Raw genomic sequence first — 54,330 nt, 5'->3', positions numbered from 1 at the left:
TCGCCTCGACGCGGCTGACGGAGCCGAAGAGTCCGAGGCCGTGGCCGTAGAATATCGTCGTCGCGATCACCGTCTGGAGCAGGTAGTTCGTGAACGCGGTCCGGCCGACCGCGGCGAGCGCGCGGGTCACGAGCCCCTCGCCGCGCCGCCGGACGAACAGCGTGACGAGGCCGACGTAGCCGCCGGCGACGAGGAGGCTCCCGACGTAGTTGAACTGCCGCCAGTACAGCGCGGCGCCCGCGCTCCAGTCGTTCGCCTCGATGTAGGCGACGCCCGCGACGACGATCGCGACGCCGACGACGCCGCCCGCGACGAGCCGCCGGTAGAACGCGGTCGAGCGCTCGCCGGTCAGCACGCCCCGCTTGTACAGCGCCATCCCGAGCAGCATGACGCCGCCGACCCGCCAGAAGCTTGACCCGATGAACCCGCTCGTCTGTCGCTGGAGCGAGGAGTCGACGCGGTGGCTCATCTGGTCGAGCCAGCCGCCGCGGTAGGCGGCCACCTGCTGCCGTATCGCGGCCTCCGAGGGCATCCACTGGCCGGCGATCGCCTCCCCGCCGATCGACACGGCCGCGAACAGCTCGATCGCGGGGACGAAGAGGAGGAAGATCCCCGCGAGCCCGGCGAGTTGGCGCGCGTCGAGGTCGCGGACGAACAGCAGGAAGATCCCGGTCAGCCCGTACGTGACGAGGATGTCGCCGTACCACAACAGGTACGCGTGGAGGAGTCCGATCGCGATCAGCACCGCGGTCCGGCGGAGGTGGAGGCGGACGGGGTCTTGCCCCTTCTCCTCTTTGCTCTCGATGAACAGGAGGACGCCGGCGCCGAACAGCGCCGAGAAGACCGTGATGAACTTCGACTGCGCGAACACGTGGCCGACGAACCACGTCCAGTAGTCGATCCCGGTGAAGTCGCCGTACACGTTGGGGTTGAGCAGGGTCTGCTCCGGCATCGAGAACACGCGAATGTTGATGACGAGGATGCCGAGCAGCGCGAACCCCCGGAGGGCGTCGAGGCTGGTGATGCGTTCGGAGGGCGGCGTCGGGCCGGGATCGCTGGTCACGAGTTGTCACCGGGAACGACCCCCAGCACCGAATAGGTTCCCATCGCGGAGGCCGTCGCCCGCCGGCCGACCGGTTCGGGCGGGGCGCGGTCAGTCCAGTCGGACCGCCGCGCCGGTCTCGGAGGACCGGTAGATGGCGTCGATAACGCGCTGGACGCGGAGCCCCTCCTCGACGGTGTTGATCGCGGGCGCCTCGCCCGCCGCGACGGCTTCGAGGAACGTCGCCTGCTCCGCGGCGTGTGCGTCCCCCTCGCGCGTCTCCACGCTCGCGTCCGTGAGGTGATGGCCGCCGCCCACGCCCGCCTCGTGGACGGTGAGGTCGTCGCTGCCGCGGTCGAACGTCGCGCCCGCCTCGGTGCCCCGGACGACGAACTCGTCGGTCGGCGGGCGGTTCGTCGCCCACGCGACCTCCAGCGACACCGTGGAGCCGTCGGCAGCGCGGATGAACGCCGACGCCGAGTCGTCGACGTCGAACCCCTCCGGTCCGGCGTCGTCGCCCCACATGTGGACGTACGCGTAGTCGTCGCGGCCGCCGAACTCCGAGCGCGTCTCGCCCGACACCTCGACGACCTCGGGGTGATCGAGGAAGTAGAGCGCGAGGTCGACCGCGTGGACGCCGATGTCGATGAGCGCGCCGCCCCCGGCCACGTCGGAGGAGGTGAACCACGACCCGCGCCCGGGGACGCCGCGCCGCCGCACGTAGTTCGCCTCGACGTGCGTGGTCTCCCCGAACCGCCCCTCGTCCTGGTAGTGTTTGATCACCCGGACCGGCTCCGCGAACCGGTTGTTGAACCCGATCATACAGAACCCCTCGGCGTCGCGGGCGGCGTCGGCGATGCGCTCGGCGCTCGCTACCGTGTGCGCCAGCGGCTTCTCCAAGAGCACGTCGAGGCCGGCCGAGAGCGCCGAGGTCGCGTACTCCTCGTGGAAGCGGTTCGGCGTGGTGACCAGCACGGCGTCGCACTCGTCGTAGAGGGTCGCCTCGTCCTCGTACGCAGGGAGGCCGAACTCCTCGTGGAACCGCGCGCGGGCGTCGGCGTCGATATCCATGCCGCCGACCAGGTTCGCGCCGCGCTCGACCAGCTTCGTCGCGTGGTGGGACCCGATGCCGCCGAGGCCGACGATGCCGACGGCGACGTCGTTCGGATGCGTCATGGGCGGGATTCACAACGAGTGTTGTTAAGGCTCACGTCCGGGCGAACGCGGGAAAATCAGCGGCGCGACCGAGCACGCCTCGGTCACAAGGGGACCGCGGGAGCCGCGGTCACGCCGCCGGGACCGCGGCGAGAGCGGTCACCGCGGCGTCAACCACGGCCGTCCCGGCGTCGACCGCCGCGGGCGACATCGAGTCGACGACGTCGAAGAGGCCGCCGATCGAGTCGGCGTTCTCGGCGAGGGCGTCGCGCGCGTCGAGCAGGGCCCGGAACTGCTCCGGTTCGCGGGCGATCACGAACCGGCCGACGGTCGCGCCGGTCCCGAGGAAGGCGAGGAGCGCGAGCGCCCGCGAGATCGCGAGCAGCTTCAACAGGACCGGGAGCGCCAGCGCGAGCGCGAGCGCGGCGACGACCCCCGTGACGACCGCCCCCAGCGAGCCGCCGTCTGCGAGGTCAACGACGCCCGCACTGGAGAGGAGGACGAACCCACCGACGAGGAGGGCCAGCGACCCCCACACGAGCAGCGCCAGCAGGCGGACGGGGCCGTCGTATCCGCCGCCGGCGTCGTCGGGCACGTCGTCGTGGACCCACGGGTTGCGCATACGCGCAGTCGGGAGCAGACCCTGATATAGTTCGCTTCAGATCTCGGAAACACCGGGCGTGAAACGGAGCGGCTACTCGCCGGGTCGAGGCCCGGTCATCCACTCGCTTGCCTGCGGTTCGCCCGGATCGGTGACGACCTCCACGAGCGCCGGCCCCTCCCGACTCCGGGCGCGTTCGACGGCGTCGCCGACCGCGTCGCGCTCGCGGATGCGCTCCGCGGGCAGCCCCATCCCGGACGCGACCGCGACGAGGTCGAGGCCGGTCTCCGCCCAGCCGTAGCTCCCCTCGGGGAAGTCGTACGAGCGCTCCGCCTCCTCGCTGATGATCGCGTAGTCGTCGTTGTTGAGCGCGACGACGGTCACGTCGATCCCCTCGCTCGCCAGCGTGTGGAGCTCGTGGACGCACATCATGAGTCCCCCGTCGCCGGTGAGCGCGACCACGTCGCGCTCCGGGTTCGCCAGTTTGGCGCCGATCGCAGAGGGGAGCCCGGTCCCCATCGTCGCCCACGAGCCGGGGTTGACGTACGACCGCGGCCCCGCGGCGGGGAAGGAGACGAGCGTCCACAGCCGGAACCCGCCCGCGTCGGCCGTGACGACCGCGTCCTCGGGCACCGCGTCGCGCACCGCGGAGAGCACCTCGACGGACCGGAGCGGATCGTCGGGACCGCGGTCCTCCGAGAGCGCTTCGAACCGATCGCGGTCGGCCGCGCGGACGGCCTCGGCTCGCTCGGCGCCGGAGCGCTCTCGGGCAGCCGAGAGCGCTTCGTCGAGCGCGCCGTCGAGGTCCCGCAGGAAGCGGTCGGCGTCGGCGACGACGCCGAGGTCGGCGTCGTAGCCGAACCCAACGTCGTCGCCGTCGAGCGTGACGTGGATCAGCGTCTCCGGCATCGAGACGGACCACGAGGCGGTCGCGACCGCGTCGAGGTCGGAGCCGACGACGAGGCCCGCGTCCGCGCCGGCGAGCAGGTCGCGGAGGTCCGCGCTCGCGCCGCCGCAGAGGACCCCGGCCGAGAGAGGGTGCGTCTCGGGCAGCGTCCCCTTCCCCTTGTACGTCGTCACGACGGGCGCGTCCAGGGTCTCGGCGACCGACCGGAGCGACTCGCTCGCGCCCGAGCGCCTGACCCCGCCGCCGACGAGGACGACCGGCGACGCCGCGTCGGCCAGGCGGTCCGCGGCGTCTCGCACCGCGTCCGGTGGCGCGGTCGGCGGCGGCGCGGGGTCGCGGTCGCCGACCGCCGGCTGCGGCGTGCGACTCGCGAGCACGTCCTTCGGAATCCCGACGCGGACCGGGCCCTGCGGGTGTTCGCGCGCGGTGCGGATCGCCTCGGCGACGGCCGGGACCGCGCCCGCCGGCGAGTCGACGAGGACGTTCTCCTTGACGACGGTGTCGTACGTCTCGGGCGGCGTCTCGTGGATGCCGTCGCCGCCGCGGACCGACCGCTCCGTCTCGACGGCGAGGTGGAGCAGGGGGACGCAGTCGTTGCGGGCGTTCTTCAGCCCGTTCATCGCGTTGGTGTCGCCCGGGCCGGGGACGACGCAGGTGGCCGCCATCGCGCTCGGCTCGCTCGTCTCGGCGTACCCCCACGCCTGATGCGGGACGGCCGTCTCGTGGCGGGCGACGACGAACCGCGCGTCGCGGTCGGCGAGCGCCCGGTTCAGCGGGAGGGTCTGCTTGCCGGGGATGCCGAAGACGGCGTCGACGCCGCGGTCGAGCATGGCGTCGACGACCGCCTCGGCGACGGTCGGGTGCGTCTCGTCGGCGGGTTCGTCCGCGTCCATACCGCGAACTCGACCGAGCGGGTGTTGAAGCCTTCGACGCCGACGGGGAACGGGCGACCGGACCCGGGCCAGCTCACTCGGCGACGTTCGTCTCGCGGACGCGGACGCCCTTCCGGCCGAGGTGCCGCATCTGCCGCTGGGCGAACTCCTCCTCGCTCGACCCGCGCGTCGCGAGGACGTACACGAGCGCGGAGCCGGTCGGCCGCATCGTCCGGCCGGCGCGCTGTGACCCCTGTCGCCGGGACCCCCCGAGCCCGCTCGCGACGACCGCGAGCTCCGCGTTCGGGAGGTCGATCCCCTCGTCGCCGACCCGGGAGACGACGAGCGCGTCGAGGTCGCCGCCGTCGGCGCCCTCGCCGTCGGCGTTCCCGTCGGCACCGTCCTCGGCGCGGAACCGGCGGAACAGCTCCGCGCGCTCGCGGTGCGGCGTCTCGCCGCTGACGAACGGGACGCCGAGCGCGTCGGCGATCGCCTCGCCCTGGTCGAGGTACTCGACGAAGACGAGCGCCTTCTTGTCGCGGTGGGCGGCGAGGAGGTAGCGGATCTCCTCGACTTTCGCGGGATTCTCGGCCGCGAGACGTCTGCGCTCCCGGCCGTCAGCGGCCGCGTACTCGTTGCGAGCCATCTCGTCGCGCCACGGGACGTAGCGGATCTCGACCTCGGGCTCCTGGACGAATCCGGCCTCGAACAGCGCGTCCCAGTCCGCGCCGATCGGCTGGCCGATCAGGGTGTATATCTCCTCCTCGCTGCCGGTCTCGCTGACGGGCGTCGCAGAGAGCCCGAGCCGGTGTTTCGCCTGTAGCTCGGCCGAGCGGGAGAAGACGGGGGCGGTGATGTGGTGCGCCTCGTCGAAGCAGATCAGCCCCCACTCGCGGGAGTCGAAGAGGCTGCGGTGGCGGTCCATCCCCGCGATCTGGTAGGTCACGATCGTGACGGGGCGGACGTCCTTCGTCCCGCCGTGGTAGAGTCCGATGTCGGCGGGATCGACGGTGGAGTGGTCGAGCAGCTCCTCGCGCCACTGCTCGGCGAGCTCTCGCGAGGGGACCAGGATGAGGGTCTCGCCACCGACCGCAGCGATCGTCGCGATCGCGGCGACGGTCTTCCCGGAGCCCGGCGGCCCGACGTACACCCCGGACTTGCGGTCGAGGAACGTCTCCACCCACGTTTCCTGGTAATCGCGGAGATCGGTCGTGAGTTCGATCTCGACGGGGTCACCGGTCTCCAAGTCGCGGTCGTCCTCGACGGGGTAGCCGGCGTCGTAGAGCGCGCGCTTGACCGCCGCGACCGCCGCCTCGTTGACCCACGCCTCCGTGTCCGAGATGGGCGCGCGGAGGTGGTCGTCGTCGAGGTGCTGGTCGGCGACGTTCCCCATCAGATTCTCCGAGGCGGCTTCGAGGACGACGTACTCGTCCTCGTGGGTGTACAGGCGGAAGCGGTGCGCGCGCCGCCACTGGTCGCGCACCCAGTCTTCGAGGTGGTCGTACCGGCGGGGCAGCACCGACCGGAGCGCGCCCACGAGCCCGTCGTCGTCGTCAAACGGCGCGGCCCACACGTCCTCCTGCCGGATCCGATAGAGGTACCCGCGGGTCCCCGGTTCGGTGCCGGTGGTGTCGACGAGGTTCGCGAACTGCGAGAGCCGCGCGCGGGTGTACTGCGTGGGGCGGTCGACGACGATCTCACGGCGCTTCGGGAAGACCACGACGCGCTCGCGGCTCGCCAGCGCCCCCCAGTCGCGCGGGTAGAAGACCACGGGGTCGGCCTCGACGTCGAGCCGGTCCACGTCGCCGCGGTCGACGAGCGCGGCGAGCGCGTCGCGGGCGGCGGCCTGCGTCGTGCCGAGCCGGCGGGCGACCTCGCTCGCGGTCGCGACCGGGCGCTCCTCGGCTTCGAGCGCCTCGTGGAAGCGGTCGATAGAGAGGTCCTCAGCGTCGTTCTCGCTGGAATCGTCGCCGGCGTCGTCGCCGGTGTCGTCGGTCATCATCGCCGCTTCGGCCGCGACGCGGAAATGGATAGCGTCAGCCGACGGAACGAGTCGGTTACTTCATGGAAACTGGAATCGGTTGCCGGCGGACGATCGACCGGAAACACCTCCAAGGCCCCGGTCGTGAGGCCCGCCCGTGAATCGCGTGAAAGTTCGGGTGCTGGTAGGAAATACTGCTGCCGGCTACCGCCCCGGCGAGCGCTGCCGACACCGCCGCGACGTGATCCCCTCCTTCGAGCGGAACCGGCAGCCGCAGTCGGTACAGCGCACGAACGGCTCGCCGGGCTCGGTTTCGAGACGGTGCTCGCCCACCTCGAAGGGGCGGGTGACGGTCCGGGGGCGGATCCGGTCGGGGATCGGCGTCGCGGCCGACTCACTCAGCGCGGCCCGCACGGCGATGGTGTCGACGTCGACTCCGTCCCACCGCGGCGCTTCGAGCGCGGCCTCGCGGTCCGCGACCTCGGTCCAGCCGGTGACGACGACCGGCGAGTTCGTCTCGGTGTCGCTCACGACCACGACGAAGCGGACGCCCCCCTCGACGAGGGCGAACCGCCAGCCGTCGGTGCTGTTCCACCGCAGCTGTCCCTCCCGGATCGCGTCGCTCACGGTGCGCGTCGAGACGTACCGACCTGGCTGTTCGAGCCGCTCGCGGAAGTGGTCGGTGAGCGCGTAGAGGGAGGGGTCCCGGACCGGGGGGTCCTCCGGCGTCCGAGCGGCGGCCTCCCCGCCGTGCGGCGGGTCGACCGACCGATAGTTCGCGGACCGATCGGTTCGCCCGGCCCGAGCGCGGCGGCGCGCCGGCGACTCCGGCGGGGACCGGGGTCGCGCGTCTGCCTGCCGGCTCGCGGCGGCGGTCGTGGAAGCGGTCCGACGCTCCGTCGATCCGGGCCCGAGGGGCTCCGCGTCCCCCGACCCGCCCTGTCGGGATGCCACTACACCACCGTACCGAGCGCGCTCTTAAGTGTGTTACGCCGACACAGGGGTCGCGGTCGCGTCGGCCTCGAATCCGGGGAGCGTCCGGGGGTCCGCGCCGTCGGCCTCGCTCGTCTCTGCCGAGGAATCGCCCTCCTCGAACGCCCAGAGGCCGACGCCGCGCTCCCTCGCGCCCGCCTCGGCGGCCGCGTACGCGTCGCGCTTCGCGAACTCGGTGTCGTAGAGCCGGGCGTACCCCTCCGTCAGCAGGCGCTCGTTGAAGTCCTCGCCGTCGACGTACAGCACCGCCAGCAGGCGACCGTACCCGCCGCGGCGGTCGCCGCCGGTCACGACCGTGACCGTCTCGCCGGCGAGTTCCGACTCCGCGAACGCCGACGCCTCGCCGCCCCACGTCGCGAGGTGCGCGCGACCGGCGTCGGTGTCCGGAATCCCCTCGAACTCGCCCGGAGTCGTCGACCCGACGCTCGTCTCGGGCGTGTCGACGCCGAGGAGCCTGACGGTGTCGACCTCGCCGTTCGGGAACTCGACTTCCATCGTGTCGCCGTCGACGACGCGCACGACGGTGCCCGTCCACGCCGTGTCTGCCGGGTCGTCGGGGTTGACGCCGTCCGGATTGGCGGGCGGCGAGTCGAGGGCGGTAGGCTGCGAGCCGGAGCCCGTGTCCGGGACCGGCGCGCCGGCGCAGCCGGCCAGCACGAGGAGAACGACGACGGCGATCGACTGCCAGCGAACGCTCATACGCGGTCGTCGCCGGGCGTCGGCAAAAGTCGGGCGGTGACGGCGCCGTCCCCTGCCGCCGGGGTCAGCCCTCGGGCTTGTTCACGATCACGCAGGGGTTCACCCGACCGATCGAGCGCCAGTCGTCCTCGTCGACCGCCTTCCAGAAGCTGCGGGGCCTCCGGGAGAGGGTGGCCTCGATGTCCTCGTACGTGAGGAGGTTCTCGCCGTCGAGCACGAGCTCGAACCGCTCGGGGTCAGTGTCCGGGTCCTCCCGGTACATTCGCCTGGTGTGCCGGTTCGGGTAGTTGAACACCAGGTGTCCGCCGGGCGCGACGCGGGAGTACAGTGAGTCGAGGGCCGACCGGACGTCCGCGACGTAGTGGAGCGTCGCGATACACGTGACGCAGTCGAACCGGCGGTCGACGTCCAACGCCGGGAGCCGCGCCGTCTCGAAGCGCAGGCCGTCGACCTCGCGCTCGGCGGCGATCGATCGGTTCCGCCGAACGACTGACTCGGCCGCGTCGTATCCGTAGAGGTCGGCGTCCGGGTGGCGGTCGGCGGCCTCGAACAGCATGAACGCCGGCCCGCAGCCGACGTCGGCCAGCGACCCGGGGAAGCCGTCGAAGAACCGCTCTAGGCGGTCGACGGTTCGCTCGCCGGCGGCACGCATCTCGTCTAACCCGTCTCGGTCCGTCGCCTCCCAGTGGTCGTCCCAGTCAATCGTCGACGGAAACGACATCCTCGCAGGGAACGCACGTCGTGACCGAAATCAAGCCTTCGCCGATTCGAGCGCCGCGAAAATCGCGGAGGCCGCGTCTCTCCGGGAACTGTCTTAGTCCGCCCTCCTCGAATTGATACGCGCGAGTCTCGCTGCGGTCACCCCCCTGTTCCCCGCTCGCTTCGCTCGCGGGGACGGAATCGAGCCGAGCCACGTTCGGATACGAATCGACTGGAAAACGAGTCCGCCCTCCCCGAATTGAACGGGGGACAAGTCGATCTACAGTCGACTGCTCTACCAGGCTGAGCTAAGGGCGGTTACCGAAACATAGCCGCCGGATTCGACTTAAGCGTTCCCTTTCAGCGCAGGTGTGATCCGCCGTACCGCGGCCCGGATCGACCGACGCGAACGGCCGCCGGGACCGAGCTCCCGGCGCGCTCGCCGCGCGGCAGTTAAGTCGCTCGCGGCGGGAGCGAGGGCATGGCCGACGGCGACGACAGACAGGCGACGTTCGGGTCGGACGGGAGCCTCGAAACCGAGACGACGCCGGACGCGACGGGCGAGAACGACTTCGGCGAGGAGAAGGAGCCGAACGAGACGGACGGCGGGTACAGCCGGTACGTCGTCTCCAGCCTCCTCCAGAAGGCGGTCCGGCGCTCCGACGAGGAGGTCGCGGCGTGGGCGGCCTGGGAGCTGGCCCGGTCCGGGTACGCCTGGAACCTCTGGGACCGTCTCAACCTCTACATCGTCGAGGACCTCCGGACCGGCGACGAGGTCGCGCTCCTGATCGACCGCTACGAGGAGCTCGCCACCGAGCGCTGGGAGCCGGACGCGTGGAAGGGCCGCCTCTGTGCGATTCACGCCGCGCTCGCGGCCGCCCGCGCCCGCTCGACCCGGGAGGCGTCGAACGCGGACGCCTACTTCTCCGCCGTCGCCGAGGTCCGCGCCGAGGCCCGCGAGCGCGGCGAGGAGCCGGCCCACGACTTCCCCGTCGGCGACCTCGAACCGGAGGGCAAGTTCGACGCTGTCTTCGACGGCCACACCGGCGAGGGCTCGAAGCGCGGGCGCGGCACCCGCTTCTTCAAGACTCACGGCGCCCGCGTCGGGCCGGAGGGCGAGGACGACCAGAGCGCGCGCTGGCAGCGCCTCGCGATGATCCTCGACGAGGACACCGAATACGACGCCGACGAGCTCGACCGCGCCGTCGAACCGGTCGACCCGAACGACCCGTGGGGTGAGCCCGGCGATGAGAGCGGGGGAGGAGACGGCGCTGGGGAAGGCGACAGGAGCGACGGCCGGGAGGGAGATCGGAACGTCGGTCAGGAGGGAGATCGGAACGACGGCCAGGAAGGCGACGACGACGCTCCCGACGGCTCGCTCGGCGACTTCGGGGCGTAAGTCGCCAGGTCCGCCGCCGCCGGCGCGTCGACGCCGCGACCGATCAGTTTCGGCCCGCCCCGTCGATCCCCGCTTCCGTCAACCCTTATGTCCGGGCGCGGTGATATGGCGGCCATGTCAGACGTCGCAATCGTCGGCGGTGGACCGGCCGGACTGAGCGCGGGACTGTTCGCGAGCAAGAACGGCCTCGACACCGTCCTCTTCGACACGGACGGGACGTGGATGCACAAGGCGCACCTGTTCAACTACCTCGGCGTGGGCTCGGTCGGCGGCAGCGAGTTCATGGCGACCGCGCGCCAGCAGGTCGACGACTTCGGCGTCGACCGCCACCAGGGCGAGGAGGTCACCGGCGTCGAGTCGACCGACGACGGCTTCGCCGTGACGACAGAGGAGGACGAGTACGAGGCCGACTACGTCGTCCTCGCGACGGGCGCGAACCGCGACCTCGCGGAGGAGCTGGGCTGCGAGTTCGACGACGACGACACCGTCAGCGTCGGCGTCTCGATGGAGACCAGCGTCGAGGGCGCCTACGCGACAGGGGCGATGGCCCGCGCCGAGGAGTGGCAGGCGATCATCTCCGGGGGCGACGGCGCGGCCGCCGCGCTCAACATCCTCTCGAACGAGAAGGGCGAACACTACCACGACTTCGACGTGCCGGACACCGCGGCCTCCGTGTTCGGCGACCTGATCGACGACGGGGAGTGAAGCGGCGTCCGGCGCCTCGCTTCCGGGTCGCCGGCTCGATTCGCTCCGTCAGCGGCGCGAGAAGCGCCGTCTGACCGCGTCGACCGCGCGGCTCACTCGCCGCCCGACCCCCATCGCCGCGAACGCGCCGCGGACGAACCAGTCGGTCGGGATCCGCTCCGGGAACGTCAGCGGGCCGACCCGCGAGACGCCCACCGTCCGCGTCTCGGTGTAGCGCCGGATCCCCTCCGGCCCGTGTCGCCGACCGAGCCCGGAGTCGCCGAATCCGCCCATCGGCGCGTCGACCGCGCCCCACGTGGCGAGGAACGCGTCGTTGACGTTCACCGTGCCGCAGTCGATCTCCCGGGCGATCTCTGCGCCGCGCTCGCGGTCCGCGGTCCAGACGCTCGCGTTGAGTCCGTAGGGGGAGTCGTTCGCGGCCGCTATCGCCGCGTCGGCGTCCGGGACCGGCGTCACCGCGGCGACGGGGCCGAACGTCTCCTCGCAGGCGACGGTCGCGTCGGGCTCGACGCCGGTCAGGACGGTTGGCTCGTAGCAGTGGGGCCCGACGTCGGGGCGCGCGCGGCCGCCCGTCTCGACGGTCGCGCCGCGCTCGCGGGCGTCCTCGACGTGCGACTCGACCCGGGCCAGCTGGTCGGCGTCGACGAGCGACCCGAGGTCGGCGTCGTAGTCGTACTCCGTCCCGAGCGTCACCGCCTCCGTCTCGCGGACGAACGCGTCGAGGAAGGCGTCGTACGCGGACTCGACGACGTAGATCCGCTCGGCGGAGAGGCAGAGCTGGCCCGCGTTCGAGAAGCAGGCCTGGACCGCGCCGCGGGCGGCCTCGTCGACGTCGGCGTCGCCGAGGACGACGAGGGGGTTGTTGCCGCCCAACTCCAGCGAACAACCAATCAGGTTCCGCCCCGCGCGCTCCGCGATCGTCCGCCCGACCGACGTGCTGCCGGTGAACGCGACGTAGTCGACCGCGTCGATCAGCGACGGCCCGACCTCCGGCCCCTCGCCGGTGACCACCTGGAACAGGTCCGCCGGGAGGCCGGCGACCTCCAGCAGCTCCGAGAGCAGCAGGGCCCCGAACGGCGTCTTCTCGTCGGGCTTAAGCACGACCGCGTTGCCGGCGGCCAAGGCGGGGATCGCGTCCGCCATCGAGAGGGTGAGCGGGTAGTTCCACGGCGAGACGACCCCGACGACGCCGACCGGCTCGCGGGTGACCGTCGCGGTCGTGATCCCGGGCACGACCCCCCGGCGGCGCTCTTCGGCCAGCGCGTCCGGGGCCTCGCTCGCGACGTACGCGCAGCCGGTCGGCACGTCGAACAGTTCCTCGACGGCGGTGCGCCGGGACTTGCCCGTCTCGAGCTGGAGCAGGTCGAGGAGCTCCTCGCGGCGGTCCGCGACGAGGTCGCCGAACCGGTCGACGACCCGGGCGCGCTCCGCCGCGGGCGCCTCGGCCCACTCGGCCTGCGCGTCCCGCGCGCGGTCGACGGCGGCCGCCACGTCGTCCGCGTCGCAGGCCGGCACGCGCCCGATCCGCTCGCCGGTCGCCGGGGCGAACACGTCGATGGCGTCGTCGCCGTCCGCCGGCCGCGAGCGGGCCACGCGCTCTGGGAGGTCGTCGAGGCGTCGCGCGGCGAGCGTCGGGGCGTCACCGACCGCGGTGGGGAGATCCGTCGGGGGCATCGGATACCGTGACGACGGTCGGCGGAGGGAAAGCGGTACCGGCGGCGGAGAGGGGACCGCGGACGGGGCGCCGGTCAGTCCGACGAGTCCTCGCGCTCCTCGACGGAGCCGGCTTCGTGCGCGACGGGGCCGGCCTCGTGCGCGACGGAGCCCGACTCTGTGCCGTGTTCGGTGAGCATGTCGATCACCTCGAGCAGCAGCGAGACGACGAGGGGGCCGACGATGACCCCGACCGCGCCGAGCGTGAGGATGCCGCCGACGAAGCCGACGAAGTACAGCCCCGGGGATATCTTCCCGGTCCACCCGGCGAGCCGCGTCCGGATCACCGCGTCGGGGACGAAGGCGACGACGACGAGGCCGATCACCAGCACGGCGATCGCTCGCCCAACCTGACCGACGAGGACATCGCTGGCGCCGAGAGCGACGATGAGGACGCTCGGCCCGACGACGGGGATGAACTGGAGGATGCCGGCGATCACGGCCAACAGGACCGGCGAGCCGTAGCCGAGGACGCGGAACACCACGAGCGCGAGGAGGAACGTCGCCGCCGCTGTCGCCGCCTGAAGCACGTAGATCGAGTACAGCGTCCGCCGCGTCCGCTCGTGGAGCCGAGCGGGGATGTCGTGATATTCCGGCGGCAGGACCCCGAAGACGGCGGTGCCGACCGCTCCCGGCCGGTAGAGGATGCCGTACACGAGGAAGGTGAACACGACGAGTTCCAAGACGAGGACGGGCGCCGCGCCCGCGAGCGCGAGCGCGACGTCCCGGACGAAGGCCTCGGCCGCCGCGACGTACGGCGCGATCTCGATCGTCGTCTCGAAGCCGCCGACGCTGATCGGGACGGCGTCGGGTATCCCTTCGAGGATGGCGATCAGCTCCGCCCGGCGCCGGTACAGCGCGTACAGGAGCGGGGCGACGAGGAGCGTGGCGCCGAGGAAGGCGACCGCGGTGGCGACGCCGCAGGCGATCCGGAGTGGAAGTCCCCGGCCGACGAGCCGCTGCCGGAGGGGGTAGAGGACGTACGCGACGGTGACCGCGAACACGACCGTCCGCAGCACCTCCGCCAGCACGGCCGCCGCGAGCGTCGCGAGCGCGACGAGCAGCACGCCCAACAGCCGCTGCCGGTTGAGAACCATGTCGCCCTGTCGCGATCGGCGAGGAAAGTCGTTGCGGTGGTCTCGGCCCGCCCCGGGACGGCGCCGAGCACCCGAGACCACAGCACCTAACCTCGCGCCTCCCCGAGTACGCCCATGCGCATCGACCCGTTCGGCCTCGAACGCTGGTTCGCGGAGCACGAACACGAGGCCGACATCATGCTGGCCGAAAGCGGCATCCGGTCGCTCGACGCGAGTCGGTTCGACCTCGACCCGGGGAAGCTCGGCTACGTCATCCCGACGAACGGCGACCCCGAGTTCCGGGAGTCCGTCGGCGACCGCTACGACCGGTCCGCCGACGAGGTGCTCTTCACCTGCGGCACCCAGGAGGCGAACTTCCTGACGTTCCTCTCGCTTTTGGGCGACGAGGCCGCCGTCGACGGGAGCGGGAGGACGGGCGGCGACGCCGCCGCCGCGCCCGCGGGCGTCGGTTCCGGCACCCACGCCGTCGTCGTCACGCCGACGTATCAGGCGCTCCACGCCGTGCCGGACGCGTTCGGCGACGTGACCCGCGTCGAGCTGGAGCCGCCCGAGTGGGAGCTGGACCCGGACGCGGTCGCCGAGGCCGCGCGCGACGACACCGCCGTGATCGTCGTCAACAACCCGAACAACCCGACCGGGCGGTACCACGACGAGGCCGCGATGCGGGCGGTGTACGACGTGGCCGTCGAGCGCGACGCCTACCTGCTCTGCGACGAGGTGTACCGCCTGCTGGCCGACGACCCGCAGCCGCCGGTCGCGAGCTACGGCGCGCACGGGATCTCGACCACGAGCCTCACGAAGGCGTACGGGCTCGCCGGGCTGCGGTTCGGCTGGATCGCCGGACCGGAGCCGGTCGTCGAGCGCGCGTGGCGGTGGAAGGACTACACCACCATCTCGCCGAGCCTGTTCGGGCAACACGTCGCGAAGCAGGCCTTGGGGCGCCGCGAGGACCGGATCCTCGCCGAGAACCGCGAGCTGGCGAGCGACCACCGCGACCGCGTCGCGGCGTGGGTCGACGAGCACGGCCTCGACTGGCTCGACCCGGTCGGCGTCAACGCGTTCGTGACCGTCCCCGACGGCTTCGACGACGCGGAGGAGTTCTGCCGGACGGTCGTCGAAGAGGCGAGCGTCGTCCTCGCGCCGGGGAACCTGTTCGGCTTCCCGGACCGGTTCCGGATCGGCTTCGGGCTTCCGACGGAGGAGCTGGAGGACGGGCTGGACCGCGTGAGCCGCGTGATCGAGACCCGCGCGGCGGAGGCGGACTCGGCCGCGACGACCGGGGGTGACGCCTGATGGGCCTGCTCGGCGACCTCAAGGACGACGTGGTCGAGTTCGTCCGCGACCCGACCGACGAGCAGAAGATACTGGTGACCGCGGCGGTCGCCATCGCGATCGCGGACCGCTTCTTCTATATCGTCATGGACTTCCCCTTCGTCGTCCGGACGACGGCAGCGGTCGGTGTCGGCTTCATCGTGATGTTCGTCGTCAGCTACCTCTACACCGGGCAGTTCGTCCCGCCGGACGGGAACGTCGACGACGAGGAGGGGGTAGAGGAGTACGTCGACGAGCTGGACCCGTAGACCGCTTTTTTCCGCGAGCGGGGCACCCTACGTCGCCGCGGCCGTCGCCGCCGCCGCGCCGCCGGCCGCGGCCGTCCCGCCGGCGTTCGCGTAGTTCACCGCGTCGCCCCAGTCGACCGGGGGGACGCCGGGGTCGCCGTCGTCGCCGGCCTCGACGTCGCTCCGGAGGTCGCGGTGGTCGTAGTCCGGGTCGCGGAGCCGCTCCGCGAGGCCGGGCGTCACGGCGACGCGTTTCACCGTCCGGCCGACGTCGCCGATCGACCCGTCGTCGAGGCCGAACTCCACGTCGTAGCCGCGCACGTGTGCGTCGTCGAACTCGTCGTGGAGCGCCGCGGCGGCGCGGGCGGCGTGGCGGTAGACGCCGTCCATCCCGGGGTCGGCCGTCGCGAGCGGGATCCGGACCACGGGGACGTACACCGGGTCGCCGTCGTCGTGTTCGGCGACCTCGTGGAGCCCGGTGGAGGACGGCACGTCGGCCTCCTCGCGGACCGGCGCGTCGGTGGGCGCGGGCAGGTCGCCGCCGAGCGCGTCGGCGACGCGGTCGACCTGGTCGTCGGACGAGCGGAGGACGTACACGACGATGCCGGCGAGGAGCGCGACTCCGGCCGAGATCACCGCGCCGGCGAGCACGAGCCCGTCGCCGCTCAGAGGGATCGCGGCCGGGTCGGCGGAGGCGACGCTCGGGGTCGCGGCGTCGCCGATAGCGGCGGTCGAGATCGGTGCGTCCGACGAGAGGGGGGCGGTCGGGGACACGCCCGGCGATCCAACTCGGCTCCTGTTGAGTGTTTCCCCTCCGCGGGGGCGGCCGGATCGTCCGAACCGGCCCCTCGGAACGGCCTCGGCCGCCGGACCGATTCCGGCAGCGCCGCGGTTCCAAACCGTTTATACCCGCCCCGCGGGAAATGGCGTTCATGCCGCGAGAGCAGAAGCAGGTTCGCGAACTCCAGGAGGGCAGCTACGTGATGATGGACGACGCGCCCTGTAAGATCAACCACTACAGCACCGCCAAACCCGGAAAACACGGCAGCGCGAAGGCACGCGTCGAGGGGAAGGGCGTCTTCGACGACAAGAAGCGCTCGCTCTCGCAGCCGGTCGACGCGAAGGTGTGGGTCCCGATCATCGAGCGCAAGCAGGGACAGGTCGTCAACGTCAGCGGTGATGAGGTCCAAGTGATGGACTTAGACACCTACGACACGTTCACGATGCGTATCCCCGAGGGCGAGGACTTCACCTCGGACGACAACATCGAGTACCTCGACTACGAGGGCCAACGGAAGATCATCGGGTAGTCGGCATGTTCCCCGGGGCGACGACCGACCGCGAAGCTGCTTCCCACGTGGTCGTCGGCGCTCCGCTCGACGCCACGACCACTTTTCAGCCGGGCGCCCGGTTCGGACCGGACCGGGTCCGGCGATTCGCGGAGACGTACGACGACTACGACCGCCGCACCGACAGCCGCTTCTCCGCGCTCGGCGTCCACGACGCCGGCGACGTGCGTCCCTGGGACGACGTGCCGGCGTACCTCGACCACCTCGCCGCCGAACTGCGGAGCGTCGTCTACGACGGCGCCGTCCCCCTCCTCCTCGGCGGCGAGCACACGGTCACCTACGCCGGCGTCGACGCGGTGGAACCCGACGCCCTCGTCGTCGTCGACGCGCACCTCGACCTCCGCGAGGCGTACGACGGGAACCCGTGGAACCACGCCTGTGTCACCCGCCGCTGTCTCGACGACCTCGGCGTCGACCGCGCGGTGATCGTCGGCGCCCGGACCGGCTCCGAGGCGGAGTGGGACCGCGCGGCCGAGGCCGACGTGGAGGTCGTCGCGCCCGAGGACGCCCGCAAATGGCTCGACGCCCTCGACGGCGACGCCTTCGCGGACGAGTCGGTCTACTGCTCCGTCGACGTCGACGGGCTCGACCCGGGGTACGCCCCCGGAACCGGGACGATGGAGCCGTTCGGGTTAGAGCCCAGAGAGGTCCGGGACCTCGTGCGGACCGTCGCGCCCCGGGCCGACGGGTTCGACGTCGTCGAGGTGAACGACCGCGACGACGGACAGGCGGCGGCGGTCGCGGGCAAGCTGCTCCGTGAGTTCGTCTTCGCGCACGCGGCGGCCCGCGACGACGAGTCGGGCGAGTGACGGACGGGAGCGTTACGAGACCTCCGAGAGGCGTTTCCGCGCCGCGGTCACCGCCTCCATGGCGTCGATCCACTCGCGGGGGTCGGTACACCAGATGCGGTCGCCTTCGACGCTGACACAGAAGACGGACTCTCCGGAGGGAGCGAGCGTGACGCGGTCGACGTCGGGGCGGTCGCCGAGGTACGCGTCGATGAGCCGTCGGGCGGTCTCCGCCTCCGACCGGAGGCGGTTCCCCTCGGCGTACTCGATGGCTATCTCTGCCATGGTGCCGCGTTGGAACTACACGATTAATAACTACTGTCTTCTGGCAGCGATTGCGGGTTTCACGGTCCGGCCGCCGAATCGCCGCTCGCCGCCGCCTCACCGGTCGTCGAACACGACCTCGCCGTCGACGACCGTCAGGGCGACGTCGATGTCGTCGATGGCGTCGGACGCCTCCCACGGCGAGTCGTCGAGCGCGACAAGGTCGGCCCGCTTCCCGGGTTCGATCGTCCCGAGTCGGTCCTCGTCGAAGCCGGCGTAGGCGGCGCCGCTCGTGTACGCGCGCAGCGCCTCGGTGACCGTGAGCCGCTGGGCCTCGGCCGGGGCGGTGACCGCGTGGTGGACGCCGACGAGCGGGTCCATCGGCATCCCGTCGGAGCCGAACGCGAGCGCGACGCCCGCGTCGAGCATGTCGCGGTAGCGGTTCGTCTCGGCGGTGCGCTCGGGCCCGAGTCGCTCCTCGTAGAGGCCGCCCTCGCCCGCCCACTTCAGGAAGTTCGGCTGGACGCTCGCGACGACGCCGGTCTCCGCGAGCCGCGCTATCGCGTCGTCGTCGGCCAGTTCGACGTGTTCGATCCGGTGGCGCGCCTCGCCCGCGTCGGTCCGCGAGGCGTCCTCGTAGGCGTCCAGCACGGCGTCGACCGCCTCGTCACCGATGGCGTGGGCGGTGAACTGGAGGCCCGCCTCGGTCGCGGCCGCGACCGTCTCGTCCAGTTCCTCGGGGTCGACGACCCACTGCCCGGTCTCGTCGGGGGCGTCCGCGTACGGCGCCGAGAGCCGCGCCGTCCGACCGCCGAAGCTCCCGTCCGTGTACGACTTGATCGCGCCGGTCTCGACGAACTCGCTCCCGGCGTTCGTGGCGAGGCCGACCTCCCGCACCGCGTCGAGGTGGTCGCTCCAGTAGTTGATCCGGACGCGGGCGGTGAGCTCGCCGGCCGCGTCGAGGTCGCGGTAGACCCGCGGGGCGTGCGAGTCCCGGACCATGTCGTGGAAGCCGGTGATCCCGCGCTCGGCGCACTGGTCGAGCGCGGCCTCGACGACGGCGCGCGTCTCCTCGCGGTCCGGCTCGACCGCCCGGTAGATCGGGTCGATGGCGGCCTCGAGGAGGACCCCGGTCGGCTCGCCGTCCTCGGTCGGCACCGTCCCGTCGGGCGCGTCGGCGAGCGCGTCCGCGAAGCGGTCGAGCGCGACGCCGTTGACCGCCGCGACGTGCATGTCCTCGCGGAACGCCGCGACCGGCCGCTCGGTCGAGACGCGGTCGAGGTCCGCGCGGGTCAGGTAGCGCGACTCGTCCCACGTCGACTCGTCGTAGCCGTAGCCCAACACCCACTCGCCGGTCCCGTCGCCGTCGCTCGCCGCGTCGCCCCCGCCGGCCGCCTCGCCGCCGCTCGCCTCCCGTTCCACTTCCGCCGCGCGCTCCGCGAGCAGGTCGACGGCCGCTCCGGGGGAGTCGGCCGCGGAGAGGTCCGCGTGGACGAGGTACCGCCCCACGGTCGTCAGGTGGGTATGCGCGTCGACGAACCCGGGGAGGAGCACGCGCCCGCCGAGGTCGACCACGTCGGTGTCGACGCCCGCGAGCAGTTCCACGTCGTGGGTCCGCCCGGTCCTGACGACCGCACCGTCGCGCACGGCGACGGCCTCCGCGACCTCGTCGCCGCCGTCGTCCGGGTCCGCGAGCGTGTGTACCTCCCCGTTCACGAAGATCCGGTCCGCGGCCTCTGTCATGGGACTTCGGCGGGCGCACAGCGTGTTAACCGTTCGGGAACCGGTCGGACGGCGGCGCCGGCGGCCGCCGACTGAACCGGCCGCCGGGAACGGGCGACCGATTTATTCGCTCGCCCGTCGAACCGTCGCGTATGTACGACAACGTCCTCCTCCCGACCGACGGCAGCGTCGGCGTCGACCGCGCGACCGACCACGCGATAGACGCCGCCGACCGCTACGACGCGACGCTCCACGTCCTCTACGTGGTCGACAGCGACGTGGTGAACGCCTACTCCGGCGACGAGTTCGTCGACGGCGCCGAGGGCGCCGAGGAGACCCTCGAAGAGAGCGGCCGCGAGGCGCTCGACGCGGTCGCGTCCCGCGCGGACGAGGCCGGCGTCGAGACCGTCACCGCCCTGCGGTACGGCGTCCCCCACGAGGAGATCCTCCGGTACGTCGACGAGGCGGACGTGGACCTCACGGTGATGGGGTCGAAGACGCGCTCCGGCGACTACCGACGGATGCTCGGCTCCGTCACCGAGCGCGTCTCCCGCCAGTCCACCGCGCCCGTGAGCATCGTGAAGACGACCGTCGACGCCTGAACGGAGTCGGCGCCTGATCGGAGTCGGCGCCCGGGGCTCGGGGGATCGACTCGGGCCCCGCGGCCGCGTCACAACCGTTCTCGCACGTCCTCGGCGACCGCGGACAGGGCCGCCTCCGCGGTCGGCACGCGGTCGGCGAGGCTACAGAACCCGTGCGCCATCGCCGGGTAGTGACGGTGCTCGACCGCGGTCCCCTCGCGCCCGAACCGCTCCGCGAGCGCGGCGCCGTCGTCGCGCAGAGGGTCGAAGCCGGCGGTGACGACCGTCGCGGGGGGGAGGTCGCCGAGGTGGGCCGCCCGGAGCGGCACCGCGTAGGGGTTCGCGGCGTCGACCGGGCTCCGGAGGTACTGGTCGTAGAACCACCGCATGTCCGCGCGGGTGAGCAGGGGACCGTCGGCGTTCGCCCCGTAGGAGTCCGTCTCGAAGTCGTGGCCGGCGATCGGATAGAGCAGGAACTGGCCGGCGGGGGTCGGCGGCTCGTCGAACTCCCGGGCGCGGAGCGACGCGGCGACCGCGAGCGCGCCGCCCGCGCTGGTCCCCGAGACGCCGGTCCGAGCGGGATCGACCCCGAGGGAGTCGGCCGCCTCCGCGACCCACCCGACCGCCGCGGTCGCCTCGTCGACCGGGACTGGGAAGGGATGTTCCGGGGCGAGGCGGTAGTCGACGGAGACGACGACGGCGTCGGCCCGATCCGCGAGCTCGCGGCAGATCCCGTCGACCGAGTCGAGCGTCCCGAGCGTCCACCCGCCCCCGTGGAAGTGGACGAGGGCGCGGCTCGGCTCGCCGTCGGCCGCGTCGAGCGCGGGCTCCGGCCGGTACACCCGCACCGGCACCTCGCCGTGCGGGCCGTCGAACGCCAGGTCGCGGACCTCGGCCACCGGCGGCTCAGGCGGCCCGGAGAACAGGTCGTCCTCGAGGTCGCGGGCGGCCGCGACGGAGAGGTCGCTCCACGCGGGCAGGCCCAGCGACTCGATCTCGTCGATCGCCGCGGCGAGGTCCGGGTCGAGTTCGTCCGCGCGCATACCGGGGCGAGGCGGTGGGCCTTTGTAAGTCGGTCGGCAACTCCGGGCGATGGACGTCCGGCTGACCTACGAGGACGGCACGATCCGGGTCGACGCGGACGCCGACCTCGCGCCCGACGCGCTCCCGCCGCTCCCGGGGGTCGAGACCGACCCCCGGACCGGGACCGGCCGGGCGCCCGCGCACCGCTACGCCGAACTCCGGCGGGCGCTCCAGGTGGCCGGCGTCTCGGTCGACGACCGCGTGCTCGACGCGAGCGACCGCGCCGCGAGCGAGGCGGGGCTGCCGGACGCGCTCGCGACGGACTACGACCTCCGCGAGTACCAGCGCGAGGCGTTGGACGCCTGGCGCGAGGCGGACGACCGCGGCGTGATCGAACTCCCGACCGGGGCGGGCAAGACCGTGATCGCGGTCCGGGCGATGGTCGACCTGGGCGTCCCGACGCTCGTGGTCGTCCCCACCCTCGACCTCCTCGACCAGTGGCAGCGCGAACTCGAACGGGAGTTCGACGCGCCGATCGGCCGGTTCGGCGGCGGCGAGCAGCGCCGGGAGGCGGTCACGGTGTCGACGTACGACTCGGCGTACCTCAAGGCGGACGGCATCGGCGACGCCTTCGAGTTCGTCGTCTTCGACGAGGTCCACCACCTCGGCGGCGAGGGGTACCGCGACGCCGCGCGCCTCCTCGCCGCGCCCGCGCGGCTCGGCCTCACCGCCACCTTCGAGCGCCCGGACGGCGCCCACGAGGTCGTCGCCGACCTGGTCGGCGACCGCGTCTACGCGCTCGACATCGACGACCTCGCGGGCGACCACCTCGCGCCCTACGACATCCGGCGGATCGAGGTGGAGCTGACGGCGGAAGAGCGCGAGCGATACGACGAGAGGCAGGGCACCTTCGTCGAGTACGTGCGCGACGCCGGCATCACGTTTTCGAGCGGCAGCGACTACCAGGAACTCGTCAAGCGCTCCGGCAACGACCCCGCGGCCCGCGAGGCACTGCTCGCGAAGCAGGACGCCCGCGAGATCATGATGAACGCCGACCGCAAGGTCGAGCGGCTCGCCGAGATCCTCGACCGCCACCGCGACGACCGCGTCATCGTGTTCACGGCCCACACCGACCTCGTCTACCGCCTCTCCGAGCGCTTCCTCCTGCCCGCGATCACCGCCGAGACGGGCGCGAAGGAACGACGCGAGATCTTAGAGCGCTTCCGCGACGGCACCTACAGCCGGGTCGTCGCCGCGAACGTCCTCGACGAGGGGGTCGACGTGCCCGACGCCAACGTGGCGGTCCTGCTCTCCGGCTCGGGCAGCGAGCGCGAGTTCACTCAGCGGCTCGGCCGCGTGCTCCGCCCGAAGGAGGACGGCGGTCGGGCGACGCTGTACGAGCTGGTCAGCGCCGAGACCGCCGAGGAGCGGGTGGCGAGCCGGCGGCGATAAGCCGGAACAGTCGGGAGGCGATGGTTAAATTCCTGTGAGCGGCTGCGACGATCGGATATAAACCTCTCTCAGTCTCACAGTGGGATTTATTCGTTCCGGCCGAATTGGGTATCACATGTCGGGTACTGAGTGGCGGCCATCCGACGAAGAAGACGGCCCGGAGGAAAACCTCGGCTTCGGCGACGCGCTGGCGACACTCGCGGTCGAAGACGCTCCGGAGATCGATTCCGTCGAAGCCGTTCGTGAGTCCCGCGAAAACGTATGAAGCTCTTCGTGGATTCGAATATATTCATCGCGATCGTCACCGACGACACCGACCGCTCCGATGTCGCACGCGAACTTCTCAACAGCGAACACGAGTTTTACTCGTCGATCTACAACGTGATGGAGGTACGGAACGTTCTCGCGACGAAGTACCATCTGAAGCGCGATAGGATCGAAGCGGTTGAGCGGACGATACGGACGTATGCCGACCCCGTTTCTCACGGCTCTGTGTTGATTCAGCGGGCAGACGAGATCCAAGAAGAGACGTACACGACGGCGATGGACGCCATCATGCTCGCCGGGGCGGACCATATCGGCGGGACGCTCGTCACGTTCGACGCGGAGCTTCACCGTCACGGCGCGAAGCCGCCCGAAGAGATTCCGAGGTAATCCGTCCCGCAGTTGACGTGGGATTTCAACCGACCCGGTGCGAGATTATAGTGCCGAACGGATCTACAACGGGGATCCACACCGATCCGCCGTCGGTTCCGCTGGCCGCGACCGGTTCGCCATACTTAATCGTCGCCGTCGACGTCGAGCGAGCGCTTCTCGCCGAGCTCCTGTTCGAGGCTGCCGCGCTCCCAACTGCGGACCGCGTCGCCCTCGACTTCGGCGCGGAGCTTCTCCTCTAAGAGGTTCACGGCGACGCTGTTGGCGCCCTCCGGGATGATCACGTCCGCGTGCTTCTTCGAGGGCTCGATGAACTGCTCGTGCATCGGCTTCACCGTCGAGAGGTACTGGTCGATGACGCCCTCCAGGTCGCGGCCGCGCTCGATCACGTCCCGCCGGATGCGGCGCAGGATGCGCACGTCGGCGTCGGTCTCGACGAACAGCCGGAGGTCCATCATGTCGTTTATCTCTTCGTCGTACAGCGCGAGGATGCCTTCCAAGACGATCACGTCCGTCGGCTCGACGGTGACGCGCTCGTCTTTCCGGTTGTGGACCTCGAAGTCGTACTGGGGCATCTCGACGGACTGGCCCTCCAGCAGGGCTTCGAGGTGGTCTCGCAGCAGCTCCCACTCGAACGCCGAGGGGTGGTCGTAGTTGACCTCCTGGCGCTCCTCGAACTCGAGGTGCGAGAGGTCCTCGTAGTAGTTGTCCAGCGGGATCCGGGTGACGCTGTCGCCGAGGTCGCGGGTGACGAGTCGGGAGACCGTCGTCTTCCCGGCGCCCGTCCCGCCCGCGATCCCGATCACGAACGAGGGAATGGCCATATTGCAGTTCGAACGCCGGAGGGTTTGAACGCTCCCTTTCCTCGCCGCGTGCGATCCCCGTCACCGCTGCGCACGCACCGGAGGCCGCCGCGCGTCGCACGTCCGGCGACCGGCGTGGGAACCGATCGCAATGGTACGACCGGCGCGGATAAAACGCTACCGGGGGCACCTTTTAGCCGGTCGGAGCGGATCCGGGTCGTATGCGAACAGACACCACGGTCCGTGACGTGATGCATCGCGAGTTCCTCGGCGTCAGCGAGTCGGACTCGCTCCCGGAGGCGGCCGCGCTGCTGGTCGACGAGGAGACGAACTGCCTGGTCGTCGTGCGCGGCGGCGAGCCGGTCGGACGCCTGGAGTCCCGCGACGCGCTCGACGCGCTGCTGGAGGCGACGACCGGCGGGTCGGACGGCGGTCCGGCCCCCGCCGACCTCACCGTCGGTGACGTGATGGGCCCGCCGCTGCCGGCGGTGGCGCCCGACGACTCGCTGGCGGCCGTCGAGGAGCGCCTCGTCGCGGAGGGGGCGGACCGCGTCGTCGCCGTCGCGGACGGAGAGGCCGTCGGCGTCGTCACGGACGGCGACGCGCTCGCCGCGGGCGCGCCGCGGACGGGCACCGGCGCCGAGGCCTTCGGCGAGGAGCCCGCGGCGAGCGACCCCGGGCCCGACGGAGCGGTGCTGTCGACCGCGGCCGCCGCGGACACCGACGCGGAGCGGCGCGCCGAGGCGACGATGGACCCCGATGCGGCGGAGCGCGCGGCAGTTGCGACGCGGGACGAGACCGCCGACACCGACGGCGGCGCCGACGCGACCGGCAGCGCGAACGGGGGATCGACCCAGGGCGTCTGCGAGAACTGCGGCGCGCTCGTCCCCGACCTCGTCACCGCGAACGGGCAGGCCGTCTGCCCGAACTGCCGCGAGATCTGAGCCCGCGCCGAGGCGAGCGAGCCGCCGGCCGGCAGCCTCAACACGCCGCGAGCCGAAGGCGTGCGCATGGGCGAGTCGGACGCGATGGTCGAGCCGGCGACCGCCGACGACGTCGACGCCGTCACCGACATGTGGGTCTCGCTCGCGGCCGGTCAGCGGGAGCACGGCGCCACGCTCCGCGCCGAGGCGAACCGCGCGACCGTCCGCGAGTGGGTCGCGCAGTCGGTCGTCACGGGCGAGCTGTTCGTCGCTCGCGCTCCGTCCCCCGAAGCGGAGACGGAGGGAGGCGGAGACGGTGACTCCGACCCGGTCGGTTTCGTCGGCTTCTCGCTCGAACGCGGCGACTACGAGCGCGACGCCGTCCGCGGGACCGTCAGCAACCTCTACGTGGTCCCGGAGCGGCGCGGGGAGGGGATCGGCGCGGCGCTGCTCGACGCGGCGGAAAGCGAGCTCGCCGAGGCGGGCGCCGAACACGTGGCGCTGGAGGCGCTCGCCGACAACGACCGCGCCCGGGAGTTCTACGCGGCGCGCGGCTACGGCCTCCACCGGGTCGAACTGACGAAGTCGCTGGGCGACGCCGAGGCCGAATCGACGGACTTCGAGGCCGAGTCGCATGACGGTGAGGGCGCGGACCCGACCGACGAAAGCGGCTGACGCCGGCCGGGTTCGCGGAAAGCGACACGCACTCATAGGAGGACCGAGTACGGCCGCACGCGCCAGGGGAGCATGGGTGGTTCATGCACTCGACTTGTAATCGAGACTTCCGGGGTTCAAATCCCTGCCCTGGCTTCGACCCCGTCGCGACCCTCCGCGGGCATTTCTTAAGTAGCCCCGACGCCCACGTCGGGTATGGACTCGTCGGACCGCGCGCTGCTCGGCGTGGCCGGGATCGTCGGCGCGCTCGTGGTCGCGGTCGCGTTCGCGGGCGGCGTCCTCTTCGGCTTCGGGGAGTCGGCCGCGCGCCCGATCCGGCTCCTCGCGGTCGAGCCCCTCACGTGGATCGTGATCGCCGCGCTGGTCGTCGCGGTCGTCGGAAATGCGTACATCGACTGACTGCGGCCGGGTGCGCGGATCGCGGCTGAACCCCGCCGACTCACCGCACGACCGTGACCGGCACCGGCGACCGCTGGAACACCGTTTTCGCGACGTTGCCGACGAACAGGCGGTCGGCCAGCGACCCGCTGTGGGTGCCCAGCACGACCACGTCGAACTCCTCGGCGCGGTCGATTATCTGCCGCGCGGGGCGGCCCGCCTCCACGGCCGTCTCGACGGTCGCGTCGTACTCGGCCGCGATCTCCCGCGCCCGTTCGAACACCGGCGCGGCGGCCTCGCGGACCCCGTCCTCGCCGTCGTCCGACAGCGCGATCCCCGCGGCCTGTCCCATCATCGGCGACGCGCCGCCGACCACGGTCAGCACGGTTATCTCGGCGTCGGGGTGGCCGTCGAGCGCGTACCGGAGCGCGCGCTCGGAGAGGTCTGAGCCGTCCATCGCCACGAGTACGCGCTCGATCATGCCGGCAGTACGCGCCGTCTCCTGATAAACGCAGGTGGTGACGCGGGTCGGGCGGGCCGACCGGTCGCACCCTCACCCGTCGACGTCCTCGATGACCCGGACGAGGGCGTCGAGCGCCTGCTCGGCGGCGCCCCGCTTCACCGCGTCGCGGTCGCCGTCGAGGACGGCCCGCTCGGTCCGGACGAACGACTCCCCGGTGCCCCAGGGCGCGGCGTGCGCGACGCCGAAGTGGACGAGTCCCACCGGCTTCTCGTCGGTCCCGCCCGTCGGTCCGGCGATGCCGGTCGTCGCGACCGCCCAGTCCGCGTCCGCCCGGTCGCGGGCGCCCGCCGCCATCTCGCGGACGACCGGCTCGCTCACGGCGCCGTGCGCGTCGAGCGACTCGCGGGAGACGCCGAGCAGCTCGCGCTTGGCGTCGTAGGTGTACGTCACGAAGCCGCGGTCGAAGTAGGCGCTCGCGCCCGGGGCGTCCGTCACTCGCGAGCCGACGAGGCCGCCCGTGAGCGACTCCGCGGTCGCGAGCGTCTCGTCGCGGTCGGCGAGGAGCGCGTTCAGGCGCTCGGCGGGGTCTGTCGCGTCGTCCATACGGGCCACTCCGGGCGAGGCGCCCCTGAGGTTTACGCCCCGGCGCGTCGAACGGCGACCGTGACCGACACCGACTGGGACGAGCGCTTCGCGTCGGGGGAGTACCCTCGCGCGCCGGAGCCGTCCCCCGTGCTACGCGCCTACGAGCCGTCGCTGCCCGACGGTCGCGCGCTCGACGTCGCCGCCGGCACCGGCCGCAACGCGGTGTTCCTCGCGGACCGCGGCTACGACGTCGACGCGCTGGACGCCTCGGCGGAGGGGCTCCGGATCGTCCGCGAGCGCGCCGCCGAACGCGGCGTCGCCGACCGGATCGAGACGATAGCGGCGGACGCGACGACGCACGAACTCCCGGAGGAAGCGTACGACCTCGTCACGATGAGCTACTTCCACACCCTCGACCGCTTCGCCGACCTCGTCGCGTCGCTCTCGCCCGGCGGGTACCTCTTCGTCGAGGGCCACCTCCGCTCGGCGGAGCCGTCGCCGTCGGGGCCGAGCGACGACCGCTACCGCTTCGCGGCGAACGAGCTGCTCCGCGCCGGGCTCGGACTGAGCGTGCGCTACTACGACGAAACGACGACGGAGCGCCCCGGCGACCGCCGCCCCGGCGACCGCCGCCGCGCGACGGCGCGGCTGCTGGCGCGGAAGTCGACCGGCGGCCGGCAGTCGTATCCGCCGCGACCCGACGCGCCCGCCCGATGGCCGGGAGACGAACACGACTCAGCCGGCGCAGACGACGCCGCGGGGAACTCCGCGGCCGCGGGCGATCCGGACGCGTGAGCGACGATGACTCCGCGTCGGCCGCGGCCGTCCTCCGGTCGCTCGTGGCACGCGCCGTCGACGCCGACCCCGAGCGCCTCGACGAGCGGGTCGACCTCCTCGAACGCGGGCGCGCATCGGCGGACGACGAGGCGCCCGAGAGCGGATCGCCGGGCGACGGCGCGGTCAGCGGCGACCCCGAGATCCCCGCCGGGCGACTGGCCGACCTCGTCGGCGAGTCCGAAAGCGTCGTCGCCGTCGTCCCGCGGTTCGAGGCCGACCTCGCCCGTCGGCTGAACGCGGCGCTGGCGGCGGGAGGCGACGGAGCCGACGGGGCGACCGACACCGAACCCGACGCGGTCGCGCCGCGAGAGGCCCGCGTCGTGTTCACCGGCGCCGCGGCCGACCGCCTCGCCGGAGCGACGGGGCCGATGGTCCGGCGCGCGCTCGCCGACCGCGGCGTCGACGCGTACCGCCACGACGGCGACTCGCCGGTGGCGGTGGCGCTCGGCGACGACCGCGCCGTCGTCGGACTGGTCGACGACGCGGGGGTCGCCGCCCTGCTGTGGACGGACGACCCCGCGGTCCGCGAGTGGGCGGCCGCGACCTGCCGTCGCTACCTCGACGCGGCCGAACGGGTGACCGGCGACTGATCGGCCGGGACACACCGGACGGGCCGGTCCCCCGGTCCGCTTTTCAGGACCGGCGTCGAAGGGGCGGTATGAAAGCGCTACTGCTGTTGGTGGCCGGAATCGGCGGACTGCTCGAAGCCGTCGCCCCGCGGCGCGCCGTCGCGCTCTGGACGCGCGCGCTCTACCGGAACGCCGGCGAGGCGGAGCCGCGCGAGTGGGTGTACGCGGCCGCGAAGGTCGAGGGAACGCTGGTGGCGGCCGGCGCGCTCGTGGGGCTGTTCCGCCTCGCGACCGCGGAGGACGACGGTGCGGACGGTGGCGACGCGGGCGACGACGCGAACGGCGGCGACGCGGACGAGGCGTGAGCCGGTAGCCCGCCGGCGGCGCGCGCCGGTCGACCCGAACGTATATTTGACCGGTCGCGGTATGAGTTGTCATGTCGAGGCCCTCCTCGGACGCCCGGTCGGCGGACGCGTCGAGCCTCCGCGTGCTCCACGTCGACGACGACCCGGCCTACCTCGACCTGACCGCGACCTACCTCGAACGGATCGACGAGGCGTTCGCGGTGACCTCCGAGACCGACGTGGACGACGCCTTGGAGACGCTCGACGACGAGGCGATCGACTGCGTCGTCTCCGACTACGACATGCCGCAGGCCGACGGCCTGGAACTCCTCCAGCGGGTCCGCGACCGCGGGATCGAGATCCCCTTCGTGCTGTTCACCGGGAAGGGGAGCGAGGAGATAGCGAGCGAGGCCATCTCGGCCGGCGCGACGGACTACATCCAGAAGCGCGGCGGGAACGACCAGTACGAGGTGCTGGCCAACCGGGTCCGCAACGCGGTCGACCAGCACCGGTCTCGGGTCGCGCTCGCCGAGAGCGAAGAGCGGCTCTCGCGGTTCATCGACCAGTCGCCGCTGGGGACGATCGAGTACGACGCCGACTTCCGGATCGTTCGGGCGAACCCCGCCGCGGAGGAGATCCTCGGCTACGACGAGTCGGAGCTCCTCGGCGGGACGTGGCTCCCGTTCGTGCCCGCGTCCGAGCGCCGACACGTCGCCGCGCTCGAACGCGACCTCCTCTCGGACAAGGGCGGGTACCAGAGCGTCAACGAGAACGTCCGCGGCGACGGCGAGCGGATCCGCTGCGCGTGGCACAACCAAGTGGTGACCGACGCCGACGGGGCGGTGATCGGCGTGTTCTCGCAGTTCGAGGACGTGACCGAAGAGACGGCGCGCAAACGCGAGATCGAACGGACGAACGCCGTGCTGTCGACCGCCCTCGACGCGCTCCCCGTGGGGATGCTCGTCGAGGACGCCGACAGGCGGGTGATTCGCGTGAACCAGCGGCTCTTCGACCTGTTCGGCCTCGACGGCGACCCGGAGGACGCCACCGGGCTCGACTGCCGGGAACTCGCCGCCGACCTGAGCGGGGAGTTCGCCGACCCGGGGGAGTTCGTCGCGCGGATCGAGCGCGTCGTCGACGCCGGGGCCCCGGTGAACGACGAGCGGCTGGCGCTCGCCGACGGGACGGCGCTGATCCGGACGTACCGACCGATCGACCTGCCGGGCGGCGACGGGCACCTCTGGGCCTACCGGCGGGCGAAACGCCCGGAGTGAGGCGGCGGGCTGCGTCGTCGGACGCTGGGGCCGGGACCGGGCTCAGTCGTTCGCGGAGTCGGCCTCGGCGCTCTCGAACGGCCGCTCCTCCTCGGGTCGGTCGCCGGTCAGCAGCACGTGGCAGTCGCGACACCGCGCCTCGTAGGACTCCTCGGCGCCGACGAGGATCGTCGGGTCGTCGACGTGGGCGGGCTCGCCCTCGATGAGCCGCTGGTTCCGGGAGGCGGGCTCGCCGCAGACCGAGCAGATCGCTTGGAGCTTGTCGACGTACTCGGCGGTCGCCATGAGCTGCGGGAGCGGGTCGAACGGCTCGCCGCGGAACGTCTGGTCGGTGCCGGAGACGATCACGCGGCTGCCGCGGTCCGCGAGCGCGTTACAGACCTCGACGAGCGCGTCCGAGAAGAAGTTCGCCTCGTCGATCGCGACGACCTCGGCCGGGTCGTCGTCGAGGATGTCGAGGGGACCGTCGCCCTCGTTGTCGACGACGGTCGCCTCCCACTGGCGGCCCGTGTGGCTGCCGATCGTCGCCTCGCCGTAGCGGTCGTCGACCGCGGGCGTGTAGACGGCGACCGACTGCCCGGCGATCTCGGAGCGCCGGAGCCGGCGGAGCAGCTCCTCGGTCTTGCCCGAGAACATCGACCCGGAGATGACCTCGATCCAGCCGGATCGAGTGATGGCGTGCATACCGGATCGGGCCGGAGCCAGCGACAAAACCGTTTCTCTCCGGGCGCGCGGCGCTCGGCGGGACCGGCGCGGGCCCGGCGTCGACGCGGCGTCAGACCGCGGTCGCGACGCCGACGGCGACGGCGGCGACGAGGACGTACGCCGCCGCGGAAGCGGCCCAGTCGCGCCGGATCGGGCCGAGCCGCTGGCGCGGGAGCCCCGAGGCGCGGGGGAGCGGGACGAGCGCGAAGAAGCCGACCATCAGCGCGAACTGTACGACGGCCGCGACCGCCAGCGCGACCGCGACGCCGGCGCCGAGCACGGACTGTACCGCCGAGACGAGGCCGACGAACAGCAGCCCCGAACCGGCCCCGGCGACGTAGTGGACCCACGTCGCCAAGCGCTCGGGGGCGTCGTCGACGGGCGTGTCGGTGAGGACGCTTGCGGCGACCTTCGGCGCCGTCGTCCCCTCGGGGAGCCGCGCCATCACCGGGTCCATCGCGAGCGTCGCGGCGAGTCCGACTACCGGCCCGAGCGCGAGGCCGGCGAGCAGTGAGAGGGTCGTCATAGGAGAGGTCACGGGCGGGAGCGGTTTCACTCCGTCGGCGGGGGAAGGCTGCGGCGGAAAGCGGCGGGGGAAGGCGGCCGAGGAAAGCGGCGAGGGAGGGCGGCGGAAAAAAGCGTCGCGCGGACGTCGCCCGGGCGGGCGACTCAGTCCCCGCGCGGGACGACCGTCTCGCCGCCGATCACGACCCGCGAGACGTCGGCCTGTCCGGCGCGCCTGACGACCGCGCGGACGAGGTCGCGCGCGCCGGCGAGGTTGTCGGAGTCGCCGTCGAGCACGAGCAGGTCGGCGTCGGCGCCGGGCTCGACTACGCCGCGGTTCAGCCCGGCTATCTCGGCGCCGTTGACCGTCGCCATCCGCAGCACCTCGCGGGCGGGGAGGTCGGCGAGCTTCGCCGCGAACTCCATCTCGCGGAACATCGACGGCGAGTCGGTCATCACGTTGTCGGTGCCGAGCGCGACGGTCGTCCGCTCCGCCAGCTCGCGGATCGGCGGCACGCCGACGTTCGTCACGAGGTTCGAGCGCGGGCAGACGACGACCGGGGTCCCGCGGTCGGCGAGGCGTTCGAGGTGGATCGGTTCGGCGTGGACCATGTGGACGAGGAAGTCGGGGTCGAGGTCCATCGCGGGGTTGACGTCGTCGGCGTCGCGCTCGCCGGCGTGGATCCCGAAGGGCTTGCCGGCGTCGCGCGCCGCCGCCCGGACCGCGTCGAAGTCGGCGTCACGGGCGCCCGAAGCGCCGTACCCGTCGGCGACGGAGAGCACGTCGGGGTCGTCGCGGCCGAAGACGACCGGGTCGATCGCGCGCTCGCCGAACGGGACCCCCTCGCCCGCGACCGCGTCGCGGAGCGCGCGCACGCCCTCGACGCCGCCCTCGCGGAACTCCAGGAAAGTCCCGGTTCCCGTCGCCTCCATGTACCGCAGCGTGCGCGCCATCGCGGCGACCTTCTGCTCGCGGTCGGCCGCACGGAGGAGCCGGTGTTTCAGCCCGTCCGGCGGCGCGACCAGCTCGTCGAGCGAGAGGCCCTCGCCCGCCTCCTTGGCGATCGAGTCGCCGACGTGGGTGTGGGCGTTCACGAACGCCGGGAGGATCACCCGGTCGCTCTCGACCGACGCCTCCTCGACCCGGACGATCTCGCCGTCCGCGACGACGACCCGACCCTCGACCGGCTCGAAGTCGCGACCGACCAGGACCGTCCCCTCCAGGTACATACCGGTGGCTCGCCAGCCCGAAGTTAAAACGTCACGGGTGCGGGTTCAGGGGCGGTCACCGCGCGTCGAGCCGCGCCCAGAACCCGAGCGTGTCGGGGAGGAGCGCCCGCGGCTCGGCGGCCGCCGCGGCGTCGCCCTCGCTCGTCGTCTCGCCGCCCTCGGGCTCCGGTTCGACCAGTCGCTCGACGACGAACCCCGCGTCCGTGAGGGCGCGGTGGAGGTCGGAGACGGTGCGGTCGAACGCGACCAGGTCCGCGTCGTACGACTCGTCGATCTCGATCTCGCGGCGCGGCGGCGCGTGGTAGCCGCGGCGCGGCGCGCCGTCGTCCGGGTCGATCAGCTCTCGGAACGGGTGCATCACGGCCAGGTAGAACGTCCCTCCCGGCCGGAGGACGCGGCGCGCCTCGCGCACCGCGGCCTCTACGTCCGCCACCAGCTGGAACGCCGCCTCCGAGAAGGCCAGGTCGAACGCGTCGCTCGCGAGCGGCGCGCGGGTCACGTCGCCCTGAACGAAGCGCGCGTCGGCGCCGTAGTGGTCCCGGAGGCGGCGCGCGTGGCGGAGCTGGTCCTCCGAGATGTCGACGCCGACGACCCGTTCGGCGCCCGCGAGCGCCGTGCCGACGCTCCCCTGCCCGCCGCCGCAGCCCAGCTCGACGACCGCCTCGCCCTCGGCCGACGGCGGGAACTCGGGACCGGTCGCCGCGTGCCCGTCCGGGTCGAACGGCGTCGGGACCGGCGGCGGATAGGTGTCGGTCTCGGCGTTCCACAGCGCCTGAAACGCGTCGCTCCACTCGTTCCAGAGCCGGCGGTTCTCGCGGTGCGCGTCGGTCACGGCGGCTCGTCGCCCGGCGGGCGGATAAACCTCACTCGAACTCGTCGAGCGTCGTCGGCATCGCGCCGCGCACCTCGGTCACGAGCCCGTCGGGGTCGAGGCCGAGCACGTCCGCGGCCGCGCGGCCGACGCGGTCGGTCGCCGGCTCGGGGGCGTACACGCCGAGGCGCCACTGGTTGCGCTGCGCGGTCCGGAGCGCGGAGACGAGCGGCGACTGGCGTTCGAGGCGTCGGATCTCCCCGTTGACGGTGACGCGCGCGGTGGACTCGCGCATCGTCGGCTCCGGGGGCACGTCGAGGATCACGTGGTCGCGGGCGACGCCCGCCTCGGCGGCGATCTCTCGTTCGAGGGCGGTCTCCGCGGCGTGGTCCGCCTCGTGGACGCGGTCGGGGACGTCGTCGTACTCGGCCCACACCGCCAGCTTGTAGAGGTCGCGCTCGTCGTAGCGGCGGGAGAGCTCGGCGGTCGCGCGGCAGTCGCGGATCGCGGCGAGGAAGTCGTGGTCGTCCATCCGGCGCAGCTCGGCGGCCGTCGTCGCGGTCGCGTCGAGCAGTTCGCTCGCTGCGCGGCGCAGCATCGCCTTCGAGATGCGCGCGACGTGGTGGGTGTAGACGACCGGGTTCATCAGCGCGCGGGCCAAAAGCAGGCTCTCGGCGGTCTGGACGTTCCCCTCGTCCAAGACGAGCTCCGGCCCCTCGCGGTCGGCCTCCCCGTCGTCGGCGATCTCGTCGCGCCCGACGAACGTCAGCTCGCGGACGAACCGCTCGGTGTCGATGGTGCCGTACGGGACGCCGGTGTGGTAGGCGTCGCGCACGAGGTAGTCCATGCGGTCCACGTCGAGCTCCCCGGAGACGAGCCCGGCGTACGGCCCCTCGCCGGCGACGATCCCGGCGATCCGGTCCGGGTCGAGGTCGTGGTCGCGCAGCACGTCGCCGACCGCGCCCGTCGCGAGCAGCTCGTCGACGTCGTCGTGGTACTTCCCGGTCCGGCGGTGCGTGAGCGACTCGAGGTTGTGGCTGAACGGCCCGTGCCCCACGTCGTGGAGCATCGCCGCCGCCTCGATACGGTCGGCGCGGGTCCCCTCGATCCCGAGGTGGTCGAGCGCGCGGCTCGCGAGGTGGTAGACGCCGAGGCTGTGCTCGAACCGCGTGTGGTTCGCGGAGGGGTAGACGAGCTGGACCGTCCCGAGCTGTTTGACGTGTCGGAGCCGCTGGACTGCGGGCGTGTCGACGAGGTCCGCGGCGACACCGTCGATCTCGATGTGGTCGTGGACGGTGTCCTTGACCGTGATCATGCGTTCGCCTTCGGCGGCTTCCGATAAAAGGCTGTGAGTCTCCGCGACGCGGTCTCGCCCTCGCCGCGACCCGCTTTCGGTGGCCGCGAATCCGTGGCGCGATTTATTACCCGACCGCACGAACCGTCGCGTATGTACGACGTGTTAGTCGCGGTCGGACTCGACGACGAGCAGCGGACGCGCGCACAGGCCGAAGCCATCGTCGGGCTGCCGGGCGCCCCCGACGAGGTGACCGCACACCTCTGTCACGTCTTCCAGGACAACCCGGAGGGCGCCTCGGTCCACCAGCTCGGGACCGTGCGACGCGCCCGAGAGATCCTCGAAGACGCCGGCGTCAACTGCGTCCACTACGAGGCCAGCGGCGACCCGAGCGAGGAGCTCCTCGCGGCCGCGGACGACGTCGACGCCGACCTCATCTGCGTGTCGGGCCGGAAGCGGAGCCCGGCCGGGAAGGCCGTGTTCGGCAGCACGACGCAGGCGCTGGTGTTGAACGCGGACCGGCCGGTGTTGGCGGTCCCCGGGTCGGGCGGGGAGTGAGGCCGCGGCGGGCGCCGTCGGTCGGGCGCCCCGGCCGCCCCGCGCCCGGCGGTCAGGCGGAGGGCCGCCCGGCGGCCCGGAGTCCGAGCACGTCCCGCGCCGCGTCGGCGACCGGCTCGACGCGCTCGGCCGGGCAGTAGACGCCGAGCGTCCAGCGGCGGCGCTCGGCGGCGCGGAGCCCGGCGACGAGCTCGGAGGCGTCCTCCAGCCGCTGCGGGACGCCGTCGACGACGACGGCGGAGCCGGACTCCTTGAGGGCCGGCCGCGAGGGGATGTCGACGATCACCGCGTCGCGGTCGATCCCGACGGCGTCGGCGATCTCGCGCTCGGCCGCCCGCTCCTCGGCGCGGCCGGCGTCGACCGTCCCCGCTGGGACCTCGTCGATCCCGGACCAGACCGCGCGCTTGTAGAGGTCGCGGCGCTCGATGCGCTCGCCGAGCGCCGGCACCCGGTCACGGAGCTCGACGAGGAGGTCGTGGTCGGCCATCTCGCGGAACGCCTCCACCTCGGTCCCCGTGCGGTCGAGGTAGCGCTCGCAGGCGCGCTCCAGCATCGCGCCGGCGACCCGGGAGACGTGGTGGCGGTAGACGACGGCGTTCATCAGCGACCGCGCGACGAGCAGGCTCTCGGCGGTGGCGACGTTCCCCTCGGCCAAGACGAGGTCGGCGGACTCGCCGGGGCCGTCGCCGCCGATCAGCCGGAGTTCGGTGACGAGCCGGCCCGTGTCGACGGTGCCGTACGGGACGCCGGTGTGGTGGGCGTCGCGCACGAGGTAGTCCATCCGGTCCACGTCGAGCTCTCCGGAGACGAGGGGTCCGAGCGCGCCCTCGCCGTCGATCAGCGCGGCGACGCGCTCGGGGTCGAGCCCGTTCCGTTCGAGGACCTGACACACCTCGCGGTCACCGTCGGTGAGGAGCCACGCGACGTCGTCGTGGTCGCGGCCGGTCGCGCGCCGGATGATCCCCTCGGTCTGGTGGCCGTACGGCCCGTGCCCCACGTCGTGGAGCAGCGCCGCCGCGCGGACGTGCGCCGCGGTGTCGGCGTCGAGGTCGAAGCCCTCGACCGCGCGGCGCGCGAGGTGGTAGACGCCGAGGCTGTGCTCGAACCGCGTGTGGTTCGCGGAGGGGTAGACGAGCCGGACCGTGGACAGCTGTTTGATGTGTCGCAGCCGCTGGAACGCCGGCGTGTCCACGAGGTCGGTCGCGAGGTCGCCGAGCCTGACGTGGCCGTGGACGCTGTCCTTGATGGCCTTCATGCCCGTCCCCTCGTGTCCCGCGCGGTCCGCGGGGTCGACCCGGCGACGGGGGAGACGGCGCGGGTCACTCGTCGACGACGTCGATCCCGAACCGCTCTTCGAGCGCCCGCACGACCGACCCGCCCACGTTGGCGGTCGCGGCGCGCCCGTCCTCGACCGCGAGCAGGTCGTCCTCGTCGACCTCCAGCTCGGCGGCGACCTCCTCGACGGTCAGCCCGGCGTCCTGCCGCGCCTCGGTGACCACGTCGCCGTAGCCGGAGACAAGGTACGGGAGGCGGTCGGCCTCGTAGCTCGTCCCCTCCTCCTCCCAGCGCTTCGAGTCGCCGGCGGCGGAGTCGTACATCTTCGCCTGCTTGCGGGCGAGCTCCTTCTTCCGGCTCTCGGTCGCGCCCGAGCCGGATCCGCCGCCGGCGCCCCCGGGGCTACCGCCGGCGCTCCCGCCGCGGGACCCGCCGCTGGGCGCGTTCCCGGCGTCGTCGTGGGGGCGGCAGTTCGAACACACGAGCAGCTTCGCGCCGGCGACCGTCGCCTTCCGGAGGTCCGCGGTCTCGCGGCCGCAGAGCTCGCACGCGTCGCCGTCGTCGCCGCCGCCGCCGCCGCCCGTCGAATACTTCGGCATATCCCGTGTAGTGGTCCGGACCGTTAAAAAGTCGTGGAGGGCGAGGGCCGCCGCCGGACCGTCGGACCGGCGATCGGTGTCAGCGAGTCCGGCGCCGTTCGAGGCTCACGGTCCGAGGTACCCCCACGCCTGGAGGCGGTCGCCGTCGCCGTCGATCCAGCGCTCGCCGATGTCGTCGCGGTAGTACAGGTTCGGCATCACGATGTCCTCGATCCGGCCGTACGCCTGCTCGCGCGCCGCCCCCATCGTCTCGCCTTTCCCGGTGACGACGATGGGCATCCCGCTCTCGCCGGCGACGCGCCACTGGCCGTCGACCCGCTTCGTGTCCTCTAAGTGGATCCCCTCGCGGTCGTCGGTCTGGAAGACGACGGCCGCGTTCCGCGAGTTCTCGTCGTACGTCTTCTCGTCGTCGAACGGGAACGGCGGGAGGACGACTCGCACGGCGATCTGGTACCCGTTGTGAACCGCTACCTCCGGCTCGTCGCCGTGCGCGAGATCGTAGAAGAACTCCCCGGTGGACGACTCGATCGATTCCTCCTGAAGCGCGATGGTCGGGTACCCGAACCGCGGCGTGAACTCCAGCGGGTAGATGCCGGTCTCGTTGACGATGCAGTTGATGTCGATGCTCCCGACGTACCCCTCGTCGGCGAGCCACCCCTCCATCTTCCCGATGGTCTCCTCGAAGAGTCGGTTCTGTCCCGCCCAGAACATGGAGGTACCCATCTCCCCGGTCGAGGGGCCGATGTTGCCGGGGAACAGCTTCTTGTGCTCGAAGTTGAAGTTGACCCGGTCGATGAACTCGCTCCCGTCGAAGAACCCGCAGATCGCGACTTCGACGCCCTCGACCTTCCGCTGGAGCTGGAACCCCTTCATCCGGTGCCCCCACGCCTTCTTGTACGCCGTCAACACGTCCACGACGTCGCTCCCGTCGTCCTCGCTCCCGACGTACAGCAGGCGCTTGACGTTCTGGACCTCGCCGAGCGGTTTGATCACGTACGGGGCGGGATGCTCCCGGACGTGCCGTATCCCCGCGTCGAAGCTGTCGAAGACGTGGTGCTCGACGGTGTTCACGCCGTTCTCTTCGAGGACCTCCATCGCGTAGCCGCGGTCCTCTTCGAGGCGGTCGGTGTTCGGCGTCCCGCCGACGACGGCCTTCCCGCGCTCGCGGAGGTCCGCGGCCAGTTCGCCCGTGCCGACGTCGGAACCGACCCAGATGTCGTCGAAGACGACGACGTCCGCCCACTCCACGTCCGCGCGCCAGTCGTCCGTCTTCGGGACGAACCCGTCGCCGATCTCGCGGTCGCTCTCGGCTTCGACGTAGTACTTCACGCCGTGGCCCTCGCGGTGGACCTGCCAAGCCAGGTCGGTTATCAGCGCCGCGTCGGCCGAGACGAAGAGGAAGTTGGCGGTATCCATGCGGGGCGGTCATCCCCGACCGACTTGAGTGTGTGCCCGCGCGCTTCGGGGGTCCCGAGACAGCGGCGAATCGGCGAAAAACGCCCGCTTCGGCGGGGGTGGTTGAAACGTTAACGCCCGGATTGATGAAGGACCCCGTGGTCGTTCCTGCTATGCCAAGCGTGACACGGGACGGCGTGGCGATCGACTACGCCGTCGACGGGGACCCCGACGGACCGACCGTGCTACTCTTAGAGGGCCTCGGGTACGGCCGGTGGATGTGGCGGTGGCTCGCCGAGGCGTTGGCGGACGACTACGAGGTGCTCCGTCCGGACAACCGCGGCACCGGGGACTCCGACGTGCCCGAGGGGCCGTACACGGTCGCCGAGATGGCGGCCGACGCGGCCGCGGTCCTCGACGACCGCGGCGTCGACGCGGCCCACGTCTGCGGCGCGTCGATGGGCGGGATGATCGCGCAGGAGCTGGCGCTCGCCGACGACCGGGTCGCGTCGCTGACGCTGCTGTGTACGTCGCCCGGCGGCGACGAGGCGACCCCGACGCCGCCGGCGGTTCAAGAGCACATCTTCTCGGCGCCCGAGGACACCGACCCTCGCGAGCGGGTCCGCTACCTGATGGAGCCGGCCGTCTCGGACGGGTTCTACGAGCGCGAGCCCGAACTCGTCGACCGGATCGTCGACTGGCGGCTCGCGGGCGACGCGACGCCGACGGGCCGGGAGGCGCAGGCGGCCGCGGTGGCGGCGTTCGACGCGAGCGACCGGCTCGGCGACCTGTCCGTGCCGACGCTCGTCCTCCACGGGACCGCGGACCGCGTCCTCCCGGTCGAGAACGCCGACCTCCTGGCGGAGCTGATCCCGCACGCCGAGGTCGAGCGGTTCGAGGGCGGCCCGCACCTCTTCTTCGTCGAGGAGCGCGAGCGCGTCAACGAGCGAGTCCGGTCCTTCCTCGGCGGGGTCGCCTGAGATGGCGACCGGAGACGACCCGCAGGGCGACGACCGCGCGGCAGGGGGCGGCGGCGACCCGCGACCGCACCCGCACGGCGACCGGGCGTACGAGTGGGTCGGCTCCCTGTCGGCGCGGCGCGCGCGGCTCTCGCCGGACCGCGTTGCGGTCACCGACACGGCCGCCAACGCCGAGTACACGTACGCCGAACTGGACGAGCGCGCCAACCGCACCGCCCGGTTCCTCCGCGGGGTCGGCGTCGAGGCGGGTGACCGCGTCGCCGTCGTCTCGCGGAACCGCGTCGAGCTGGTCGACCTGTTCTTCGCGACCGGCAAGACCGGCGCCGTCCTCGCGCCGCTCTCGCACCGGCTCGCGGAGCGCGACCTCTCGGCGGTGTTGGGGACGGTCGACCCCGAACTCCTCCTCGTGGAGACCCCGTTCGAGGGCGACGTCATCGACGCCTTGGAGCGCGCCGACGTCGAGCCGGCCGTCAGGTCGATCCCGACCGACGGCGACGACGCGTGGCGGTCGTACACGCGGGACCTGCCCGCGGACGGGTCGCCGGTCGAGACCGCGGACGTGTCGCTCGCGGACCCGCACCTCTTCTTGCACACCGGCGGCTCGACCGGGACGCCGAAGGAGACGGTGATCAGCCACGGCGCGATGCGCTGGAACGCGTTCAACACGATCACGGCGTGGGGGCTCCGCGAGGACGACGTGACGCCGATGGTGTTCCCGATGTTCCACACCGGCGGGTGGAACGTCCTTACCGTCCCCTTCTTCCAGATGGGCGGGCGCATCCTGCTGAGTCCGGAGGTTGACCCCGGCCGCGTGCTGCGGGACGTGGAGCGCGAGTCGGCGACGACGCTGGTCGCGGTGCCGGCCGTGTTGCGGATGATGGCCCGCCACGACGAGTTCGAGGACACCGACCTCTCCTCGCTCCGCTTCGTGAAGAGCGGCGGCGGGCCCTGTCGGGAGAGCGTCATCGCGGCGTGGCGCGACCGCGGCGTCGAGATATCGCAGGGGTACGGGCTCACCGAGTGCGGGCCGAACAACTTCGCGATGCCCGACGGGTTCCCGCAGGAGAAGACCGCCAGCGTGGGCGTGCCGGCGCTCGCGGTCGACGCGCGCGTCGTCGACGAGGACGGGCCCGTCCCCGACGGGACGGTCGGGGAACTCGAACTGGCGGGCCCGGCCGCGGCCGACCGCTACTGGAACGAGCCGGCGGAGACGGCCGAGACGTTCGGCGACTGGGTGTCGACCGGCGACCTCGCGCGCGTCGACGAGGACGGCTACTACCACATCGAGGGGCGCAAGAAGAACATGTTCGTCTCCGGCGGCGAGAACGTCTACCCGCCCCGCGTCGAGGACGCGCTCACCGATCACCCGGGGATCGAGGAGGCGGTCGTGATCGGCGTCCCGAGCGACCGGTGGGGGACGGTCGGGAAGGCGATCCTCGTCGGCGACGAGTCGCTCACGCTCGGCGACGTGGAGTCGCACCTCGCCTCGCGGGTCGCCCGGTACGCGGTGCCGAAGGAGCTGGCCTTCGTCGATGAGATGCCGACCTCGGGGCCCTCGAAGATCGACCGCGCGGCGCTGAAAGAGCGGTTCGGTGGCTGACGGCGCCGTAACCCACAGGAACAACCATTATATACGCAGGGGATAAGGACGGGGCATGCTCGACGTCACGATGGATATGGAGCAGTTCGACTGCCCGTTCATCGACACCTCCGCCGACCACGACGTCTCCTTCTCGGCCATGCACTGGCAGTTGGACACGGCGGCGGAGCAGCTGGAGACGCGGCTGCTCGTCGAGTCGCCGGACCGCTACGAGCTCGGCGAGGGGCTCTCGGCGCTCCGCGACCACGAGAACATGGCCGAGTACCGCCTGTTCTCGAAGGAGGACGGGACCGCGATCATCCGGACCGTCATCGAGGAGACGAACGCGATGTCGACGATCACCGACCACGGCGGCTACATCACCGGCCCCTTCCTCATCGAGGACGGCTCCGAGCAGTGGCAGGTCGGCTTCGACGACGAGGCGACGACGGAGGCGGCGCTCCACGACTTAGAGAAGGGCAACGAGTTCGTCGTGGAGGACCGCTCGGAGCTCTCGATGGAGGCGCTGTTCGACACGATGCGGAACGCGAACGCGGCCTCGACGATGCTGGAGGCGTGCCGGGACCTGACCGACGTCGAGCGCGAGACCATCGAGTCGGCCGCCGACGCCGGGTACTTCGAGTCGCCGCGCGAGGCGACGCTGTCGACGCTCGCCGACGAGTTCGACGTCTCGACCGCGGCCGTCTCGAAGAACATGCGCCGCGGCGAGAAGAAGCTGCTCCGCAGCGTCGTCGCCGCGCTCGACCGACTGGAGTAGCCGCCGAAGCGACCCGTCGACGCGGGGGATCGGCGGGGACCGATCGCACGGCGCGCCGTTCGGAAACCTCGGTTTCAGCCCCGTTTCCGGCGTATTCCGCCGAATCCGAGCGGACTGTTAACATCTTAACTCGGCCCTTGATGATGGTGGTCGTCCTCGGATAGTGTATGCGAGACGAACACACACGGCGGTCGTACCTGCGAGGAACCGGCGCCGCGGTCGGCGCGGCGGGACTGACCGGACTGGCCGGCTGTTCCGGGGGCGGAGACGGCGGCGACGGGTCGGACGGCGGCGACGGCTCCGGCGGCAGCGGCGGGGACGGTTCCGACGGCTCCGACGGCGGGGACGGCTCCGGCGGCGCCGACCTCTCCGACGAGACGGTCCGGATCGGGGCGCTCCAGCCGACCTCGAGCGACCTCCAGTACTACGGGCAGATCAGCCTCCGCGGGTTCTACTCCGGGCTGGCGTACAAACACGACCTCGACCCGATCCAGGAGGCGACGCCGGGGACGTACACGGTCGAGCCCGACGGCGGCCCGACCTACGAGATCATCGTCGAGGACACGCAGTTCAGCCCGGACACGGCCCAGAGCGTCGCGACGGACCTCGTCTTGGACGAGGAGGTCGACATCCTGTTCGGGGGGACCTCCTCCGACAGCGCGCGCCGGATCATCAACACCGTCGTCGACGAGACGGACGTGCCCTACCTGATCGGCCCCGCGGCCGACGCCGGCATCACGGTGAGCGACGAGTTCTGCCACCCGCTCGCGTTCCGCGCGAGCGAGCACACCGCGATGGACGCGCGGGCGGGCGGGACCTACGTCGCGGAGAACTTCGACATCGACACGGTCGCCGTGTTCGCGTCCGACAACGCGTTCGGACAGAGCGTCGCGAGCAACTACACCCAGGTCTTAGAGAACCAGGGGGTCGACGTGCTGGAGCCGCGGTTCGTCGAGGTCGGCTACTCCGAGTTCGACGGCCTCTTCGAGCAGGCGGTCTCGGACGGCGCGTCGGGCGTCGTCGGCGGCTTCACGGCGTCGACGCTGCCGCAGTTCCTCACCTCGGCCATCTCCTACGACGTCCAGGTGTTCGGCGGGTTCGCGGCCCTGCTGACGACGCAGCTCATCGGCGGCACCATCGAGTCGGCGCTCGGCGAGGACTTCACCGCGCAGGACATCAAGGACGCCGGGCTCGGCCCGTTCACCAGCCGGTACCACTGGAACCAGTACGAGAACCCGATCAACGAGGAGTTCCGGCAGATGCACGTCGACGCGTACGGCATCGTCCCCGACCTGTTCAGCTCCGGCACCTTCACCGCGGCCTCGGCGCTCTCGCAGGCCGTCTCGGAGGCCGGCTCCGCGGACGGCGCCGACATCGCCGACGCGCTGCGCGGGATGACCGTCACGGACACGCCGAAGGGCGAGAACGGGTACACGTTCCAGGAGCACAACAACCAGGCGGCCTCGCAGATGACGGTCGCGTGGCCGGTCCCGACCAGCGACGAGTACGCCGACACCTGGGGCGCGCCCATCATGCCGGGCGAGCCGCTCGAACGCCTCGACGCCGAGGACGTGATGGTTCCCGAATCGGACGCCAGCTGCTCGCTGTAATGCTGCTGGAGACCGAGGGGCTCACGAAGCGCTTCGGCGGCATCACCGCCGTCGACGGCGTCGACTTCGCGTTAGAGGCCGGCGAGCTCTGCTCGATCATCGGCCCGAACGGCGCGGGGAAGACGACGTTCTTCAACCTGCTCACGGGCGTGCTGGAGCCCTCCGACGGACGCATCCGCTTCGACCCGGCGGGCGGCGGCGCGGGCACCGCGGGGACGGACGGGAGCGGTTCGGCGCTCGACATCACCGCGGCCTCGCCGGACGAGACGGCGCTCGCGGGGATCCACCGGTCGTACCAGATCACGAACCTGTTCCCGACGCTGACGGTGTTGGAGAACGTCCGCGTCGCCGCGCAGGCGAGCCGGGGGAACGACTCCTGGAAGCTGTGGCGCAACGTGGCCGACTTCGAGGAGCACTACGCCGAGGCGACCGCGATCCTCGAACGGATCGGGCTCGCGGCGGAGGCGGAGACCGTCACGGAGAACCTGAGCCACGGCGAGAAGCGCAGCCTCGAGATCGGCGTCGCGCTCGCCGGCGACCCCGACCTCCTGCTGCTCGACGAGCCGACCGCCGGCGTGTCGAGCGAGGGCGTCGACGAGGTCGTCGCGCTGATCGAGGACGTGGCGGAGGACCACTCGGTGATGCTCATCGAACACAACATGGAGGTGGTGATGGACATCTCCGACCGGATCGCCGTCCTCCACCGCGGCGAGCTCATCGCCGACGGCCCGCCCGAGGACGTGCGCGGCGACCCGGCCGTCCAGGAGGCGTACCTCGGCGGGTACGGTCGCGAAGGTTCCGAAGATAACTCGGCGACAGCGGCGGGGACCGGCGACGGCACCGAGGAGGGCGACGGCGCCGCCGACCGCGACGGCGACGCGGCGGCCGACGGCGGTCGCCGCGCGAGCGCCGGGGGTGAGCCCCGGTGACGGCCCTCGAACTCGACGGCGTCCACACGTACTACGGCGAGAGCCACATCCTCCAGGGGCTCTCGCTGTCGGTCGAGGAGGGCGAGATCGTCGCGCTGGTCGGGCGCAACGGCGTCGGGAAGACGACGACGCTCCGCACCGCGCTCGGGCTGACGCCGCCCCGCGAGGGGACGGTCCGGTTCGGCGGGACGGACGTGACGGGGATGGAACCCCACGAGATCGCCGCCCGCGGGATGGGCTGGGTCCCGGAGGAGCGACGCGTCTTCTCGCATCTCACGGTCGAGGAGAACCTCCGCGTCGCCGCGCACTCGGCGGCCGACCCGGGCGCCCGGATCGAGGAGGCCTACGAGCTGTTCCCGGCGCTCGACCGCTTCGCCGACAAGGAGGCGGGCGACCTCAGCGGCGGGCAACAGCAGATGCTCGCCATCGCCCGCGGCATGGTCGGCGACAACGACCTGCTGCTCGTCGACGAGCCGAGCGAGGGGCTCGCGCCCCAGATCGTCGAGGACGTGGTCGAGGCGCTCCGCGCGGCCTCCGCGGACACGACGATGGTCTTAGTCGAGCAGAACTTTCGGCTGGCGATGGACCTGGCCGACCGATTCTACCTCGTCGACCACGGCGTCGTCGTCGAGGAGGGCGAGACCGCCGGCGTCACGAGCGACGACGAGCGAATCCGGAGGTACCTCACCGCATGACGCTCGGAACGCTCGCGGCGGCCCTCTCGCAGTTCGCGCCGCTGCTCGATCCGGGCGCGCTGCTCGCGACGGGGGGCGCGGTCGACGGGCTTCAGACGGCCGCCCGCGTGCTCGCGGAGGGGATCGGCAAGGGCGCGGTGTACTTCACCATCGCGGTCGGGCTGACCCTCGTCTTCGGGCTGATGGGCGTCCTCAACTTCGCGCACGGCGCGGTCGCGATGGTCGGCGCCTACCTCGGCGGCCTCGTGCTCGTCTTGGTCGTCGGCGCGAACACCGGGACGCTCGCGACGATACTCGTCTTCTTCGTCGCGCTGGCGCTGGTGTTCGCGGTCACGACCGCCGCCGGCAGCGCGATGGAGGTCGCGCTGATCCGACCGATCTACGACCGCACGCCCACCTACCAGATCCTGTTGACCTTCGGCGTCTCGCTCATCATCGAGGAGGTCGCCCGGATCGTCCTGACGCTCCGCGGGATCCAACCGGACCCGCAGTGGCAGGCGCCGATGGCCACCGCCCCGGACGTGCTCTTGGGCCGGACCCAGCTGTTCGGCGTCGGGGTCAGGCGGCTGTACCTCTTCGAGATCGCGATCGGCGCGGTCGTCGCGGTCGCGGTGTGGGCGTTCCTGACGAAGACGCTGTACGGCCTCTACATCCGCGCCGGCAGCGAGGACACCGAGATGGTCCAGGCGCTCGGCATCGACGTGCGGCAGGCGTTCACCGTCGTGTTCGGCGTCGGCACCGGGCTCGCCGCGGTCGGCGGCGTGCTGCTGATGTGGGACCCGATCTGGGGCCCCAGCGTCCTCCTGAGCATCGACGTGCTGCTGTACGCGTTCGTCGTCGTCATCATCGGCGGGCTGGGGAGCTTTACCGGGACGCTCGTCGCCGCGGGCATCGTCGGCGTCGCCGACTCGGTGACGACGTGGCTGTTCACCACCGGGATCGTCACCTTCCCCGGCCTCTCCGAGGTGACCATCTTCCTCCTGCTCGTGGTGATGCTGATCATCCGCCCGCAGGGGCTCTACGGCGTCGAGGAGGTGGGGGGCCATTAGCGACCCCGATCCCTCCGCCGACGCGGACGCGCCGACCGAGTCGGACGCGCCCGTCGACGCGAACTCACCGACAGAATCGGACGCGCCGGTCGACGAGGCGGACCCGATCCCGCCGTCGACCGCGACCGGCGGCCTCCGCGCGTACCTGCGGGACCACGCCGTTCACGCGGCCGTGATCGTCGGCTTCCTGCTGTACCCGCTGGCCTACGAGGCGCTGCTCGCGACGCCGGCGGCCCCGTTCGCCGAGGCGTTCCTCCCCGCGATCACGTTCATGGTCGTGGTGCTGTACATGGGGCTGTTCGCGATGAGCTTCGACTTCGTCAGCGGCTACACCGGCTACCTCTCGTTCGGCCACGCGGCCTTCTACGGCACGGGAGCGTACTTCGTCGTCCTCGCCGCGAACGGGCAGGTACCGGGCATCCCCAGCGGGACACCGTTCATGTTCACCCTCCTCTTGGGCGCCGTGCTGGCCGGCCTGCTCGCGCTCGTCATCGGGTCGGTGTCGTTCCGGCTCACGGGCGTCTACTTCGCGATGATCACGCTCGGGTTCGCGCAGGTGATCTACGAGCTGATCCGCTCGTGGGGGTACGTCTCGACGAACCCGACCGAGGGCGCGACGGTGAGCGGCGACGCGCTCGCGATCGGCGTCCCGTACGTCGACGCGCTGAGCCTCGACGTGGGGCGGCTCACGGGTGAGAGCTTCGAGAACCTGCTCGGGCTCGGCCTCGACCTCTCGGCGACGGTGGTCTCGTACTACGCGCTCGGGATCGTCGTCGTCGCCTGCTACTTCGCGATGCAGCGGATCCTCCACTCGCCGTTCGGGCGCGTGATGATCGCGATCCGCGAGAACGAGGAGCGGGCCCGCGCCGTCGGCTACGCGACCTACCGGTTCAAGCTGGCCGCGTTCGCGGTCAGCGGATTCTTCGGGGCCGTCGCGGGCGGGATCTTCGCCGCCTACTCGCGGTCGGTCGCGCCCGACGGGACCTTCTACTTCCTCGTCACCGCCGACGCGCTGATCACGACCATCGTCGGCGGGTTCGGCACCCTCGCCGGCCCGGTGTACGGGACCCTGTTCAACCAGGGGTTAGAGGACGTCCTCTCGACCGAGAGCGGCGGGATCGCGACGCTGCTCCGCGAGGGGCTCCCGGAGAGCGTCCTCCAGGCCGACCTCTTCGGGGTCAGCTTAGAGCTGTTCGTCAACACCGCGGTCGACGGGCGCGCCCCGCTGTACCTCGGGATCGTCTTCGTGCTGTTCGTGCTGTTCGTCCCGAACGGCATCCTCGGCACCCTGCGCGACCGGCTCGGCGGCACCGTCGGGAAGCGGCTCCCGGACCACCTGCGGCGCTACCTCCGGTAGCGTCGCGGGCCCGCGGCTCCGCGGACGCCGCGGCACGCGCCGACCGCGCGCGCTCGCCGCGACCGCCCGCGACTCTCACACGACACATGATCGAACCCACGCGACACGACGGAACGGACCGGACGGAGCGCGACGAGACGGACCGAACGCGGCACCGAGGCGGACCATGACGGTCGGGATCACCGGACTCGGGACGTACGTCCCCGACGAGACCGTTACCGGCGAAGCGATCGCCGCCGAGAGCGGCATCCCGGAGGAGGTCGTCGTCGAGAAGATGGGCGTCCGCGAGAAGCGCGTCTGTCCGCCGGACGGCGACCACGCGACCGACATGTCGGTGAAGGCGGCCGAGGCCGCGCTGGCGGACGCGGGCGTTGACCCGACCGACCTCGACGTCGTCGTCTACCACGGCTCGGAGTACAAGGACCACGTCGTCTGGTCGGCGGCGGCGGCGATCACCGACCGGATCGGCGCGACGAACGCCTACGCCACCGAGAGCTACACGCTCTGTGCGGGGGCGCCGATCGCGCTCCGACAGGTGACCGCGCAGCTGGAGACGGAACCGATGGAGACCGCGCTGCTCGTCGCCGCCAGCCGCGAGGAGGACCTCGTCGACTACGGCAACGAGGACAGCTCATTCATGTTCAACTTCGGCAGCGGCGCGAGCGCGCTCGTCGTCGAGGCGGCCGACGACGAGAACTCCGAACCGGCGGCCGACGGCGACCCGTTCGACGGTCGCGCCCGAGCGACGGTTCACGCCAGCGCGGCCGAGACCGACGGCTCGTTCGCCGACGACGTGGTGATGCCGGCGGGCGGGTCGAAGCGCCCGCCGAGCGAGGAGACCGTCCGCGAGGGGCTCCACACCCTCGACGTGCCCGACCCCGAGGGGATGAAGGAGCGGCTGGGGCCGGTGTCGCTGCCGGCGTACCTCTCGGTCGCCGACGAAGCCCTGGAGCGGTCGGGCTTCGAGCGCGGCGACCTCGATTACGTCGCGCTGACGCACATGAAGCGGTCGTTCCACGAGCGCGTCCTCGACGAACTCGGGCTCGACCCCGCGAGCGACGGCTACTACCTCGACGAGTACGGCCACGTCCAGAGCGTCGACCAGGCGCTCGCGCTGGAGGCCGGCGTCGAGACGGGCCGGCTCGAACCGGGCGACCTCGTCTGCCTGCTCGCGGCCGGCACCGGCTACACCTGGTCGGCGACCGTGCTCCGGTGGCAGGGGTAACCGACCTGCCGGGTGCGGCGGCGGCTCGCTACTCGTCGCCGTGCGGCACCGACAGCACCACCGCCTCCCCAGAGAGGACGCGCTCGTCGCGCTCGGGGACGGTCGCGGTCGTCTCGACCGCGAGCCGGTCGCCGCCGAGGTCGTCGATGACGCTGACGCTCGCCGCGACCGTCTCGCCGGGGAACACCGGCTTCTCGAAGGACAGCTCCTGCGAGAGGTAGACGATGTCGCCGGAGAGCCCCGCGAGCGCGCCGGAGACGACCGCTGCCGAGAGCATCCCGTGCGCGACGCGGCCGCCGAACATCGTCTCGGCGGCGTACTCGTCGTCGAGGTGGATGGGGTTCTCGTCGCCCGAGAGCTCCGCGAACGCCTCGATCGTCTCCTCGGTCACCGTTACCTCGTTGGTCGCCGTCTCGCCGACCGTCGCGACTGGCATACCGATCGGTCTCGCCGACGGGGCCTCAACCCCGTGGTTCAGCCTCGAACCCGCGCCGCGTCCCGGCGGCGACCCGCGCGTAGCGCTCGGCTCAGTCGTCCGTCGGCGCGCCGACCACGTCGGCGTCGGTCGGGTTCGCGCCGCCGTACTCGGCGACCAGCTCGTCCAGCCGCTCGGGGTCGTCGGCGTGCGCGAGCGGTTCGCCGGCGGTCTCGCAGGCGGCGTCGACCCCGAGCCGCTCGCAGACGCGGTCGGCGGTCGTCTCGGCCATCTGCCGGTAGGTGGTCAGCTTCCCGCCCACGACGCTGTAGAGGCCGGCGGCGCCGTCGCGCTCGTGGTCGAGCAGCGTGAACCCGCGGGAGATCCCGCGGCGGTCAGAGCCCGCCTCGTCGGGCGCGTAGAGGGGGCGGACGCCCCACCAGGTCCGAACGGTCGGCGCGTCGGCGACCGCGGGGAGCATCGCGGCGCACTCCTCGACGGAGCGCTCGATCTCCCAGTCGGCGGTCTCGTAGTCGTCCGGGTCGGAGACGGGCACGCTCGTCGTCCCCAGCACGACCTCGCCGTCGTGGGGCACGACGATGTCGCCGTCGTCGGGGTCGCGACACCGGTTCAACACCGGGCCGACCCCGTCGTACTCCACCGAGACCATCACGCCGCGGCTCGGCGCCATCCCGACCTCGACGCCGGCCATCTCCGCGATCGAGTCCGCCCACGCGCCGGTGGCGTTGACGACGACCTCGGGCGAGAGGGTCGCGTCGACCGCGCCGCCGACGCGGACCGAGTCGACCCCGCCGTCGCTGACCGTCACGTCCTCGACGGGCGCGTGCGGGTGGACGGTCGCCCCGTGGCGCTCGGCGTCGGCCGCGTTTGCGGCCACCAGCCGCGACGGGTAGATGACGCCGTCGGGGACGCGGAACGCCTCCTCGACCTCGTCCGCGAGCCCCGGCACCGCCTCGCGGGCGGCGTCGCCGTCCAGCCGCTCGGTCTCGATGCCGATCTCCTCGCAGGCGGCGATTTTCTCTTCCAGATAGTCCGGGTCGTCGCCGGCGAGGCGGACGAACAGGCCGCCGGTGTCGCGGATACAGGCCCCGGCGATCGACCGGAGCGTCCGGTTCTCCTCGATACACTCGCGGGCGCCCTCGGCGTCGGCCTCCGCGTACCGGGCCCCGCTGTGGAGGAGGCCGTGCGAGCGCCCGGAGGTGCCGCCGCCGAGCCCGCCGCGGTCGACGAGCGCGGCGTCGACGCCGCGGATCGCGAGGTCGCGGGCGATCCCCGTCCCCGTCGCGCCGCCGCCGATCACGAGGACCGTCGGATCGTCGCTCACGCGGCGCTCACCCCGGTCGAATCCGCGGCACGGTCCGCCGCGAGACGCCGTCGGCTCGGATGGCTGTCGAACACGCGATCGGTACGGCTCGCGGCCACTTGAGGCCTCCGCCGAAACGGCGTAAATCCGTGGCTACGGGGCTATGCTACCGAGAAATAGGATACCGCTCCGCCGCCGCTCAGCGGGAGGCGCGCCCGTCCGCGGGGCAGGTGCTGACGCCGAACAGGGCGTAGAGCCCGCAGGTGCCGGTCGCCGCGGTCGCGAGCATCGCGAGCGCGACGACGCCGAGCACCGGCGCCGCGAGGGCCGGAAGCGGCGCGGCGCCCGCGAGCGTCGCTATCGAGACGGCACCGGCGACCGCGCCGACGGCCGTCCTGACGAGCTTGTCCGTCGAACCGACGTTTTGTTCCATACAGTACAATAAAGCACACGACCGTATCAAGCTTTCCACTGCGTCGCGGGCGCGGCCGAACGGGGCCGCCGACCGCTCACCCGAACTCGTCGAGGGCCGCCTGGGTGGAGCCGGTCCCGGGGTCCGCGTCCGGTTCCCCGTGGTCGGCCGCGATGGACTCGGCGGCGTCGAGCCCGCCGGAGAGCGACGCTCGCCGGGCTATCGCCTCCTCGCCGAGCCGCTCGGCCGCGGCGGGGTACGCGGCGCCGTAGCGCTCGCGGAACTCGCTTTTGGCCGCCTCGTAGTCGACCACCGGATATGGGTACGTCTCGCCGATCCTGACGCCGACCTCGCGCTGGACCGCGAGCGGGGCCTTCTCGGGGGCGTCGAGGTGGGCGGCCGGGAGCGGCGCGAGCTCCGGGACCCACCGCGAGATGAACTTCCCGTCCGGGTCTTGGTCCCTGACCTGCTTGCGGGGATCGTACAATCGCAGTCCGGGACGGCCGACCAGTCCGCACTGTGACTGCCACTGGGTGTAGTTGATCGCGGGGTCGCCGTCGATCAGGTGCTCGTAGAAGTGGTCGGCGCCGATCCGCCACGGCTGCTGGAGCACGTGGAAGTAGACGGAGGCGCAAAGTGCCCGCATCCGGAAGTTGAGCCACCCGGTCTCGCGCAGGCAGCGCATGCTCGCGTCGACCATCGGGAAGCCGGTCTCGCCCGCCTTCCACGCCGCGACGAGGTCCGGGTCGTGCCGGTCGCGGTTGAACCCCTCGTACACGGGGTTGACGGCGCGGTCGAGCCACCCCGGCCAGTCGAGCAGCTTCTGCGTGTAGTGGCGGTTCCAGTACAGTCGGGAGACGAACATCGACTTGCCGCGGCCCTCCGGCGCGCGCTCGTCGACGTGACGGTGGACCTCGCGGACGGAGAGGCAGCCGAACCGCAGGTACGGGGAGAGGCCGCTCGTCCCGTCGCGGGCGTCGACCGGCGAGGAGATGGACCCGGGGTACTCCGCGATCTCCTCCGTGAACGCGTGGAGACGCTCGCGGCCGGCCTCGCGTCCCCCGGTCGGCACGCGCGTCTTCGTCGGCTCGATCCCGTAGGCGTCGGCGACCCGGTCGGGAGTGACGCCGGTCTCGACGCGCTCGACGGCGACGGACCGGGGGTCCCAGTCGAACGGCTCGGCCGCGAGCCACGCCTCGACGCGGTCGCCCCAGTTCTCTCGCGGACGGTCCGCGTCGCGCACGAGCCCGTCCCCGTCGACGAACTCGACGCCGAGCCGCTCGCGGGCGCGCTCGTCTCGTCGACGCCCGTATCGGCCGGTCGCCGTCGCTGTCGCGACCACGTCCCAGCCCGCGTCGACGAATCGCGAAAGGATCTCGATCGGGTCGCCGTGCGCGTACGTGAGCCCCGCGCCGTCGACGTCGCGGTACTGGCGGTCGAGGTCGCGCAGGCAGTCGTGGAGGAACGCGATCCGCGCGTCGCAGGCCGCGCCGCGCTCGTCGTGGAACCCGGGGTCGAAGACGAACAGCGGGACGATTCGGTCGGACTCGTCGGCGGCCGCCGCGACCGCCGGGTTGTCCGCGATCCGCAGGTCGCTGCGGTGCCAGACGACGGTTCCGGGGTCGGCGTCGTCCGACCGCGAGAGGGAGCGGACCGCCTCGGCGTCCGGAGCCACGGGAAGGGGAGCGTCGTCGCCGCCTGGCATCTCGTGTGAACCGACGGGCCTCGGAACCATGGGCCTATCGCCCGTCCGGGGGCGGAATCCCATCGGACGAGAGGCGGTCCCGAGGACGGGAAACGTTGAATAGCGTTCCGTCGCCGTACGTACACGGATGTCAGACTCAGACGAGACCGACGTACTGCGCGAACTCGCCTCGCTGCCGACGATCGCGAGTCCGCGCGTGTCCCCGGACGGAGAGACCGTCGCCCTCTACTACGACGTGACCGGCCGCAACGAGCTCCACCTCTGTGACCCGACAGACGGGTCCTTAGAGCAGCTCAGCGACGGCGACGTGCCCCGGTCCGTCCGCGCCGGCTTCGAGTGGGACCCCAGCGGTGACCGCCTCTTCTACCACCGCGACGAGGCGGGCGACGAGCAGCACGACATCTGGGCGATGTCGCTCGACGGCGACAGCGAGCCCGTCGTCGAGATGGACGGCCAGATCCGCCTCCACGACGTGGGCGAGGACGGCGAGACCCTCCTGCTCGGCTCCAGCCGCGACGGGCAGATGAACCTCTACCGCCACGACGTGCCGAGCGGCGAGACGACGAAGGTGACCGACTACGAGCGCGCCGTCGCCGCCGGGGAGCTGTCGCCCGACGGCGACCGGATCGCGTACACGACCAACGAGACCGACGCCTACGAGAACAGCGACGTGTACGTCGCCGACGGCGACGGGTCGAACCCCCGGAACTTGGAGATCGGTGACGTGGGCGCCGAGGCCGCGCCCTCGGACTGGGGCCCCGACGGCGACCGGCTGCTCGTCGTCGACAACACGACCGACCTCGGTCGGGCCGGGATCGTCGACCTCTCGGACGGCGTCGACGACGCGGACGTGACCTGGTTCGGCGACGGCGAGTTCGAGGAGTCGCCGAGCCACTTCCTCGAGGGCGGCGACCGGTTCGTCGCGGGCCGGACGCGCGGCGCCGTGACGGTCCCGGTCGTCTACGACGTCGAGAGCGGCGAGGGCCGCGAGCTCGACTTCCCGGCCGGCGTCGCCAGCGTGGCCGACGGGCGCCTCGCGGACGACCGCCTGCTCGCGTACCGGACCACGTCGAGCAAGCGGCCGGAGCTGGTCGCGTACGACCTCGACGCGGACGCGACGGAGACGCTGTTCGACGCGGAGTACGGCCCGTTCGACCCGGACGACTTCGTCGAGCCGGAGACGGTGACGTTCGCCTCCGACGGCGTCCCCGAGACGCCGGCGCGCGCGGTCGACCACGACCCCTACGAGGAGTTCGAGATCGAGGGGCTGCTGTTCGACTCCGGCCGACGCCCCTCGCCGCTTATCGTCAACCCCCACGGCGGGCCGCGACACCACGACATGCGGCGGTTCAGCTACCGCGTCCAGTTCCTGCTGTCGCGCGGCTACTCGGTGCTCCAGGTGAACTACCGCGGCTCCACGGGGCGCGGCCGGGAGTTCGTCCAGGAGCTGTACGACGACTGGGGCGGCGCCGAGCAGGGCGACGTGGCGACCGGCGCTGAGTACGTCCTCGACGAGTACGACTGGCTCGACGAGGACCGCGTCGCCGTCTACGGCGGCTCCTACGGCGGCTACTCCGCGAACTGGCAGATGGTCCAGTACCCGGACCTGTACGCCGCGGGGATCACGTGGGTCGGCGTCAGCGACCTGTTCGACATGTACGAGAACACCATGCCCCACTTCCGGACGGAGCTCATGGTGAAGAACCTCGGCGAGCCGGACGACAACGAGGCGATCTACCGCGAGCGCAGCCCGGTGAACTACGTCGAGAACGTCGACGCGCCCCTCCTCATCGTC

General features: G+C 72.1%; 57 protein-coding genes and 2 tRNA genes (2 of these 59 running past the window's edge). 29 read left to right on the top strand and 30 right to left on the bottom strand.

Annotated features, from left to right (window positions below; translation table 11 throughout):
* The 9 genes from DVK05_RS13780 to DVK05_RS13740 form a co-directional block, all read right to left on the bottom strand.
* Window positions 1-1,063 carry the 5' portion of a DUF418 domain-containing protein gene (locus DVK05_RS13780; RefSeq protein ID WP_121564205.1) on the bottom strand. Its footprint begins 140 nt before the window's first position, so 1,063 of the gene's 1,203 nt are visible here — the first part of the coding sequence; its start codon is at window positions 1,061-1,063; the stop codon falls past the left edge of the window.
* Between the two features lie 90 nt (window positions 1,064-1,153).
* Entirely contained in the window at window positions 1,154-2,218 is a 1,065-nt protein-coding gene (locus tag DVK05_RS13775; protein WP_121564203.1) for a Gfo/Idh/MocA family protein, read from the bottom strand.
* A 109-nt stretch (window positions 2,219-2,327) separates the two neighbouring features.
* Complete coding sequence (locus DVK05_RS13770; protein ID WP_121564201.1) at window positions 2,328-2,819, bottom strand: hypothetical protein; 492 nt, start codon at window positions 2,817-2,819, stop codon at window positions 2,328-2,330.
* A gap of 72 nt (window positions 2,820-2,891) precedes the next feature.
* Window positions 2,892-4,598 carry a thiamine pyrophosphate-binding protein gene (locus tag DVK05_RS13765; protein ID WP_121564199.1) on the bottom strand — a complete coding sequence of 569 codons (1,707 nt, stop codon included), beginning with the start codon at window positions 4,596-4,598 and terminating at the stop codon, window positions 2,892-2,894.
* Window positions 4,599-4,671: 73 nt separating this feature from the next.
* Window positions 4,672-6,576 (bottom strand): DEAD/DEAH box helicase, encoded by a 1,905-nt coding sequence (locus tag DVK05_RS13760; RefSeq protein WP_121564319.1) that lies wholly within the window; start codon window positions 6,574-6,576, stop codon window positions 4,672-4,674.
* A gap of 186 nt (window positions 6,577-6,762) precedes the next feature.
* Window positions 6,763-7,512 carry a hypothetical protein gene (locus tag DVK05_RS13755; protein WP_121564196.1) on the bottom strand — a complete coding sequence of 250 codons (750 nt, stop codon included), beginning with the start codon at window positions 7,510-7,512 and terminating at the stop codon, window positions 6,763-6,765.
* A gap of 33 nt (window positions 7,513-7,545) precedes the next feature.
* Entirely contained in the window at window positions 7,546-8,250 is a 705-nt protein-coding gene (locus DVK05_RS13750) for a thermonuclease family protein (RefSeq protein ID WP_121564194.1), read from the bottom strand.
* 64 nt (window positions 8,251-8,314) lie between these two features.
* Window positions 8,315-8,971, bottom strand: coding sequence for a trans-aconitate 2-methyltransferase (locus DVK05_RS13745; RefSeq protein WP_121564193.1), 657 nt, complete (start codon window positions 8,969-8,971; stop codon window positions 8,315-8,317).
* 222 nt (window positions 8,972-9,193) lie between these two features.
* Window positions 9,194-9,267 (bottom strand) — tRNA-Tyr (locus DVK05_RS13740).
* Between the two features lie 163 nt (window positions 9,268-9,430).
* On the opposite strand from DVK05_RS13740, the gene DVK05_RS13735 reads away from it, so the two are divergent.
* Both DVK05_RS13735 and DVK05_RS13730 read left to right on the top strand, forming a co-directional pair.
* Window positions 9,431-10,348, top strand: a complete 918-nt coding sequence (locus tag DVK05_RS13735; RefSeq protein ID WP_121564191.1) for a hypothetical protein — start codon at window positions 9,431-9,433, stop codon at window positions 10,346-10,348.
* Window positions 10,349-10,462: 114 nt separating this feature from the next.
* Window positions 10,463-11,053 (top strand): NAD(P)/FAD-dependent oxidoreductase, encoded by a 591-nt coding sequence (locus DVK05_RS13730; RefSeq protein ID WP_121564189.1) that lies wholly within the window; start codon window positions 10,463-10,465, stop codon window positions 11,051-11,053.
* 48 nt (window positions 11,054-11,101) lie between these two features.
* Here the strand turns inward: DVK05_RS13730 and DVK05_RS13725 are convergent, their stop codons facing one another.
* Window positions 11,102-12,727, bottom strand: coding sequence for a succinic semialdehyde dehydrogenase (locus DVK05_RS13725; RefSeq protein WP_121564187.1), 1,626 nt, complete (start codon window positions 12,725-12,727; stop codon window positions 11,102-11,104).
* A 74-nt stretch (window positions 12,728-12,801) separates the two neighbouring features.
* Entirely contained in the window at window positions 12,802-13,863 is a 1,062-nt protein-coding gene (locus tag DVK05_RS13720; RefSeq protein ID WP_121564185.1) for an AI-2E family transporter, read from the bottom strand.
* A gap of 114 nt (window positions 13,864-13,977) precedes the next feature.
* On the opposite strand from DVK05_RS13720, the gene DVK05_RS13715 reads away from it, so the two are divergent.
* Both DVK05_RS13715 and DVK05_RS13710 read left to right on the top strand, forming a co-directional pair.
* On the top strand, window positions 13,978-15,156 hold the full coding sequence (locus tag DVK05_RS13715) for an aminotransferase class I/II-fold pyridoxal phosphate-dependent enzyme (protein ID WP_121564183.1): 1,179 nt from the start codon (window positions 13,978-13,980) through the stop codon (window positions 15,154-15,156).
* Window positions 15,156-15,443, top strand: a complete 288-nt coding sequence (locus DVK05_RS13710) for a hypothetical protein (protein ID WP_121564181.1) — start codon at window positions 15,156-15,158, stop codon at window positions 15,441-15,443. The genes DVK05_RS13715 and DVK05_RS13710 overlap by 1 nt, the downstream gene beginning before the upstream one ends.
* 27 nt (window positions 15,444-15,470) lie before the next feature.
* On the opposite strand, the gene DVK05_RS13705 is transcribed toward DVK05_RS13710, so the two are convergent.
* A complete protein-coding gene (locus DVK05_RS13705; RefSeq protein WP_233559423.1) occupies window positions 15,471-16,196 on the bottom strand; it encodes a hypothetical protein in 726 nt (241 codons plus the stop codon).
* A 158-nt stretch (window positions 16,197-16,354) separates the two neighbouring features.
* On the opposite strand from DVK05_RS13705, the gene DVK05_RS13700 reads away from it, so the two are divergent.
* Both DVK05_RS13700 and speB read left to right on the top strand, forming a co-directional pair.
* Complete coding sequence (locus DVK05_RS13700) at window positions 16,355-16,732, top strand: translation initiation factor IF-5A (protein WP_017344606.1); 378 nt, start codon at window positions 16,355-16,357, stop codon at window positions 16,730-16,732.
* Between the two features lie 5 nt (window positions 16,733-16,737).
* Complete coding sequence (speB, locus tag DVK05_RS13695) at window positions 16,738-17,580, top strand: agmatinase (RefSeq protein ID WP_121564179.1); 843 nt, start codon at window positions 16,738-16,740, stop codon at window positions 17,578-17,580.
* A 12-nt stretch (window positions 17,581-17,592) separates the two neighbouring features.
* Here the strand turns inward: speB and DVK05_RS13690 are convergent, their stop codons facing one another.
* Together DVK05_RS13690 and DVK05_RS13685 are read right to left on the bottom strand one after the other, a co-directional pair.
* A complete protein-coding gene (locus DVK05_RS13690) occupies window positions 17,593-17,844 on the bottom strand; it encodes a hypothetical protein (protein WP_053772633.1) in 252 nt (83 codons plus the stop codon).
* A gap of 96 nt (window positions 17,845-17,940) precedes the next feature.
* The gene (locus DVK05_RS13685) at window positions 17,941-19,566 is read right to left on the bottom strand and encodes an amidohydrolase (protein WP_121564177.1); all 1,626 of its coding nucleotides are present in this window, start codon (window positions 19,564-19,566) and stop codon (window positions 17,941-17,943) included.
* A 131-nt stretch (window positions 19,567-19,697) separates the two neighbouring features.
* Between DVK05_RS13685 and DVK05_RS13680 the strand changes: the two genes are divergently transcribed.
* On the top strand, window positions 19,698-20,147 hold the full coding sequence (locus DVK05_RS13680; RefSeq protein ID WP_121564175.1) for a universal stress protein: 450 nt from the start codon (window positions 19,698-19,700) through the stop codon (window positions 20,145-20,147).
* A gap of 68 nt (window positions 20,148-20,215) precedes the next feature.
* Here the strand turns inward: DVK05_RS13680 and DVK05_RS13675 are convergent, their stop codons facing one another.
* Complete coding sequence (locus tag DVK05_RS13675) at window positions 20,216-21,169, bottom strand: alpha/beta hydrolase (RefSeq protein ID WP_121564173.1); 954 nt, start codon at window positions 21,167-21,169, stop codon at window positions 20,216-20,218.
* A gap of 49 nt (window positions 21,170-21,218) precedes the next feature.
* Here DVK05_RS13675 and DVK05_RS13670 point away from each other — a divergent pair, with 49 nt between their 5' ends.
* The 3 genes from DVK05_RS13670 (at window position 21,219) to DVK05_RS13665 (ending at window position 23,255) form a co-directional block, all read left to right on the top strand.
* Window positions 21,219-22,601, top strand: a complete 1,383-nt coding sequence (locus DVK05_RS13670) for a DEAD/DEAH box helicase family protein (RefSeq protein ID WP_121564171.1) — start codon at window positions 21,219-21,221, stop codon at window positions 22,599-22,601.
* A 115-nt stretch (window positions 22,602-22,716) separates the two neighbouring features.
* Window positions 22,717-22,866 carry a hypothetical protein gene (locus tag DVK05_RS17145; RefSeq protein WP_158598864.1) on the top strand — a complete coding sequence of 50 codons (150 nt, stop codon included), beginning with the start codon at window positions 22,717-22,719 and terminating at the stop codon, window positions 22,864-22,866.
* The gene (locus DVK05_RS13665) at window positions 22,863-23,255 is read left to right on the top strand and encodes a type II toxin-antitoxin system VapC family toxin (protein WP_121564169.1); all 393 of its coding nucleotides are present in this window, start codon (window positions 22,863-22,865) and stop codon (window positions 23,253-23,255) included. Before DVK05_RS17145 ends, DVK05_RS13665 begins: the two co-directional genes overlap by 4 nt.
* 125 nt (window positions 23,256-23,380) lie before the next feature.
* On the opposite strand, the gene udk is transcribed toward DVK05_RS13665, so the two are convergent.
* Window positions 23,381-24,079 (bottom strand): uridine kinase, encoded by a 699-nt coding sequence (gene udk / locus DVK05_RS13660; RefSeq protein ID WP_121564167.1) that lies wholly within the window; start codon window positions 24,077-24,079, stop codon window positions 23,381-23,383.
* A gap of 200 nt (window positions 24,080-24,279) precedes the next feature.
* Between udk and DVK05_RS13655 the strand changes: the two genes are divergently transcribed.
* From DVK05_RS13655 to DVK05_RS13640, 4 genes are all read left to right on the top strand, one after another.
* Window positions 24,280-25,002 carry a cyclic nucleotide-binding/CBS domain-containing protein gene (locus DVK05_RS13655; protein WP_121564165.1) on the top strand — a complete coding sequence of 241 codons (723 nt, stop codon included), beginning with the start codon at window positions 24,280-24,282 and terminating at the stop codon, window positions 25,000-25,002.
* A 66-nt stretch (window positions 25,003-25,068) separates the two neighbouring features.
* Window positions 25,069-25,656: a GNAT family N-acetyltransferase gene (locus DVK05_RS13650; protein ID WP_121564163.1), complete on the top strand. Its 588-nt coding sequence runs from the start codon at window positions 25,069-25,071 to the stop codon at window positions 25,654-25,656.
* 61 nt (window positions 25,657-25,717) lie between these two features.
* Window positions 25,718-25,791 (top strand) — tRNA-Thr (locus DVK05_RS13645).
* A gap of 60 nt (window positions 25,792-25,851) precedes the next feature.
* Window positions 25,852-26,055 carry a hypothetical protein gene (locus DVK05_RS13640; RefSeq protein ID WP_121564161.1) on the top strand — a complete coding sequence of 68 codons (204 nt, stop codon included), beginning with the start codon at window positions 25,852-25,854 and terminating at the stop codon, window positions 26,053-26,055.
* Between the two features lie 40 nt (window positions 26,056-26,095).
* On the opposite strand, the gene DVK05_RS13635 is transcribed toward DVK05_RS13640, so the two are convergent.
* Both DVK05_RS13635 and DVK05_RS13630 read right to left on the bottom strand, forming a co-directional pair.
* Window positions 26,096-26,515: a universal stress protein gene (locus DVK05_RS13635; protein ID WP_121564159.1), complete on the bottom strand. Its 420-nt coding sequence runs from the start codon at window positions 26,513-26,515 to the stop codon at window positions 26,096-26,098.
* Between the two features lie 72 nt (window positions 26,516-26,587).
* Complete coding sequence (locus DVK05_RS13630) at window positions 26,588-27,100, bottom strand: CinA family protein (protein WP_121564157.1); 513 nt, start codon at window positions 27,098-27,100, stop codon at window positions 26,588-26,590.
* A 60-nt stretch (window positions 27,101-27,160) separates the two neighbouring features.
* Here DVK05_RS13630 and DVK05_RS13625 point away from each other — a divergent pair, with 60 nt between their 5' ends.
* The 4 genes from DVK05_RS13625 to DVK05_RS13610 all read left to right on the top strand — a co-directional run bounded on the left by DVK05_RS13625 (window position 27,161) and on the right by DVK05_RS13610 (window position 30,106).
* Window positions 27,161-27,877 carry a bifunctional 2-polyprenyl-6-hydroxyphenol methylase/3-demethylubiquinol 3-O-methyltransferase UbiG gene (locus tag DVK05_RS13625; RefSeq protein WP_121564155.1) on the top strand — a complete coding sequence of 239 codons (717 nt, stop codon included), beginning with the start codon at window positions 27,161-27,163 and terminating at the stop codon, window positions 27,875-27,877.
* Window positions 27,874-28,509 (top strand): hypothetical protein, encoded by a 636-nt coding sequence (locus DVK05_RS13620; protein ID WP_121564153.1) that lies wholly within the window; start codon window positions 27,874-27,876, stop codon window positions 28,507-28,509. Before DVK05_RS13625 ends, DVK05_RS13620 begins: the two co-directional genes overlap by 4 nt.
* Window positions 28,510-28,577: 68 nt before the next feature.
* A complete protein-coding gene (locus DVK05_RS13615) occupies window positions 28,578-28,853 on the top strand; it encodes a hypothetical protein (RefSeq protein WP_121564151.1) in 276 nt (91 codons plus the stop codon).
* Window positions 28,854-28,924: 71 nt separating this feature from the next.
* Window positions 28,925-30,106, top strand: a complete 1,182-nt coding sequence (locus tag DVK05_RS13610) for a PAS domain S-box protein (protein ID WP_121564149.1) — start codon at window positions 28,925-28,927, stop codon at window positions 30,104-30,106.
* A gap of 42 nt (window positions 30,107-30,148) precedes the next feature.
* Here DVK05_RS13610 and DVK05_RS13605 read toward each other — a convergent pair whose 3' ends face one another.
* From DVK05_RS13605 to DVK05_RS13585, 5 genes are all read right to left on the bottom strand, one after another.
* Window positions 30,149-30,790 carry a thymidine kinase gene (locus DVK05_RS13605; protein ID WP_121564147.1) on the bottom strand — a complete coding sequence of 214 codons (642 nt, stop codon included), beginning with the start codon at window positions 30,788-30,790 and terminating at the stop codon, window positions 30,149-30,151.
* A gap of 91 nt (window positions 30,791-30,881) precedes the next feature.
* Complete coding sequence (locus tag DVK05_RS13600; protein ID WP_121564145.1) at window positions 30,882-31,337, bottom strand: hypothetical protein; 456 nt, start codon at window positions 31,335-31,337, stop codon at window positions 30,882-30,884.
* A gap of 143 nt (window positions 31,338-31,480) precedes the next feature.
* Window positions 31,481-32,545: an amidohydrolase family protein gene (locus DVK05_RS13595; RefSeq protein ID WP_121564143.1), complete on the bottom strand. Its 1,065-nt coding sequence runs from the start codon at window positions 32,543-32,545 to the stop codon at window positions 31,481-31,483.
* Window positions 32,546-32,600: 55 nt separating this feature from the next.
* The gene (locus DVK05_RS13590) at window positions 32,601-33,377 is read right to left on the bottom strand and encodes a class I SAM-dependent methyltransferase (RefSeq protein ID WP_121564141.1); all 777 of its coding nucleotides are present in this window, start codon (window positions 33,375-33,377) and stop codon (window positions 32,601-32,603) included.
* Between the two features lie 31 nt (window positions 33,378-33,408).
* Entirely contained in the window at window positions 33,409-34,671 is a 1,263-nt protein-coding gene (locus tag DVK05_RS13585) for an HD domain-containing protein (RefSeq protein ID WP_121564139.1), read from the bottom strand.
* A gap of 132 nt (window positions 34,672-34,803) precedes the next feature.
* Between DVK05_RS13585 and DVK05_RS13580 the strand changes: the two genes are divergently transcribed.
* Window positions 34,804-35,208, top strand: coding sequence for a universal stress protein (locus DVK05_RS13580; RefSeq protein WP_121564137.1), 405 nt, complete (start codon window positions 34,804-34,806; stop codon window positions 35,206-35,208).
* Window positions 35,209-35,260: 52 nt separating this feature from the next.
* Here the strand turns inward: DVK05_RS13580 and DVK05_RS13575 are convergent, their stop codons facing one another.
* The 3 genes from DVK05_RS13575 to DVK05_RS13565 form a co-directional block, all read right to left on the bottom strand.
* Complete coding sequence (locus tag DVK05_RS13575) at window positions 35,261-36,463, bottom strand: HD domain-containing protein (RefSeq protein WP_121564135.1); 1,203 nt, start codon at window positions 36,461-36,463, stop codon at window positions 35,261-35,263.
* 64 nt (window positions 36,464-36,527) lie between these two features.
* On the bottom strand, window positions 36,528-37,082 hold the full coding sequence (locus DVK05_RS13570; protein WP_121564133.1) for a transcriptional regulator: 555 nt from the start codon (window positions 37,080-37,082) through the stop codon (window positions 36,528-36,530).
* A gap of 105 nt (window positions 37,083-37,187) precedes the next feature.
* A complete protein-coding gene (locus DVK05_RS13565) occupies window positions 37,188-38,498 on the bottom strand; it encodes a phosphoribosylamine--glycine ligase (protein ID WP_121564131.1) in 1,311 nt (436 codons plus the stop codon).
* A 152-nt stretch (window positions 38,499-38,650) separates the two neighbouring features.
* Here DVK05_RS13565 and DVK05_RS13560 point away from each other — a divergent pair, with 152 nt between their 5' ends.
* The 9 genes from DVK05_RS13560 to DVK05_RS13520 all read left to right on the top strand — a co-directional run bounded on the left by DVK05_RS13560 (window position 38,651) and on the right by DVK05_RS13520 (window position 48,679).
* Window positions 38,651-39,457: an alpha/beta fold hydrolase gene (locus tag DVK05_RS13560; protein ID WP_199712334.1), complete on the top strand. Its 807-nt coding sequence runs from the start codon at window positions 38,651-38,653 to the stop codon at window positions 39,455-39,457.
* 1 nt (window position 39,458) lies between these two features.
* Window positions 39,459-41,057 carry an AMP-binding protein gene (locus DVK05_RS13555; protein WP_121564129.1) on the top strand — a complete coding sequence of 533 codons (1,599 nt, stop codon included), beginning with the start codon at window positions 39,459-39,461 and terminating at the stop codon, window positions 41,055-41,057.
* Window positions 41,058-41,112: 55 nt separating this feature from the next.
* Window positions 41,113-41,814, top strand: coding sequence for a helix-turn-helix domain-containing protein (locus tag DVK05_RS13550; RefSeq protein ID WP_121564127.1), 702 nt, complete (start codon window positions 41,113-41,115; stop codon window positions 41,812-41,814).
* A 167-nt stretch (window positions 41,815-41,981) separates the two neighbouring features.
* Window positions 41,982-43,424: an ABC transporter substrate-binding protein gene (locus DVK05_RS13545; RefSeq protein WP_121564125.1), complete on the top strand. Its 1,443-nt coding sequence runs from the start codon at window positions 41,982-41,984 to the stop codon at window positions 43,422-43,424.
* Complete coding sequence (locus tag DVK05_RS13540; RefSeq protein ID WP_121564123.1) at window positions 43,424-44,353, top strand: ABC transporter ATP-binding protein; 930 nt, start codon at window positions 43,424-43,426, stop codon at window positions 44,351-44,353. Before DVK05_RS13545 ends, DVK05_RS13540 begins: the two co-directional genes overlap by 1 nt.
* Window positions 44,350-45,048: an ABC transporter ATP-binding protein gene (locus DVK05_RS13535; protein WP_121564121.1), complete on the top strand. Its 699-nt coding sequence runs from the start codon at window positions 44,350-44,352 to the stop codon at window positions 45,046-45,048. The genes DVK05_RS13540 and DVK05_RS13535 overlap by 4 nt, the downstream gene beginning before the upstream one ends.
* Window positions 45,045-46,097, top strand: coding sequence for a branched-chain amino acid ABC transporter permease (locus DVK05_RS13530; RefSeq protein ID WP_121564119.1), 1,053 nt, complete (start codon window positions 45,045-45,047; stop codon window positions 46,095-46,097). The genes DVK05_RS13535 and DVK05_RS13530 overlap by 4 nt, the downstream gene beginning before the upstream one ends.
* A 172-nt stretch (window positions 46,098-46,269) precedes the next feature.
* A complete protein-coding gene (locus tag DVK05_RS13525; RefSeq protein ID WP_121564117.1) occupies window positions 46,270-47,454 on the top strand; it encodes a branched-chain amino acid ABC transporter permease in 1,185 nt (394 codons plus the stop codon).
* A 166-nt stretch (window positions 47,455-47,620) separates the two neighbouring features.
* Complete coding sequence (locus DVK05_RS13520) at window positions 47,621-48,679, top strand: 3-oxoacyl-ACP synthase (protein ID WP_121564115.1); 1,059 nt, start codon at window positions 47,621-47,623, stop codon at window positions 48,677-48,679.
* A gap of 28 nt (window positions 48,680-48,707) precedes the next feature.
* On the opposite strand, the gene DVK05_RS13515 is transcribed toward DVK05_RS13520, so the two are convergent.
* The 4 genes from DVK05_RS13515 to DVK05_RS13500 all read right to left on the bottom strand — a co-directional run bounded on the left by DVK05_RS13515 (window position 48,708) and on the right by DVK05_RS13500 (window position 52,535).
* The gene (locus tag DVK05_RS13515; RefSeq protein WP_121564113.1) at window positions 48,708-49,115 is read right to left on the bottom strand and encodes a MaoC family dehydratase; all 408 of its coding nucleotides are present in this window, start codon (window positions 49,113-49,115) and stop codon (window positions 48,708-48,710) included.
* Window positions 49,116-49,206: 91 nt separating this feature from the next.
* Window positions 49,207-50,439, bottom strand: coding sequence for an FAD-dependent oxidoreductase (locus DVK05_RS13510; protein ID WP_121564111.1), 1,233 nt, complete (start codon window positions 50,437-50,439; stop codon window positions 49,207-49,209).
* Window positions 50,440-50,617: 178 nt separating this feature from the next.
* Window positions 50,618-50,851, bottom strand: coding sequence for a DUF2892 domain-containing protein (locus DVK05_RS13505; RefSeq protein WP_121564109.1), 234 nt, complete (start codon window positions 50,849-50,851; stop codon window positions 50,618-50,620).
* A gap of 76 nt (window positions 50,852-50,927) precedes the next feature.
* Entirely contained in the window at window positions 50,928-52,535 is a 1,608-nt protein-coding gene (locus DVK05_RS13500; RefSeq protein WP_121564107.1) for a cryptochrome/deoxyribodipyrimidine photo-lyase family protein, read from the bottom strand.
* A gap of 127 nt (window positions 52,536-52,662) precedes the next feature.
* Between DVK05_RS13500 and DVK05_RS13495 the strand changes: the two genes are divergently transcribed.
* Window positions 52,663-54,330, top strand: the 5' portion of a protein-coding gene (locus tag DVK05_RS13495) for a prolyl oligopeptidase family serine peptidase (protein ID WP_121564105.1). 231 nt of this gene lie beyond the right edge of the window; only the first 1,668 of its 1,899 coding nucleotides appear in the window; it begins with the start codon at window positions 52,663-52,665; the stop codon falls past the right edge of the window.

Source organism: Halorubrum sp. Atlit-8R (assembly GCF_003666025.1).
GTDB classification, from domain to species: domain Archaea; phylum Halobacteriota; class Halobacteria; order Halobacteriales; family Haloferacaceae; genus Halorubrum; species Halorubrum salinarum.
The sequence above is the reverse complement of the archived record's forward strand: the minus strand, read 5'-3'. Positions and strand labels throughout refer to the sequence as shown.

Excerpts from the sequence above, each read along its gene's own strand:
- DVK05_RS13675 (WP_121564173.1), bottom strand. The coding sequence starts at position 21,169 with ATGCGCGCGGACGAACTCGACCCGGACCTCGCCGCGGCGATCGACGAG.
- DVK05_RS13770 (WP_121564201.1), bottom strand. The coding sequence starts at position 2,819 with ATGCGCAACCCGTGGGTCCACGACGACGTGCCCGACGACGCCGGCGGC.
- DVK05_RS13775 (WP_121564203.1), bottom strand. The coding sequence starts at position 2,218 with ATGACGCATCCGAACGACGTCGCCGTCGGCATCGTCGGCCTCGGCGGC.
- DVK05_RS13555 (WP_121564129.1), top strand. The coding sequence starts at position 39,459 with ATGGCGACCGGAGACGACCCGCAGGGCGACGACCGCGCGGCAGGGGGC.
- DVK05_RS13570 (WP_121564133.1), bottom strand. The coding sequence starts at position 37,082 with ATGCCGAAGTATTCGACGGGCGGCGGCGGCGGCGGCGACGACGGCGAC.
- DVK05_RS17145 (WP_158598864.1), top strand. The coding sequence starts at position 22,717 with ATGTCGGGTACTGAGTGGCGGCCATCCGACGAAGAAGACGGCCCGGAG.
- DVK05_RS13715 (WP_121564183.1), top strand. The coding sequence starts at position 13,978 with ATGCGCATCGACCCGTTCGGCCTCGAACGCTGGTTCGCGGAGCACGAA.
- DVK05_RS13725 (WP_121564187.1), bottom strand. The coding sequence starts at position 12,727 with ATGCCCCCGACGGATCTCCCCACCGCGGTCGGTGACGCCCCGACGCTC.
- DVK05_RS13605 (WP_121564147.1), bottom strand. The coding sequence starts at position 30,790 with ATGCACGCCATCACTCGATCCGGCTGGATCGAGGTCATCTCCGGGTCG.
- DVK05_RS13575 (WP_121564135.1), bottom strand. The coding sequence starts at position 36,463 with ATGAAGGCCATCAAGGACAGCGTCCACGGCCACGTCAGGCTCGGCGAC.
- DVK05_RS13750 (WP_121564194.1), bottom strand. The coding sequence starts at position 8,250 with ATGAGCGTTCGCTGGCAGTCGATCGCCGTCGTCGTTCTCCTCGTGCTG.
- DVK05_RS13710 (WP_121564181.1), top strand. The coding sequence starts at position 15,156 with ATGGGCCTGCTCGGCGACCTCAAGGACGACGTGGTCGAGTTCGTCCGC.
- DVK05_RS13600 (WP_121564145.1), bottom strand. The coding sequence starts at position 31,337 with ATGACGACCCTCTCACTGCTCGCCGGCCTCGCGCTCGGGCCGGTAGTC.
- DVK05_RS13610 (WP_121564149.1), top strand. The coding sequence starts at position 28,925 with ATGTCGAGGCCCTCCTCGGACGCCCGGTCGGCGGACGCGTCGAGCCTC.
- DVK05_RS13690 (WP_053772633.1), bottom strand. The coding sequence starts at position 17,844 with ATGGCAGAGATAGCCATCGAGTACGCCGAGGGGAACCGCCTCCGGTCG.
- DVK05_RS13700 (WP_017344606.1), top strand. The coding sequence starts at position 16,355 with ATGCCGCGAGAGCAGAAGCAGGTTCGCGAACTCCAGGAGGGCAGCTAC.
- DVK05_RS13515 (WP_121564113.1), bottom strand. The coding sequence starts at position 49,115 with ATGCCAGTCGCGACGGTCGGCGAGACGGCGACCAACGAGGTAACGGTG.
- DVK05_RS13560 (WP_199712334.1), top strand. The coding sequence starts at position 38,651 with ATGCCAAGCGTGACACGGGACGGCGTGGCGATCGACTACGCCGTCGAC.
- DVK05_RS13585 (WP_121564139.1), bottom strand. The coding sequence starts at position 34,671 with ATGATCACGGTCAAGGACACCGTCCACGACCACATCGAGATCGACGGT.
- DVK05_RS13670 (WP_121564171.1), top strand. The coding sequence starts at position 21,219 with ATGGACGTCCGGCTGACCTACGAGGACGGCACGATCCGGGTCGACGCG.
- DVK05_RS13520 (WP_121564115.1), top strand. The coding sequence starts at position 47,621 with ATGACGGTCGGGATCACCGGACTCGGGACGTACGTCCCCGACGAGACC.
- DVK05_RS13765 (WP_121564199.1), bottom strand. The coding sequence starts at position 4,598 with ATGGACGCGGACGAACCCGCCGACGAGACGCACCCGACCGTCGCCGAG.
- DVK05_RS13730 (WP_121564189.1), top strand. The coding sequence starts at position 10,463 with ATGTCAGACGTCGCAATCGTCGGCGGTGGACCGGCCGGACTGAGCGCG.
- DVK05_RS13655 (WP_121564165.1), top strand. The coding sequence starts at position 24,280 with ATGCGAACAGACACCACGGTCCGTGACGTGATGCATCGCGAGTTCCTC.
- DVK05_RS13745 (WP_121564193.1), bottom strand. The coding sequence starts at position 8,971 with ATGTCGTTTCCGTCGACGATTGACTGGGACGACCACTGGGAGGCGACG.
- DVK05_RS13685 (WP_121564177.1), bottom strand. The coding sequence starts at position 19,566 with ATGACAGAGGCCGCGGACCGGATCTTCGTGAACGGGGAGGTACACACG.
- DVK05_RS13540 (WP_121564123.1), top strand. The coding sequence starts at position 43,424 with ATGCTGCTGGAGACCGAGGGGCTCACGAAGCGCTTCGGCGGCATCACC.
- DVK05_RS13530 (WP_121564119.1), top strand. The coding sequence starts at position 45,045 with ATGACGCTCGGAACGCTCGCGGCGGCCCTCTCGCAGTTCGCGCCGCTG.
- DVK05_RS13615 (WP_121564151.1), top strand. The coding sequence starts at position 28,578 with ATGAAAGCGCTACTGCTGTTGGTGGCCGGAATCGGCGGACTGCTCGAA.
- DVK05_RS13595 (WP_121564143.1), bottom strand. The coding sequence starts at position 32,545 with ATGTACCTGGAGGGGACGGTCCTGGTCGGTCGCGACTTCGAGCCGGTC.
- DVK05_RS13550 (WP_121564127.1), top strand. The coding sequence starts at position 41,113 with ATGCTCGACGTCACGATGGATATGGAGCAGTTCGACTGCCCGTTCATC.
- DVK05_RS13500 (WP_121564107.1), bottom strand. The coding sequence starts at position 52,535 with ATGCCAGGCGGCGACGACGCTCCCCTTCCCGTGGCTCCGGACGCCGAG.
- DVK05_RS13720 (WP_121564185.1), bottom strand. The coding sequence starts at position 13,863 with ATGGTTCTCAACCGGCAGCGGCTGTTGGGCGTGCTGCTCGTCGCGCTC.
- speB (WP_121564179.1), top strand. The coding sequence starts at position 16,738 with ATGTTCCCCGGGGCGACGACCGACCGCGAAGCTGCTTCCCACGTGGTC.
- DVK05_RS13565 (WP_121564131.1), bottom strand. The coding sequence starts at position 38,498 with ATGGATACCGCCAACTTCCTCTTCGTCTCGGCCGACGCGGCGCTGATA.
- DVK05_RS13735 (WP_121564191.1), top strand. The coding sequence starts at position 9,431 with ATGGCCGACGGCGACGACAGACAGGCGACGTTCGGGTCGGACGGGAGC.
- DVK05_RS13650 (WP_121564163.1), top strand. The coding sequence starts at position 25,069 with ATGGGCGAGTCGGACGCGATGGTCGAGCCGGCGACCGCCGACGACGTC.
- DVK05_RS13580 (WP_121564137.1), top strand. The coding sequence starts at position 34,804 with ATGTACGACGTGTTAGTCGCGGTCGGACTCGACGACGAGCAGCGGACG.
- DVK05_RS13545 (WP_121564125.1), top strand. The coding sequence starts at position 41,982 with ATGCGAGACGAACACACACGGCGGTCGTACCTGCGAGGAACCGGCGCC.
- DVK05_RS13665 (WP_121564169.1), top strand. The coding sequence starts at position 22,863 with ATGAAGCTCTTCGTGGATTCGAATATATTCATCGCGATCGTCACCGAC.
- DVK05_RS13680 (WP_121564175.1), top strand. The coding sequence starts at position 19,698 with ATGTACGACAACGTCCTCCTCCCGACCGACGGCAGCGTCGGCGTCGAC.
- DVK05_RS13635 (WP_121564159.1), bottom strand. The coding sequence starts at position 26,515 with ATGATCGAGCGCGTACTCGTGGCGATGGACGGCTCAGACCTCTCCGAG.
- DVK05_RS13760 (WP_121564319.1), bottom strand. The coding sequence starts at position 6,576 with ATGACCGACGACACCGGCGACGACGCCGGCGACGATTCCAGCGAGAAC.
- DVK05_RS13640 (WP_121564161.1), top strand. The coding sequence starts at position 25,852 with ATGGACTCGTCGGACCGCGCGCTGCTCGGCGTGGCCGGGATCGTCGGC.
- DVK05_RS13505 (WP_121564109.1), bottom strand. The coding sequence starts at position 50,851 with ATGGAACAAAACGTCGGTTCGACGGACAAGCTCGTCAGGACGGCCGTC.
- udk (WP_121564167.1), bottom strand. The coding sequence starts at position 24,079 with ATGGCCATTCCCTCGTTCGTGATCGGGATCGCGGGCGGGACGGGCGCC.
- DVK05_RS13630 (WP_121564157.1), bottom strand. The coding sequence starts at position 27,100 with ATGGACGACGCGACAGACCCCGCCGAGCGCCTGAACGCGCTCCTCGCC.